This window comes from Pseudomonas sp. NPDC089547, assembly GCF_050280665.1.
GTDB lineage: Bacteria > Pseudomonadota > Gammaproteobacteria > Pseudomonadales > Pseudomonadaceae > Aquipseudomonas.
The window spans coordinates 1-45,634 of the sequence record NZ_JBNNVS010000044.1; the positions used below are offsets into that span (position 1 = coordinate 1).

At 60.2% G+C, this 45,634-nt stretch carries 33 protein-coding genes; 9 read left to right on the forward strand and 24 right to left on the reverse strand.

Going from position 1 to position 45,634, the window contains the following annotated elements; translation table 11 throughout:
* Window positions 1-205: 205 nt before the first annotated feature.
* Window positions 206-3,217, reverse strand: coding sequence for an autotransporter domain-containing protein (locus tag ACQKPZ_RS22860; protein WP_427542577.1), 3,012 nt, complete (start codon window positions 3,215-3,217; stop codon window positions 206-208).
* A gap of 362 nt (window positions 3,218-3,579) precedes the next feature.
* Between ACQKPZ_RS22860 and glsB the strand changes: the two genes are divergently transcribed.
* The 3 genes from glsB to ACQKPZ_RS22875 all read left to right on the forward strand — a co-directional run bounded on the left by glsB (window position 3,580) and on the right by ACQKPZ_RS22875 (window position 5,806).
* On the forward strand, window positions 3,580-4,488 hold the full coding sequence (gene glsB, locus ACQKPZ_RS22865) for a glutaminase B (protein WP_427542493.1): 909 nt from the start codon (window positions 3,580-3,582) through the stop codon (window positions 4,486-4,488).
* Between the two features lie 211 nt (window positions 4,489-4,699).
* Window positions 4,700-5,158 carry a hypothetical protein gene (locus ACQKPZ_RS22870; protein ID WP_427542496.1) on the forward strand — a complete coding sequence of 153 codons (459 nt, stop codon included), beginning with the start codon at window positions 4,700-4,702 and terminating at the stop codon, window positions 5,156-5,158.
* A gap of 141 nt (window positions 5,159-5,299) precedes the next feature.
* The gene (locus ACQKPZ_RS22875) at window positions 5,300-5,806 is read left to right on the forward strand and encodes a GNAT family N-acetyltransferase (RefSeq protein ID WP_427542499.1); all 507 of its coding nucleotides are present in this window, start codon (window positions 5,300-5,302) and stop codon (window positions 5,804-5,806) included.
* 167 nt (window positions 5,807-5,973) lie between these two features.
* Here ACQKPZ_RS22875 and ACQKPZ_RS22880 read toward each other — a convergent pair whose 3' ends face one another.
* The 7 genes from ACQKPZ_RS22880 to ACQKPZ_RS22910 all read right to left on the reverse strand — a co-directional run bounded on the left by ACQKPZ_RS22880 (window position 5,974) and on the right by ACQKPZ_RS22910 (window position 16,202).
* On the reverse strand, window positions 5,974-6,792 hold the full coding sequence (locus tag ACQKPZ_RS22880; RefSeq protein ID WP_427542502.1) for a DUF6708 domain-containing protein: 819 nt from the start codon (window positions 6,790-6,792) through the stop codon (window positions 5,974-5,976).
* Window positions 6,789-10,040, reverse strand: a complete 3,252-nt coding sequence (locus ACQKPZ_RS22885) for a T6SS effector BTH_I2691 family protein (protein ID WP_427542505.1) — start codon at window positions 10,038-10,040, stop codon at window positions 6,789-6,791. The genes ACQKPZ_RS22880 and ACQKPZ_RS22885 overlap by 4 nt, the downstream gene beginning before the upstream one ends.
* A gap of 182 nt (window positions 10,041-10,222) precedes the next feature.
* Window positions 10,223-11,569 carry an MFS transporter gene (locus tag ACQKPZ_RS22890; RefSeq protein WP_427542508.1) on the reverse strand — a complete coding sequence of 449 codons (1,347 nt, stop codon included), beginning with the start codon at window positions 11,567-11,569 and terminating at the stop codon, window positions 10,223-10,225.
* Between the two features lie 63 nt (window positions 11,570-11,632).
* The gene (locus ACQKPZ_RS22895) at window positions 11,633-11,815 is read right to left on the reverse strand and encodes a DUF2783 domain-containing protein (RefSeq protein ID WP_427542511.1); all 183 of its coding nucleotides are present in this window, start codon (window positions 11,813-11,815) and stop codon (window positions 11,633-11,635) included.
* Window positions 11,816-11,826: 11 nt separating this feature from the next.
* Entirely contained in the window at window positions 11,827-13,527 is a 1,701-nt protein-coding gene (locus ACQKPZ_RS22900) for an FAD-dependent monooxygenase (protein ID WP_427542514.1), read from the reverse strand.
* 571 nt (window positions 13,528-14,098) lie between these two features.
* Entirely contained in the window at window positions 14,099-14,860 is a 762-nt protein-coding gene (locus tag ACQKPZ_RS22905; RefSeq protein ID WP_427542517.1) for a hypothetical protein, read from the reverse strand.
* 64 nt (window positions 14,861-14,924) lie between these two features.
* Complete coding sequence (locus tag ACQKPZ_RS22910) at window positions 14,925-16,202, reverse strand: bifunctional O-acetylhomoserine aminocarboxypropyltransferase/cysteine synthase (RefSeq protein WP_427542520.1); 1,278 nt, start codon at window positions 16,200-16,202, stop codon at window positions 14,925-14,927.
* A 242-nt stretch (window positions 16,203-16,444) separates the two neighbouring features.
* Between ACQKPZ_RS22910 and ACQKPZ_RS22915 the strand changes: the two genes are divergently transcribed.
* The gene (locus ACQKPZ_RS22915; RefSeq protein WP_427542523.1) at window positions 16,445-16,894 is read left to right on the forward strand and encodes a hypothetical protein; all 450 of its coding nucleotides are present in this window, start codon (window positions 16,445-16,447) and stop codon (window positions 16,892-16,894) included.
* Between the two features lie 25 nt (window positions 16,895-16,919).
* On the opposite strand, the gene ACQKPZ_RS22920 is transcribed toward ACQKPZ_RS22915, so the two are convergent.
* Window positions 16,920-17,555: a hypothetical protein gene (locus ACQKPZ_RS22920; protein ID WP_427542526.1), complete on the reverse strand. Its 636-nt coding sequence runs from the start codon at window positions 17,553-17,555 to the stop codon at window positions 16,920-16,922.
* Window positions 17,556-17,728: 173 nt separating this feature from the next.
* Window positions 17,729-18,529: a hypothetical protein gene (locus tag ACQKPZ_RS22925; RefSeq protein WP_427542529.1), complete on the reverse strand. Its 801-nt coding sequence runs from the start codon at window positions 18,527-18,529 to the stop codon at window positions 17,729-17,731.
* Window positions 18,530-18,755: 226 nt separating this feature from the next.
* On the opposite strand from ACQKPZ_RS22925, the gene ACQKPZ_RS22930 reads away from it, so the two are divergent.
* The 3 genes from ACQKPZ_RS22930 (at window position 18,756) to ACQKPZ_RS22940 (ending at window position 23,081) form a co-directional block, all read left to right on the forward strand.
* Window positions 18,756-19,574 carry a hypothetical protein gene (locus ACQKPZ_RS22930; RefSeq protein WP_427542532.1) on the forward strand — a complete coding sequence of 273 codons (819 nt, stop codon included), beginning with the start codon at window positions 18,756-18,758 and terminating at the stop codon, window positions 19,572-19,574.
* A gap of 70 nt (window positions 19,575-19,644) precedes the next feature.
* On the forward strand, window positions 19,645-21,117 hold the full coding sequence (locus ACQKPZ_RS22935) for a DUF262 domain-containing protein (RefSeq protein WP_427542535.1): 1,473 nt from the start codon (window positions 19,645-19,647) through the stop codon (window positions 21,115-21,117).
* Window positions 21,117-23,081, forward strand: coding sequence for a DUF262 domain-containing protein (locus ACQKPZ_RS22940; RefSeq protein ID WP_427542537.1), 1,965 nt, complete (start codon window positions 21,117-21,119; stop codon window positions 23,079-23,081). The genes ACQKPZ_RS22935 and ACQKPZ_RS22940 overlap by 1 nt, the downstream gene beginning before the upstream one ends.
* 277 nt (window positions 23,082-23,358) lie before the next feature.
* Here ACQKPZ_RS22940 and ACQKPZ_RS22945 read toward each other — a convergent pair whose 3' ends face one another.
* The 7 genes from ACQKPZ_RS22945 to ACQKPZ_RS22975 form a co-directional block, all read right to left on the reverse strand.
* Window positions 23,359-24,432, reverse strand: a complete 1,074-nt coding sequence (locus ACQKPZ_RS22945) for a helix-turn-helix transcriptional regulator (RefSeq protein WP_427542540.1) — start codon at window positions 24,430-24,432, stop codon at window positions 23,359-23,361.
* Window positions 24,433-24,571: 139 nt separating this feature from the next.
* Window positions 24,572-24,979 carry an SMI1/KNR4 family protein gene (locus tag ACQKPZ_RS22950; RefSeq protein WP_427542542.1) on the reverse strand — a complete coding sequence of 136 codons (408 nt, stop codon included), beginning with the start codon at window positions 24,977-24,979 and terminating at the stop codon, window positions 24,572-24,574.
* 12 nt (window positions 24,980-24,991) lie between these two features.
* Entirely contained in the window at window positions 24,992-25,579 is a 588-nt protein-coding gene (locus ACQKPZ_RS22955) for an HNH/ENDO VII family nuclease (protein ID WP_427542545.1), read from the reverse strand.
* Window positions 25,576-28,839: a helicase HerA domain-containing protein gene (locus ACQKPZ_RS22960; RefSeq protein WP_427542548.1), complete on the reverse strand. Its 3,264-nt coding sequence runs from the start codon at window positions 28,837-28,839 to the stop codon at window positions 25,576-25,578. The genes ACQKPZ_RS22955 and ACQKPZ_RS22960 overlap by 4 nt, the downstream gene beginning before the upstream one ends.
* 4 nt (window positions 28,840-28,843) lie before the next feature.
* The gene (locus ACQKPZ_RS22965; protein ID WP_427542550.1) at window positions 28,844-29,776 is read right to left on the reverse strand and encodes a hypothetical protein; all 933 of its coding nucleotides are present in this window, start codon (window positions 29,774-29,776) and stop codon (window positions 28,844-28,846) included.
* 11 nt (window positions 29,777-29,787) lie between these two features.
* Window positions 29,788-32,046 (reverse strand): dynamin family protein, encoded by a 2,259-nt coding sequence (locus ACQKPZ_RS22970; protein ID WP_427542553.1) that lies wholly within the window; start codon window positions 32,044-32,046, stop codon window positions 29,788-29,790.
* The gene (locus ACQKPZ_RS22975) at window positions 32,043-32,972 is read right to left on the reverse strand and encodes a dynamin family protein (protein ID WP_427542580.1); all 930 of its coding nucleotides are present in this window, start codon (window positions 32,970-32,972) and stop codon (window positions 32,043-32,045) included. Before ACQKPZ_RS22975 ends, ACQKPZ_RS22970 begins: the two co-directional genes overlap by 4 nt.
* Window positions 32,973-33,608: 636 nt before the next feature.
* Here ACQKPZ_RS22975 and ACQKPZ_RS22980 point away from each other — a divergent pair.
* The gene (locus ACQKPZ_RS22980) at window positions 33,609-33,773 is read left to right on the forward strand and encodes a hypothetical protein (RefSeq protein ID WP_391131453.1); all 165 of its coding nucleotides are present in this window, start codon (window positions 33,609-33,611) and stop codon (window positions 33,771-33,773) included.
* Window positions 33,774-33,852: 79 nt separating this feature from the next.
* On the opposite strand, the gene ACQKPZ_RS22985 is transcribed toward ACQKPZ_RS22980, so the two are convergent.
* On the reverse strand, window positions 33,853-34,824 hold the full coding sequence (locus ACQKPZ_RS22985) for a GlxA family transcriptional regulator (RefSeq protein ID WP_427542556.1): 972 nt from the start codon (window positions 34,822-34,824) through the stop codon (window positions 33,853-33,855).
* A 130-nt stretch (window positions 34,825-34,954) separates the two neighbouring features.
* Here ACQKPZ_RS22985 and ACQKPZ_RS22990 point away from each other — a divergent pair, with 130 nt between their 5' ends.
* Complete coding sequence (locus ACQKPZ_RS22990) at window positions 34,955-35,596, forward strand: HD domain-containing protein (protein WP_427542559.1); 642 nt, start codon at window positions 34,955-34,957, stop codon at window positions 35,594-35,596.
* Window positions 35,597-35,817: 221 nt separating this feature from the next.
* On the opposite strand, the gene ACQKPZ_RS22995 is transcribed toward ACQKPZ_RS22990, so the two are convergent.
* The 6 genes from ACQKPZ_RS22995 to ACQKPZ_RS23020 form a co-directional block, all read right to left on the reverse strand.
* The gene (locus ACQKPZ_RS22995) at window positions 35,818-36,588 is read right to left on the reverse strand and encodes an SDR family NAD(P)-dependent oxidoreductase (RefSeq protein ID WP_427542562.1); all 771 of its coding nucleotides are present in this window, start codon (window positions 36,586-36,588) and stop codon (window positions 35,818-35,820) included.
* Between the two features lie 90 nt (window positions 36,589-36,678).
* Window positions 36,679-39,069, reverse strand: a complete 2,391-nt coding sequence (locus ACQKPZ_RS23000; protein WP_427542583.1) for a TonB-dependent receptor plug domain-containing protein — start codon at window positions 39,067-39,069, stop codon at window positions 36,679-36,681.
* A 153-nt stretch (window positions 39,070-39,222) separates the two neighbouring features.
* Entirely contained in the window at window positions 39,223-39,720 is a 498-nt protein-coding gene (locus ACQKPZ_RS23005; RefSeq protein WP_427542565.1) for a RidA family protein, read from the reverse strand.
* Between the two features lie 16 nt (window positions 39,721-39,736).
* Complete coding sequence (locus ACQKPZ_RS23010) at window positions 39,737-41,317, reverse strand: flavin monoamine oxidase family protein (RefSeq protein WP_427542568.1); 1,581 nt, start codon at window positions 41,315-41,317, stop codon at window positions 39,737-39,739.
* 46 nt (window positions 41,318-41,363) lie between these two features.
* Window positions 41,364-43,523: a TonB-dependent receptor gene (locus tag ACQKPZ_RS23015; protein WP_427542571.1), complete on the reverse strand. Its 2,160-nt coding sequence runs from the start codon at window positions 43,521-43,523 to the stop codon at window positions 41,364-41,366.
* A 320-nt stretch (window positions 43,524-43,843) separates the two neighbouring features.
* Entirely contained in the window at window positions 43,844-45,256 is a 1,413-nt protein-coding gene (locus tag ACQKPZ_RS23020) for a purine-cytosine permease family protein (protein ID WP_427542574.1), read from the reverse strand.
* Window positions 45,257-45,634: the final 378 nt, after the last annotated feature.

Sequence of the window (45,634 nt, forward strand, 5' to 3'; positions counted from 1 at the left end):
TAAATATTACCAAGCTCGCTAAATCTCTGGGGGAGCGGGCGAGCCCGCGAACACCGGCAAAGCCGGTGCCATCCACTGCGTTGCCTGTTTCGCGGGCTCGCCCGCTCCCACAGTGACTGTGCTGGCTTTGAGTTAACACGATGCCTGTGGGAGCGGCGGTCCGGTTTACCCGCGAACAACGGCGTAGCTGGTGCCATACCGCAGCTTAGAACCGAACCGTTACCCCCGCATTCACCGAGTGGAACCGGGCATCCGAACCAAACTGCCCCTGATACGACAGCCCCACCTCGGTCTGGCGGTTCAGTTGCACTTTCGCGCCCACTTCGGTCATGGCCACGTTGCGCGTTTGGGCAATGCCCTGCACCGCAAAGTCCGGGCCACCGGCAAAGGCCTGGGTGCTGCGCGGGTCCAGGTCACCGTAGGCGCGGCGCCAGCCCAGGGAGCCGTATAGCTCGGTGGCATGGTCGGCTACGCGGGTTTGGGTGGAGGCGCGCATGCCCACGGTCGAGAACCAGGTGTCCTGCTTTTCACTGGACACGCTCAGGGCCGCGGCACCGCCTTTTTCCCGGAAGCTGTCAGCGTCGTACTTCACGTACGACACGCCCACGAACGGCTCCAGCGCCACCGCGCCCAGGCCGATGCGGTAAGCCGCTTCACCACTGGCCTGCAACGTGTTGGCGTCGCGCTTGCCCTTCAGGTGGTCGTTGAACCCGGCAAAGGCCACGTTGCGTTTGCTGTCCAGCTTGTGCCAGGTGTAGCCAACATCTGCGCTCAGGCGCAGGGCATCCAGCTGGGCGCCGGTGTACAGGCCCAGGTGGTAGTTGTCGCTGTGGCCTTTGGCATCGCGGTCGTCGGCATCGAACTTGGTGCGGCTGTAGCCGCCGTACACCCCGGCGCGCCAGTCCGGGTTGATGCTGCCATCGGCACCTATCAGCACACCACCGGTTCTTTGGCGCAGGCCGCTGGCGCCGTTGTTGCCGTCCAGTTTCGACCAGTTGCCGAACACTTGCGCCCAGGCGCCGCCTTGCGCTTCCGGGGTGGTGGGCATGAGGTTCGACGCACCCAGCGGCATGCGCACGGTGGTGCTGTCGAACAGGCTGCGCAGGCGGGTGCCCAGCACGCCGGAGACCACTTGGCTGTTGGCGATCAGCGCGGTGCCGGTGCTGGCGTGGTAGTCGCCGGCGAGCTGGTCGATGGCATCGCGTGCGCTATCGGCATCCAGTACCAGCAGGTTGTTGTACAGGCGCAGCGGGTCGCCGCTCTGTTCCAGTTCGCTCAGTGCGCCTGCGGTATTCCACTGGTTTTCGGTAACCGCCACGGTCTGGAAGATGCCGGGGGTGCCAGGCCCGCCTGTTTCTGGCGGCTGGACCGGTGGTTGTACCGGTGGTTGTACCGGGGGCTGCACAGGCGGCTCGACCGGGGGCTGTACCGGTGGCTCAACAGGTGGCTCGACCGGGGGTTGCACCGGGGGCTCAACAGGCGGCTCGACCGGGGGCTGCACCGGGGGCTCAACAGGCGGCTCAACCGGTGGCTCAACCGGCGGTTCAACAGGTGGTTCAACCGGTGGCTCGGGCGTAGTGGTTTTCTGCGCGATGGTCAGGTTCAGTTCATTGGCCGTGCGCTGCAAGCTCACGTTGAGGAACGCCGAGTTGGTGAATGCCTCTGCATAGGCAGTACCAGCGGCAGCACCGTCCACCACGCCGCCCTGGGCGGCCAGCAGGGTGTAGGTTTGCCCGGTCTGGTAGCTTTGCGCGTCGTTGAGCGTGGTGACATCGACCCGGGTGCCGCGCAGGGTCGCGGTGCCGCTCACGTTGACCCGGTCCGACCCGCCATCACCGGCGATATCGGCGGCGTAACGCGAGCCGGCCGCCATCTCCAGGTCACCATTGATCGACAGGGTGCCCAGCGCGCCTTCACCGGGCGACAGGGTACCGCCCGAGGCAACCTGGGTGCTGCCGACCTGGCCGACACCGGCCAGCACACCGCCATCCAGCACCTGGGCACGGTTGCTGTAATTGCCGGCAGTGTCGGTATGGCCCACGGTGCCGTTGACCACCAGGGTGCCGTTGCCGATGCTCAGCAGCGAGGTGCCGCGCGGGTTGGTCTGGTCGACATCGCCTGCCAGCACCAGGCGCCCGCCGCGCACCACCGTGCTGCCAGACATCCCGGTCAGGTCGCCGCTCAGGGTGGTATTGCCGCTGAAGGCATACACCCGGCCAGCACCGCTGATGCTGTTGCTCAGTTGCAGGTCGCTGTCGGTGTGGTTGAACGCCAGCGCACCGCTGCCAGCGCCAAAGCGGATCGCCGTTTGTGGGTCCAGGCGGCCGGCGGCTTGTGCAGCGCTGGCGGTAATGGCATCGATATCGGTGCGGCTATCGTCCCTCACCACTGCGCCACCGATGCTGAGGGTGCCGCGTGCGGCCGAGTTGATACTGGTCAGTTCGCTGATGTCGATGCCATCGGTGCTGCTCAGCTCGGCGCCGTTGGCCAGCACCAGGACGGTGCTGGAGGTGGTGGTGCCCAGGGTCAGTGCGCGCGTGGCCAGGCGTGTGCCTTCACCGGTCACGCTCACCACGGTGTTGCGGCTGAGGTTGGCCGAGCCCAGCGTCATCGAGTCGCTGGTCAGCACCGCGCCATCGCTCAGGCTAAGGTCGTTACGGTTGCGGAAGGTGCCGGTGTTGTCCCAGCGCGTGTTGGCGCCGGACAGCTCGCTGATCGAGTTGATGGCCACACGTTCGCTGGCAAGCTGCCCGCCGTCCTTCAGGGTGATGCGCGAGTCATACAGGAATACGCCACCGGACGTCACCTCAACGGCATCCACCTTCGAGCCTGCACCGCTGACCACCAGGTTGGCCCGGGACAGGGCATTGCCGGCATTGCCGTTGTCGCTCAGTTGCAGGTCGCGCACTAACACTTGCCCGCCATCGAGCACGTTCAGCGTGCCCTGGCCGGCGCCGCCGATGACGATGGTGTTACCGAGCACGGCCGTGGTGCGCGGCACCACCCAGCGGGCGCCGGGGCCCTGGACCGTGACAGTTGCCATTGCCGCGCTGGCTTCATCGTTGGTGGATGAGCCACCAATGCGCCCACCTTTGCTGGTGAGTTCGGCGCCATTGTTGATGGTAAGGCTGGCGGGCACGCCGTTGCCGGGGCGCAGTGACACCGTGCCATCGTAGGCGCGGTCGCTGCTGAAGGTGTCCTCGCCGCTGTCTAGGATGTAATCCGCAGCGTGGGCGGTCGGCAGCATGGCAAGGGTGATGGCGAACGTGAGCGGGGATAGGCTGAACAGGGGCTTCATGGCGACTCCGGATAGTCCATTAAAGGCCACGCAAGTGGCGGCCAGCGCATGGGGCGTTGGCGGTCCTCAGGTGCAACGGATGAAGGCAGGGAGTATCGGCAGTGCTCACCGGATCGCAAATAGTACGAATGTGCTAACCATTGCCGGAACGTGATGTTGCGCACACTGTGGGCTGCCAGGCGCAAGCGCATTTGTTGCTGAATGTGTGATCTCTGCCGCTCGGTTTTCGTCAAGAATGCGACCCCTTGCCGTCGCCTGGGGTTATTGAGCCAGGGCCTTTCATGCAAACGCTGTTGAACGAGATTCTTGAAGAAGTACGTCCCTTGATCGGCAAGGGCAAAGTGGCGGACTACATCCCGGCGCTGGCCGATGTGCCGGCGCAGCAGTTGGGTATTGCGGTGTACAGCAACGATGGCAGCCATTACTGCGCAGGCGACGCGTTAGTGCCGTTTTCGGTGCAGAGTATTTCCAAGGTGTTCAGCCTGGTGCAGGCGATCGGCCACTCGGGTGAAGCCATTTGGCAGCGGCTTGGCCATGAGCCCTCAGGCCAGCCGTTCAATTCGCTGGTACAGCTGGAGTTCGAGCGCGGGCGCCCGCGCAATCCGTTTATCAATGCGGGGGCGTTGGTAATCTGCGATATCAACCAGTCGCGCTTCGCTGCACCCACGTTGTCGATGCGCGATTTCGTACGGCGGCTGTCGGGCAACCCGCACATCTCGATGGATGCCCGCGTCGCGGATTCGGAGTACCAGTTTCGCGCGCGCAACGCGGCCATGGCTTACCTGATGCAGTCCTTTGGCAACTTCCATAACGAGGTCGAGCAGGTGTTGCGCAGTTACTTCAGTTACTGCGCGCTGCAAATGAACTGCCTGGACCTGGCCCGGGCGTTCTGCTTTTTGGCCAACGATGGGTTCTGCAAGCACAGCGAGGAGCAGATTCTTACCCGTCGCCAGGCCCAGCAGGTGAACTCGATCATGGCCACCAGCGGGCTGTATGACGAAGCCGGTAATTTCGCCTACCGGGTGGGGTTGCCTGGCAAGAGTGGTGTGGGTGGGGGGATTGTGGCGATCGTGCCGGGGCAGTTTACTGTTTGTGTGTGGTCGCCGGAGCTGAATGCGGCGGGCAACTCCCTGGCCGGGATGGCGGCGCTGGAGTTGCTGAGCTCGCGGATTGGCTGGTCGGTGTTTTGAATCGCGGGAGGGGCCTGCCGGTAGGCGCTGAATCGCCGTCACAAGGCGACTGTGCATAGAATAAGAGAATGTTTGACAGAGGTCTTCAGCGTTACAAATATAACGATTTAGGATGTGTTAACTTTGGCCGTAGGGCATTTCTGAAGTTGGATCGAGCTGCACTTTAGCTAGCATTGATCGCTTAGTATGGAATCTTTTCGGGGAGATGACCATGCAAAGGAGGACGGAAGAGTGCCTGATAGGGCAGGTGGATTTGAAGCTGGCTGAGCAGAGCTACAATGTCCCCGGTTTTTCCGAGGCTTACGCGTATCATCTTGAGGGGCGAGCTGGGGATCAAGTGTTTTATGGTAGGTTGCTCATATTTATTGGTTCTGTAGTTGCGGCGCTGGGTATGGGTATCGCCTTATTCGGTCCTGAGGTTATTTATTATGACCGGTTCTCAGGCCTTACCCTGATCCAGCACATACAATTGAACCCTGGGCTAGTTTCAATTAGCGGCGGGCTGATGATCGCTTGGGGCGGAAAACAGCGTAATGAAGGCATTGTTCATCGTGAAGACTTCCTATTGTCCCATTACAAATTTGTAACGGATGATGGTCGAGATGTCAGCAATCAGGTCAACGTTCGGCACTTGGGAGGTGATAATTTTAGCGTCTCCGTAGGCTTGTAGTCTGGTCGCGTAGGTTTGAGCATTAACATTACGATTTTTGCGCGCCCGGCAAGGGCTCTCGAGAGATTGCTCCATTTTCTTCGCAGGTTTGGTAGGCTAATGTTTTTAGTCTCTCGCTGAGACAACGCAAATGGAAGTGCCATGGCGATTGTTCATTCTGTAATAGAAAGTGATTGGCGAGCTTACAGGGAGATACGGCTCAGGGCCCTGCGTGAGTCGGAGGATGCCTTCGCAAGTACCTATGAGCATGAGTCAACCAGGGAAGAGGGCGAGTGGCAGGCCCGCGTCTCAGCCATGGTTTCGTCCAGCAGTGCCCAAGCATTCTTTGCGTCGCAGCACAATGAGGTTTGCGGCCTGGTGTGGTGCAAGTCGTCGGGCATTGAAGTGGACGTGGTCGAGCTTTTCCAGATGTGGGTAGCGCCTGATGCACGCGGCTGCGGAGTAGGGCGGGCCTTGCTCGAGCATGCAATCACTTGGGCTTCAGGCCGGGGGGCGCAGCGTGTTCGTTTGGGCGTGACGATTGCAGAAAGCCCAGCGATGCACTTGTACAGGGCGAGTGGTTTCCACGACGTCGGCTTACCCGAGCCTTTGCGCGAGGGTTCGGCGTTGATGTCGCAACCGATGGAGTTGAATCTGGGCGCACATTGAGACAGATCCCTGCTGCCGGTACCGGCCTCTTCGCGGGTAAACCCGCTCCCACAGGGATAGCGTAATGCCGAGGGCGAACACACTATCTGTGGGAGCGGGCGAGCCCGCGAACACCGGCGTAGCCGGTGCCATCCAGCGCAGCATGGTTGCAGCCAACGTCCAGCACTTCAGAAGACCTCGTCAATTGCCGGCGCACTGCGAGACTCAATGTCGATCTCAGTTGGCCACTGGACCTTGGGTGCAAGGTAGTTCATGGGGTTCAGGCCATTACCAGCCTTCTGACCCTGAACAGGGCGCATCGCATCAGGGATCGCGTCATAGCCACTTTGCATGTACAACCGCGCCAGTGCCCAATACTGCTTGCCTTGTTCTATGTTGTCACACAGAAACAGGCGATCGATGACTTCGTCGGTGCCTGGTTTACGAACCGAGATCATCACATTTTCAATAAGCCCGCCGTAGCCCATGGGGGCGTATACCTTGTAGACCTCGGCGGTGAGGTCGGCCCAGTCATAGGCCACCGGCTTCACCCCCCAGCCTTTGCTGCCGAAGGGGTACAGGCGATCAAAACGGTATTGATAGAAGTAAACTTTTTGGCGTGCTCTATTGAAGCGTATGGGTTCGTCACGGGGGAGTCGTAGGTCCAAACGAAATAGCGGATAAAAGGCCCAGATCGAAGAAATTAAAATCACGAAACCTACTATCGTGATATCAAGCCCCGATCGCCAATCATGAGCAATAGACCCGAAAAGGTCGGGTACGAGGACGTTCACTATATAAGCTAAAAGTATTAGGCCGCCGAAAAATGAAATCCCCCGCACGCTGACCGAAGATCGAGGTATTTCAATGAAAATACGCTCGGCGCGATTGATCTTAAAGCCATAGGCAGAGGTGACCTCTCGCGGCATAGGCCTTGCGTCGTACGGAGGTAGATCATACTTCCAGCCAGTTTCTCGACTAGGTAATATCTTTCTTTTTTCTGTCATTCATTAAACTCAGTAGAAATGATCTCTGCGTGCACTTCCGGCGTGTTTCGGTCGGGCCAAAATTTCAAAGACAGCGTTGCGGCAATAATAGTAGGGTTGTCGATATATGGAACTAATTCGAGGCCGCCAAAATGCTGTTTGATGCTTATTTTGCCTTCAGTTGTAGTGATTGTGCGATCAATTTCATTCTGCTCGATACTGCTAGTTTCGTAATCTGGGTTTTTAGGTGGTTTGTATCGCTGGGGCGGAGGGCTCGTCATTTCTTCTTTAATGGCTGCGGGTAGTGTCAAGGCGCTGCCAATAATCACTTCGCCCTCGACTTGATCCTTGAGGAGACTGTCGCCATGACGGTGGACCTTCAGTTCCCAATACAGCCCGGATTTTTCATTGTCGAAATGCGGAATGCTAATCAGATATTTCAAGCGTTGCTTGACAGTTGATCCAAAAAGGCTCCTTGTCTTGGCGTTAGATACAGTTCCAAGCAGATCAGTTTCGAACTTAACGCTTGCAGTGATTCCCAGTACAGCTGTATTAAGCTCAGCTGAGGCCATGTCTGCAAATTCCGGTGCGTTCCAGTGGATAATTGGAGTTTCGTTAGCCTTGCCGAAGTAGCACCGCCTTACCCATCGATCCAGCGGTGACGACTCTTTCTCTTCCGCCCACTTGGTTAACGTATATGCCCCTAAACCTGACACCAGGGCGATGCCTAAAACACCCAGCACTAATGGTTTGAACACTGCAGCCACGGCAGCAATTACCCCGAAACCAAATAGATATGAGGCGAATTTATAGAGTCGTGCTGCTCTGTGATCGCCACCTGCGGTTGTGCGCCTTTCAGCGCTTATCGCCTGCAATGCATCGAAAATGCCAGCTCCTGCATTGATAACAGCGCCAACTCTAGCTATCACCTGCCCAGTCATAATCAGATTGGTCATTTTATGTTCAGCAGCAAAAGATAGCCTCCGTATGCGCTGGAGTTCGGAAGCCCCTGATCTTAAAATCAATCCAAGTGCTTCAACGCTACCGCCCAAGATGCCCATTCTTGCACCTGCCAAGGCCATCACGGCTTCCTTGGCTTTGGGCCCGAATTCCGCTTCAGCTTTCGCCTGGTTTTTGCTCAAACTGTCGCTTTGTAAGTAAAGCCCTCCCATCGCGAGCAGTACTTCCCAGCTCCCAGCTACACCTCGCAATCCGCTAAAACCGGTCCGCACCAACTGCGCCGCCTGCTGCGAAGTAATGCGCATGCCCTGCAACACCTTGCGCGCATTCGCCTCCAGCGTCCCCGCCGCCACCGAGATATCCACCAAGGCAATCTGTGCCGCGCTGCTCGCCTGGGTCACCTTCATGTTGGCTTCCTCAAGCAACCGACCACGCACCTCTTCAGCCGTACCCTCCACCCACACCGTCACACTGATCATGGTGTGGGCAAACCCCGGGTCGAGCACGGCCAGGCTCATCAGCCCGTGCTGCATGATCGGCCGTACCTTGTTCCACACCTTGGTTGAATGGATGTCGATGTCATCAATGTTGCGATGCATCCGGTCCCGCGCCTCGGCAATCGAGGCATTGGCCTTGTGTTGCAACTCGCGCAAGTGCGCACTTTGCAGGGCGTAGTACTCGCCCAGCTTCATCTTCACTTCCAGCTCGATCAGGTGTACGCCGTTGTAGAGAAACTGCGTCGCGCTGTTCAGGTGCCGCACAGCGTTCTGAATGCCTGACGGCAAGCGGGGTGCCAAGCGCTGGCTGGCGGCATTGAGGGCGCCCTGGGTTTCAGCGATGGCCTGCTTGAGCGTGTTGCGCATGCGCAAACCGGTGTCGTCGCTGGCGATGATCTTGCTCAGCATGCCGTAGAGTTTGTCGCTGTCGTTCCAGTTGATCGCGTCGGCAGCGGAGAAGCTGGGGAGTAGCCCAGCCAGCAACGCACGGTCGCGCATCAGCAACGCGCGATAAGGGGGGCTATCGGGGTCTTGCAGCCATTTCAGCCAGAGCGTTTCGCTGGTGCCGGCTGGGGGAGCCGCATCCGGTGCCACGGCTTCGGTGATACCGCCGCCCAGGCACAGCGCCATGGTCTTGGCATACGCCACGCCAGACTCTCGATGATCGCCGTCATAGTCGTACTGCTCGGCCACCTTGAACATGGGCGTATCGAACATCGCAGCATACGCGCGGGCGTTCCTGTCGATGTAACCCTGAAACTCGGCTTCCTGTTGGTCGTATTCGGCCTGGAACGCTGCCCGTTTCGGTTCGTCGTAACGTTCCTCCAGCCGCTCATCACTCTCCAATTGCGCCCGCTCTACCAACCACTGGCGCTCCACCGCCGGATCGGTGAACACCGGAGGCCCGTCACCGGTCATGGGCTCCAGCGACGGCACCCTCTGCGCCGCCCACTCCCGGTGCGTGGCGCGAATGACCTGGAGGATCTGTGAGGTCTGTAACTGATAGGCCCGCATAGGGTCTTCCCGCCAGACCTGGCGCTTCACCACCCAGTTCAAACGCTGGTGGTTGAACTCCTGAATCAAACCAACGGTGTCATCGAGCACCACCGCCAGCACGCCATTCTCCAGCTTGTGCCGGTTGATCGCGTTGACCAGGTACCCCTTCAGGGCAAACCGGCGCAGCCAGCGCGTGTGAAAGCCATGCACGCTGTCGAACGGCGAACACCCGCGCTGCGCGTACTCGAACACTTCCTTGTCGACCTGCAGATTGTCAGGCGTCATGGCGATGCCTGCCAACTCAGGATTGTTGCGTGCCTGGGTCAAGTCCACCCCTTCAAAGCGGTGCGCAGGCGCCTGGCCCTTCTTGTAGGCATTCAGCACACTCACCGGCCAAGGGTCGCTGGAGAAGGCCAGCCAGGCGCTGCCATAGCGGTCGGTGTCGATGTTCAGGAAGGACGAGGGAATGTCGTGGTTTTCATTCGTACACTTTTCGGGCAGTGATGCAGGCAGGCCATCTGACGGCTCGTAGGGATTGAAGCGGCGCAGGTGGCCCTGCTCGCTGACTTCGTAGGCATGCCAGACCTGCTGGTCAAGCAGCACATACAGATACCCCATGCGCAAGGTGCGCACGCCCAGCTTGGCCGAGATATGCAGGCTGCCGGCCACGGTGCTGAGGCACTGCGGTCGGGTGTCTGGCACCAGGGCGCGGCGCAGGGGCAGGATGGGCAACTCTTGGCGTTCGCAGGCCATGCACTGGTCGTGCGGCAGCGCAGCTTCGGCAAGCGCAATGGCGATACGTTGACTGATTGTCAAAAGCGACCTCGCTTGGAAAGGGAACGTGATGGTCCCTGAACACTAACGAGGAATCGCTTGCCGGAGGTTCATGGGGCGTCCTAAAACTTTGTAGGAAACGTCTGTGAATGAGCCTTTGTGTGATGGCAATACAGCGTTGTGGATGGCACCGGCTTTGCCGGTGATCGCGGGCAAGTCCGCTCCTACAGGGTGTGTGCAGGCTTTGAAGTCGATGTGGGCAGGGGCAGCAGAAAGGTCAGCAGCGCGCCAACCACCAGCAGCACCGTGGCATACACAATCCCGGCGGTGAAGCTGTGGGTCAGGTCCTTCAGCCAGCCAACCACCAGCGGGTTCAGCGCCGAGCCGATGTTGCCGAACGCGTTGATCACCGCAATGCCAATGGCCCGCGCCTTGAACGTCAATGCCTGGTCCGGCGTGGTCCAGAAAATCGACATGGCCGTGTAAGACCCGGTGGCTGCCATGCAGATACCGCACAGTTGCACCAGCGGGTTACCCGCGTAAGCGGTAAACATCCAGCCCGCAGCAGCCATCAGCATGGGCAGTACCAGGTGCCATTTGCGCTCCTGGCTGCGGTCGGAATGCAACCCCCACAGCAGCATGCCGATGATGGTGCACACCTGCGGAATCATCGCCAGAAAGCCGATGGTGCTGTTGCTGCTGTCGGCGGCGCTGATGCTCTTTATGATCAGCGGCGTCCATACGGCAATCATCGCCAGTGTGTTCACCAGGCAGAAGTACACCAGGCTGAACATCAGTACGGTGGGCGAAAGCATTTCGCGCAGCAGGCTGGCGGGTTCATCAGTTGCAGGGCGGGTTGAAGGTGGGTGATCGGCGGCCAGGGCCTGCTGCAAGTGGTGTTTGTCTTCGGCACTCAGCCAGTGGGCCTGGTGCGGTGTGTCGTTCAGGTAACCGAACACCACAAAGCCCATGATCACTGAAGGCATGCCTTCAAGCAGGAACAGCCACTGCCAGCCGTGCAAGCCCCACAGCCCGTCCAGGCTCAGTATCAGCCCCGAGAGCGCCGAGCCGAAGCCCGCGGTAAAGGGCATCGCGATCATGAACAGGGCATTGGCGCGTGCCCGGTAGGCCGCCGGGAACCAGAATGTGAGGTACAGCAACACCCCGGGCAAGAAGCCGGCTTCGGTGATGCCGACCAGTATCCGCAGCAGGTAAAGGCTGGCGGCATCGGTCGCGAACAATGTCGCTGTCGAGGCCAGCCCCCAGGCGATCATCAGGCTGCCAATCCATCTGCGTGCGCCAACCCTGGCCAGGGCCATGTTGCTGGGGATGCCGCAGGCGATATAGGCGATGTAGAACAGTGTGGTGGCCAGGCCGAACTGGGTGCTGCTCAGGCCCAGGTCGCCCATCATGGTCAGGCCGGCAAAGCCGATGTTGATGCGGTCGAGAAACGACAGCACAAAGCACAGGAACAGGAAGCCGAGCAGGCGCCTGGAGACTTTGCGCATCACGGCGTGTCGGGGGCTGCTGGTAGTGGTTATCGTGGCAAGCGGGGCAGTGTGCTGATGCATGGGGGCGCCTGATTATTATTGGTTTGAGCGGCACCGGCTGCGGTGCTTTGGCGATGGCAGGCGCTACAGGTCTTGCAGCGCCGACTGGGTAAGCTGGGTGAAGGCCTGGGCATCGCCCAGGGCCTGGGCGCTGAGCAGTGCCAGTTTGGTCAGGAACAGTTCGGCCTTGGCCGGTGTGGCCTGGTCCAGGGCATCTGCCAATACGTCGTAAACCAGTTCCAGGTCTGTTGCGGTAAGGGTGTGCATGGCGGTTCCTCTCAGTGCTTGCCCAGGGTGGTGTCGACGGCGGTGCGCAGTTGTGTGGCACACAGCTGTAGCCAGCGGGCGCAGATGTGTTGGTCTGGGCGCACCAAATAAGCACCCGCGCCGGTGATGCCATAGCGGCTGGCGATACGGCCGGTGGCGTCGTCGATCAGTTGGTCGGCACCGGTGATGGCAGGCTGGGCGTGTTGCGCTATCGCAATGATCTGCAACGGCACACCGCTGCTGCGGATTGCATTTGCCTGCTCGAGCACGTCGCTCGGGATGCAGTCACTGTCGGTGAAGTAGAGCAGGTAGAAGCTGGCACCCAGGTGGTCGAACAGGTAGTCGTTTTCGGCCAGTCGAATGTTCAGCAGCGGGGCGCCATTGCGCGGCCCGGCAGTGAAACGCGCGTTGTCGTCAGCCGCGCAGTTGAGTACCGAATCGGCGTAGTCGTGTGGCCGCGAAGTGCGCCAGTGGTACAGCGGGCGGACGAACGCTTGGGTCAGTGACAACGACAACACGGCATCGCGCACCAGGCGGTAGCCCGCAGTCGGGGGCGCCATGAACCGGGTGCTCTTGCCGGCTTCGCTGATGATTTCGCGTGCGGCACCGACGCGTTCGCTGGAGTACGACGGTAGCAACTTGGGGCCCGCCAGGCCTTTGACAGTGAGGGCCAGTTTCCAGACCAGGTCGTGGCAATCCTGGAACCCTGTGTTGGCGCCGCGCACGCCGAAAATCGGCAACAGGTGTGCCGCGTCCCCTACAAACACCACGCGCTTGTGCAGGTAATCAGGCAGGGTCAGGGCGCGGGCGGAGTAGACCGAACTCCAGTCCATTTCCCACTCAGGGTTTTCCACCCCCAGCATGTGCAACTGGGCGTTGATGCGTTCGCGCAGTGATTCCGGTTGCAGCGCCTGTTCCGGGGTTTCGTTTTCGGGCAGTTGATAGTCGATGCGCCAGATGTCGCCAGGCTCGCGGTGCATCAGTACGGTGTTGCCCGGGTTCCAGGCCGGGTCGAAGTAGGCCAGGCGCTCGGTAGGCAGGCCCAGGTCTATCTTGATGTCGGCGATCACGAAGCGGCCTTCGTAGGCGGTACCCTCAAGCTTGAGGTCCAGCAGCGTGCGCAGTGTCGAGCGGGCGCCGTCAGCGGCGATCACCCAGTCGGCGTCAAGCTCATAACTGCCGGCGGGGGTATCAATACTCAGCCGGGCAAAGTCGTCATGTTGCAGCACACCGGTCACGCGGTTGCCCCAGCGCACTTCCACCAACGGGTTGGCCTCGGCGGCCTCGACCAGAAACTGCTCCAGGCAGGGCTGTTGCAGGTTGGTCATGGGGGCGTAGCGGTCGTCCGGGTCGTGCGGGTTTTCCATGCGGAACACCAGCTGGTTGCGGTAGTACGAATTGCCACAGCGCCACGGCAGGCCCAGCTCACAGACCCGGTCGGCGACACCCACCTGCTGCAAAATCTCCATTGAGCGGCGGGTGAACACAATGGCCCGGCTGCCTTCGCTCACTTGCCGCTCCGCAGCCAGCACCACGCAGGCGATGCCATGCCGGGCGAGGTCCAGGGCGGTGGTCAGGCCGATCGGGCCGGCGCCTACCACCACGACGGGTTTGCGGGCCGGGTGGGTAGCGCCGACACTGGCGGTGTGGGCAGGGTAGACCTGGTAGTTGAAATAGAGGGAGCGGCGCGGCTCGCTGTGGGGCTGATGCATGGCGGTGCACATCCATATTCTTGTAGGTATTCAGGTGTGCGAAAGACTGTACTTGAGGCGGCGGCGGGCGATGTCCCCTGGAGGGGACAAGTGCGTTACCGTCAAGGCAGTTTGTACGGCCGCGCGAAGCATCCTGCACGGCGCATGGCACCGGCTGCGCCGGTGTTCGCGGCGGTTCGACGCCTCGACACGCGCGCACAGAGATCGCATCAGGGCTGACAGGTGTTGGTCACAAGATATGCAGCGCCTGTGAGATCGAGCGCCGCCCGCGCGGCGCATCGCGAGCAAGCTCGCTCCTACATTTGTTTCGGGCCAGTAACGCCTGTGCCATGCGCGCGCGACCGTTTGTTCGCTCGACGCTATATCGAGCCATCCGCCAAAGCGTTCGCGCGCATATCCCACAGGCATGATTGGCCCGAAACAAATGTAGGAGCGAGCTTGCTCGCGATGCGCCGCACGGGCGGCGCTCGATCTCACAGGCGCTGAAGATGCCGAGGCGAGCACCTGGCAACCCTGATGCCATTGGCAAAAACCATCAGGCTCTGGGCAGCGCAGCAGCCCATGTGTTGCATCAACGCTGGCGCAACACAGTGGCCAGCCCGACAGTCAATACCACAGCGCAGACCATGGCCACACTGATGGTAACGCCAACGCCCAGCGCTTCGAGCATCCCCGCCAGCACCAGATAAAACGCAATCACCCCCACCGCACCAATCGCATTGCCGCGCACCATCGCCGCCATCCCGGCCCGCCCGCCTTGCACATGGGCGAACACCACCAGCGGCCAGGCAATCACCGGGATCGGTGCCAGCATCCCGCTGGTTGCCGGGCCCAGCCAGCTTGCCAGGCTGGTGGTGATCATCAGCAGGGAAGTGGCCGAGACCATGCGCAGGGGGATCTCCCAGAAGTGCCGGGGGCGGGCCAGGGTATCGGGTTTCGGCTCGCGGCCGCTGGCGCGTATCAACACGCCAATCAGTACCAGCGCCACGGCAATCGACAGGTACAGGCTGCCCCAGTGGGTGAATGCGTAGGCGGCCAGGCCATAGAACAGCAACGCCAGCAGCACGGCCGCGGCGACGCCGAGCCTGCGCGTGGCGAACAGGTAGAAGGTGTAGGTGGCCTGCACCGCCGCCAAGCCGCCCAACGCACCGGGTACCGCGCCCATGGCGAAGGCCGTGCCCTGTTCCAGGCACAGGAAGGTCATGACCAGCGCCGAAGTGATCGGCAGGCCCGACAGCAGCCCACCGAGCAGGCCGCCCCAGCGTCGCGAGGCGAGGGAGATTGCCCACATCAGCAGGGGCGTGACGATCAGTTTCAGGTAGAGCAGGGTCATTGCGGGGCTATCCAGGTTTGCAGAAGGTGCGCCCGCCGCCGGTATTGGGTGGGGCGCGGGTGAATCAACCGCGGCTGGCCTCCAAGGCCTGGGCCAGGTCGGCGATGATGTCGTCGCTGTGCTCGATGCCGATAGACAGGCGCACCATGTCCCGTGGCACGCCGGCCTTCTCCAGCTCCTCGTCGTTGAGCTGGCGGTGGGTGGTGGAGGCGGGGTGGCAGGCCAGCGACTTGGCGTCGCCAATGTTCACCAGGCGCACCACCAGCTGTAACGCATCAATGAAGCGTGCGCCGGCCGCTTGGCCGCCCTTGATGCCGAATGACAGGATCGACGCCGGCTTGCCGCCGGTGTAGCGCTGGGCCAGTTCATGCTCGGGGTGGTCGGGTAACCCAGCGTATTTCACCCAGGCAACCTGTTCGTGGGTTTGCAGGTAGTGGGCGACCTTCAGCGCATTCTCGGTGTGACGCTCCATGCGCAGGGCCAACGTTTCCAAGCCTTGCAGGATCAGGAAGGCATTGAACGGCGACAGCGCGGCGCCGGTGTTGCGCAACGGCACCACGCGGCAGCGGCCGATGAATGCGGCAGGTCCGAAGGCTTCGGTATAGGTGACACCGTGGTAAGACGGGTCGGGGGTGTTGAGGAGGGCGAAGCGTTCTTTGTTGTCGGCCCAGGGGAACCTGCCGGAGTCGATGACGATGCCGCCGATGCTGGTGCCATGGCCGCCGATGTACTTGGTCAGCGAATGCACGACGATATCGGCGCCGTGCTCGAACGGCCGGCACAGTACCGGGGTGGCCACGGTGTTGTCGACGATCAGCGGCACACCGTGGCGGTGGGCGGCCTTGGCCAGTGCGGCGATATCGACGATGTTGCCGGCGGGGTTGCCGATGGACTCGCAGAACACTGCCTTGGTGCGTTCATCAATCAGCGCTTCTAGAGCAGCGATGTCGTCATGGGCGGCGAAACAGGTACGGATGCCCATGCGCGGCAGGGTGTGGGCCAGCAGGTTGTAGGTGCCGCCGTACAACTTGGCCACCGAGACAATGTTGTCGCCGGCCTCGGCGACGGTCTGGATGGCGTAGGTGATGGCCGCCATGCCCGAGGCCACCGCCAGCGCGCCTACCCCGCCTTCGAGGGCGGCCATGCGTTTTTCGAGCACATCGTTGGTGGGGTTCATGATGCGCGAGTAGATATTGCCCGCCACTTTCAGGTCGAACAGGTCGGCGCCGTGCTGGGTGTCGTCGAAGGCGAAGGAGGTGGTCTGGTAGATAGGTACGGCCACCGCCCGGGTGGTCGGGTCGGGGCTGAAGCCCGCGTGGATGGCGAGAGTTTCCAGCTTCATGCAGTCGTTCCTTGAGCGTGGGGTGGAAGCGTTCGAGCATGCGGTGGCGGGAGAGCGTGGGTCAAGGATGTCATGGTGGTATGCCCTTGAGTGGCGTCGCACACTGGCTGGTTGAAACCGATTGGATACTCGAAATCACTGGCCCAATGAGCAGAGGAGAGGGTAAAAAGACCGAAGTCAGGCAACCCCATCAGCATCAACTTTGAATGCCATTTGAGAAGACGGGACGGGTACTGCAATTCATGGAAATCACTCAGCTGCTCAAGACTATGCTGCGCTACAGGGAAGCTCTCGAGGTCCATGGCATCCGAGATACTGGCGGTTACGCTGAATTGCTAGCGGCCAGGGCGCTTCGTGCAAGTCGCAACAAAAGTAGTGTTGAGAAGGGTTTTGACATCCTGTGTCCGCAACTGGGTAAAATTGAAGTGAGATCCAGATGCTTGCCGCGGAGCGGTAGACATGAGACTCGCATTGAGCTCTCTGACAAGAAGGAGGGGGGCTTCGACTACCTGCTGGGTATCCTGTTCGACCCGGATATTGAGGTTGTTGGCGGCTTCCTGCTTCCTCATCATGCTGCCATCAGCCTATCTCGGCTGCAGCAATTCAAACGTATTCCATTTGCGACTGGGCTGGCTCATCCGCAGGCGATAGATATTACCGAAAAGCTCAGGCTAGCCCAGAAACAGCTTTGAGTTGCGCATGCCTCGTTGCTGGCCGCTATTGCCAGGAAGCCCCGCTGTAAATATGGGCCATTTTCTGTTTTTGGGCTTCCGTGACTGGGAAATAGGTATCGCACATTGGATCAGTCAAGACCAACTCCCCCGTTGATGGCCTGACCATCATGTTGTCGAGTCTTACGTCAAGTGCTGCTTCGTGTTGATGAGCAAAATGTGCGGCCGTTTCCCACGCTTTTAACATGCCTGAGTACTCGTCATGGTGATCAGCGAGCTGGGAACAGCGCTCTCCAAACTCAACCAAAGCTTCGCCATGCAGTTGGCTCTCTTCGTCTTCAATCAGTTGCGCCAGGATCAAGCTGATGTCTGCTGCGAGCTTGCTGGCAAGAGGGATAGGTTGCAGGACCTCAACCTCAGCCAGCCAATAGAAGCAATCGTCGTCTTCGTCCGATGGTGCGACTGGGCCGTAGTCATGCAGAATGTTCGTAACGTGCGGGTTAAGTTTTGCTGATTGCTCTGCTATGAAATTGTGCCCGCATCCTTCGCGGGTCAAACGATACAGCCGGTTCTCAGCCTGATAGAGCATGGTACTCGATCCGTGCGTGAAGTAACTGGCTGACTTCAACGGCTCATTGACCAGAACGTAGTCGAAGAGCGGACCTTTGAATAGAGTGCTCATGGTGTGTTGCATCCTTGATCGTGGTTGCGACGCAAATTTGAAGTGAGCTACTTGGGTGCCATGTCGATAACCGTGGTCGCGAACCACTTCGGCTTCGGGGGCGGCTCAACCAGACGCCAAGAGGAACTTGTCCCAACGGTCTGACCAAGTGATCTTGCCGGTGGAGCCCATGCTCACCGAGCCAGTATGTCGACATACTGACGATAAAGCGCCTCCTTCTGCGCTGGCGACATGTTCTCCGCTGGAATGTACGCGCTGAATACAACCCCGGAATAGTCAGGGAAGCTGGCTTCCGTCAATCGCTTCATGGGCAAGTTGAGTAGCGCCTCATCGACGGCCTCGATGAACTGCTCAAGGGCGACGGGCTCGCCTTCACTGCTCAGTTGAGTCCACAAAGCGCCCTGTTGAAAGACAGTGCTATCCCACGCTCCCCTGAACAGATACTGCGCCAGCAGTTTCAGCGTGTGGTCATCCCACAGGCGGTAGGTTTTGTACTTTTGTTCATACTCATCACAAACACGACCGACGATATCTTGGAACGTCAGCCCCAGCTTGCCTGTATCGCATCGCAGGCGGAAGCCATCTTCTTCTTGTGTGAACCCGACTTCATGCTTCACGGGGTGAGAAGTGCATAGCTTGAGCGCCACTGCATAGGAGCTACCGATCAAGCGATCATCATTTCTCCCCATGGTGGCAACAGTTCGCACGATAAGCTTGGCAAGGTAGTCGAGCAGTTCTTTGAAGATATAGTCCCGTTTTTTTCTGACCCAAGCCTCATCATAAACAGGCTGGCGACCGTCATACACGACGTTGCTTGGAATGCCCGGCTCAAGTGGCCGCTCGAAGCGAGCCAGCGGCAAGTCAAGACCATAGGCTTCCTCGAAATTGCGCAGCCCTTGTTTGATGTCCTCGATCAGTTGGTCGCGTTCAGCGATCTGATACTCGTCCAAGCCATAATCGGCGCCATATTTCATTCCATTGCCTCAGTTGTCGAAGGGGCTAGCGTTGGTCGGCGGCAAAATACTATCACTGAGCCCACCGAGACAGGAAAGGCCTTCAGCGTTGGCAATGCTGCTATCGCAGCGCTCGCGCACGCTTGCCGAAGCCGGCATAAATTGGCAATCTGCGCCGCAATATCAAAAAGATATCATGCAGTGCTCCAGGCAATGTGCATGGACGCTTCGATAAAAGGGATTTCCCATGCCGCACGCTGTGAAAACGATCACCCTGGCGCTGGATGAAGCACGCGCCTTGATGGCCGATTGGATCGAACCAGACGGGGCCAGTGACGCTGATACATTGGGTGAGCTCGTCGGAGTGCTGGATAACCGCACCCTGAATGACGCAATGCGCAAGCTGTCCGCGCCGTTCCACCAGGGGATTAACCGCAAGCTGTTGGCCCCGCGCTACAAAGTCACCCTCGACCTGTTGCACAAGTACGGGGTAATGGTTGACCCAAGCTCGCTCAGCGATGGAGTTATTGAACGCCTCTATCCGCGGGTCAACTACCCGCGCTTCAGCTACGGGCAGACGTTGCGTGAATGGAGCGATGCGGTGTTGGGGGAGGGCGAGCAGGTGCAGTTCTTCCTGCCGCAGGCACCGCGCCGCAATACGCACTTGGCTACCGTGCAATTCCTCAGTGATGACATTCGCGAGCTGACCGATTCGTTGGTCAAAGCGGCATGCCCGGCTGATGAGGCAGAGGTGGATGCCGCTGCCGAAGACAGTGCCTATGAGCCAGATGCGCGGTCGGCACCACCCAGGGCTCTTGCGACGGAGGCCCAGGACATTACTTCTGGCGCACGGCGTGGCATCAACACCCTTATTGCCTTGGCTGAAGAAGCGCAGGAGCGCTGGTCGCCCGCCATGCGTGAATGCATTGCTGCAGTCCGGAAGGATCATGAGCGAGACGATGAGGCCGACACGCTGGATGTGATGGTCGAGTTGGTCGACCGTCTCGACAGGCTGGCCCGCGAAGCACGCAGGCTTCTGCAGGAGCGCGACACGGCTGCAAGCTGACGGCTTGTCGTCCCGCAAATCCCATTTTTCCAGGTATTGGCAGTAAGTCGCCCCGTACAAGGACCGCCCCATGAATCAAGCCGTGAGCCCACGGCAACTTGCATCATCGCTACCGCTCGAGGTGGATGGTATTGCGGTTGCCTCTACAACCTTGGCCAATGTGTTCAAGGCCGCAAAAATTCCGTGCAAGGACGGCCGCTTGATTTTTGGCCATCTGCAACTGCCCGAATATCAGCGGCCCTACCGCTGGGGCGAAGAGCAACTGGCACGGTTGCTGGGGGACCTGAGGGCGTTCTTCAGCAACGATACGCCCCCCCATGATTTCTACCTGGGCAGCATCATCCTTCATCAGGAAGGTGGCAACGCGCGCGAGCGCGGCCGGCTGAACATCATTGACGGCCAACAGCGCATCACCAGCCTGGCGCTACTTCATTACCTGCAGCATGGTGAAAAGGGAGCCCCTGAGTTGACGTATGGCTCACCGGAAAGCCACGTGTGCATCCAGCGCAATCTCCGCTGGCTCGAGCAGCAACAACTGCCAAAGGTGGACTTTTCGCGTATCAATGTGACGTTGGTGGTCACGCGACACGAAGATGATGCCTACCGCTTCTTCGAAACCCAGAACACTTCGGGTGTTCGTCTGTCGGGTGCGGACATTATCAAGGCTTACCACCTGCGCAGTGTGCCCAACACGGCACAAGATGATTGCGCTCGTGCCTGGGAGCGCATGGGGGACATCAAACCCCTCGTGGCTAACTTCATGAAGGCCCGGCACTGGCAAACGCTGCGCTGGCGAAATGTAGCCAGTGACCGCGACCCTGTGCTCGAACGAAAGCAGATCGTATCCGAACTGGCGGAGCATACGCTGTCAGGTGGTGAGGATATCGCCTATAGGCGGCTGCAGGTGCATCGTGACCCTTGGGGTAAGGAAGCGCATATTGCCCAGGTGGGCTACGCCATGCGCCAGCCGCTTGGGGCGGGCGTGAATACCATGCGCTATGTCGAATATTTTCATGGCCTGCGGCAATCATTGCTCACCGTCAGTGAGCATCCGACCGTTGGCTCATTCGGTTACTACTACAAGCGCTTGGCCATTGATGCGCGCGGTAGTGTGTTCCTGACCAGGGCCTACGATTGGGCCTTGCTCATGTACGCCAGCCAGTTTGGCAGTGCGCGCCTGCTCGAAGCCAGCCTCTGGATTTTCCGCATGGTCTTTGCACTGCGCCTGATCAACGATGTCAGCGTGCGTGAGGACGGTGTACAAACCCACTTTCGAAACAAGCCCTTGCTGGACTGGATTTCCACAAGTCATACCCACGATGAACTTCTTGTTTATCTGCGCGCATACAAGTACCCGGCCAGTGCCGAGAACCTTGATGTGAACAGCATCAAACAACGCTTCGTTCGATCAGTCTCCGGTACGCTTGGCTTCGAGTTGCCATGGCAAGATGCCGACCAGATCGCAGCTTCTTACGATGTTGAGCTTTGCGCCGCCATTGACCGAATCTGTCTCGCTGGCGCTGCCCGCCAAGGAAGCAAATGATGAACGCCCAGGTGCAAACCCATGTACAGAGCGCGGCATTGCTGTGTGAGCAAGGCATCGCGCTGACCATTCCGTCCTACCAACGGCCTTATGTCTGGCCCAGTGAGGATGTGAAAGATCTGCTGGAACAAATCATTCAGGCAAGCGCCGTCGACGACTACGGCCAGCCTGCACAATCGCACTACTTCATTGGTACCGTGCTGACCAGCCAGGTGCCGACTGGCGTGTCTTCGGCTGCGACCGTGACCTATGAGTTGATCGATGGCCAGCAGCGCATGACCACCCTGATGGTACTGGCGTTGGCATTCTGCGCGCTGGTGCCTGATTCGCCCTTGCGCTCGCTGGTAGTGCTGGGTGACTCGCCACGCCTCACGTTTAACATCCGTGAGGAAGTGCAGGCACGCTTGAGTGCCTGGGCGGGGCTGGTCGATGACGCACAGCTGGATGAGAAGGACTCGGCGAACCTTTATCTCACTCATTTGTACGCAGCTCGAAAAACTGCTTCCGACAGGTTGAAGACACTTCAGGCTGCGGGTGGGCACGAGGCCGTCGAGCGTGTCGGCCATTACCTGTTCAACCAAGTGACATGGGTCAACAACGTTATGCCTGCCGGCATGGACTTGAACAAATTGTTCGCCACCCTTAACACCAGCGGTGTACAGCTGGAGCAGACCGACATCCTCAAGGCGCGCCTGATGGAGCGCATTGTGCATCATCGCGCCAGCTACGAAGGCATCTGGCAGGCCTGCGAGAACATGGGGAACTACTTTGAGAAGAACCTGCGCGATGTTTTCAAGGGCACCAGGTGGGGCGGCCTGAAGTTCATCGACCTGGCCAGGTACTCGCGTGATGATTTTTTTATCGATCGTTCAGTTGCAGGTAGTCAACCTGGCCGGACGATCAGCCAGATTTTTGCGATGAAAAACCTGGCTGAATCTCCCTCTCATGCTAAAGAGGATGAGGGGGCTCGCTACCAGTCCATTATCAGCTTTGGCTTGCTGCTGATGCATGCGTACCGCATCTACCGGCACTGGGCCGGCTTGGAGGATATCGAATCACGGCTCAACGACAGCAACCTGAATGCCAGCTTTGCCGTGTTCGTCAATCAAGCCAGTGCAGCGGAAGCTAAGGCATTCATGGAGTGCCTATGGCAAGTGCGTTTCCAGTTCGATCGCTGGGTGGTCAAGTGGGTGCGCCTGGGCGAAGAAGACGAGCGCACGCTGCGTTTGTGCTCGTTCAATAACCGCAGCAAGGGCAATGGCCCGGACTGGCGTGTGGTCAACCACGAAGTTTCTGACCTTGGTCAGTTGCAAAGCGTGCGCTACTTCACCGGCGAGCGCAGTGCGCAGTACTGGCTCACGCCGTTCCTGGGCCGGTTGGTTGAAGAGCCAGGGTTGACCGAGCCGCAGGTGCTTGCTTTGCTCGAGCAGATCGACAACCAGCTGTCGCTTACTGAGCTGACCCAGAAGGAGGCCAGCTACCAATTGTTGTCTAGCCACACCGTAGCATCGGCCCCGTTGACGAGCTTGCTGAGTTATCTCCAGCAGGCGCATGGAACGGGGTTCGAGCACTATTGGTTCCAGAAACTGGAGTATATCCTCTGGCGTGAACGGCACGACTGCAAGTGGCTCGACGCTGGCAAATTGAATGACTATCGCGTCACTTCAAAGAATTCGGTCGAGCATGTTCATCCGCAGAACGAAGAGTTCAACCGTGCGCTGCCGGATGATTTACTGCATGGCTTCGGCAATCTGGTGTTGCTCAGCCCAGGGGAAAATTCCTCGTACAGCAATCAGGCCGTGCTCAAAAAACAGGCGGCTTTCCGCGCCAAGCTCAAGTACGACTCCTTGAAACTTGCGCACATGTTCCATGTGTTGGGTAAGGGAGACGAGTGGGGGAGGGAACAGATCGAAATCCACTCGCAAGCGATGCTGGCTGTTGTCGAGGCTCACTACGGCGCGTGAATCGAGGTGAAGGGGACTGGGGCTGTGATGGTCGAGAACACAATCCATACCGAGGATGGTGACAACGCGTACTGAGTTGTGCACGCAAGAGGAGCGATAGGCTTCTCTTGCGTAGGCTCTGTGTGAAAAGCCTTGATACTCGGTGATGCTGCGTTGAAAACAGCCTCGGAATGCTCATTTACAACCCGTAAAGTCGGGCGCGACTCCGACCGTTCCTCGGCTGTTTTCGCCTTGCCTGACCTTCGTCTCAAGACTTTTCACACAGACCCTGGCTCTCTCAGTTCATCGAGCTCACGATGGCAGGTACCGCTGCAGAACCATCCGCCCGCACTGGCTCCCCTTCATAGCGCTGCAATGCCCCACGCAGTGTTTCGAGCAGCTTCTGGCGCAACTCCACAGGCTGTTCGACCACCACGCCGTCGCCTTGCGACAGAAGCCACCAGTTCAGTTGCCAGCTGTCGCTGACAGTCGCGGTCAGGCGGTATCCACCGTCAACGGCCTCCAGCAACATGTCATCTGCCAGTGGCGTTTCCCGCAGCAGGCGGGCCAGGTTTTCGCTGACCCACGCTTGCAACTTGATCTTTTGCGGGCCACCAAATTGCAAGGCGTCGCTTGCCAGGTACTGGGCAAGGTCGAACTGAGAAGCACCTTCGCATGTGCTCGCCAGTATCTCGACGCTCAGGAATCGATGTACGGCATATTGGCGCAGGTCTGCGTAATGGCCGGCGGTTGCTATCAGGTATGTGGCAACGCCACGTTGCACCAGGGCCAGGGGGTTGAGGGTCAGTTCACTGGTCTTGTTGCCATGCGCCGAGTAGTAACGGCAGGCGAGCTGTCGCTCTTCCAGCAGTGCCAGTTGAATCGTCTCCAGGGTTTCGGCGCAAACGCTTGGTGCCTGCAAGTTGAGCTCTGGGCGCACGCTGGCAACCTTGCTCATCCAGCGGGCCGCCAGGTTTTCATCGGCCATGTTTGCAAGCTTCTTGCGGGCATGCTGGAAGCGGCCCTGCAATGCCCGGAGCATTCCGTTGGGCAGCAGCGGGCGAATGGTGTCTTCGATAAGCGTCAGGCTCAGCGCTTCGCTGATGTTCATGCCTGGCAGGTCGATGCTTGCCCCCGGAGCCCAGTGCCAACCGAAGGGTTTGCCACGGTCGTTGCAAGTCAACGGGAACACGCGCGAGAGCTCGACCAGATCGCGTTCGACCGTGCGTTTGGTGATGCGGTAGCCCGTATCCAGCATTTTTTCCAGCAGTTCATTGCTGGTGATTCCGGGGCCTCGGGTGGGCAGCTTGTGCAGCAGTTCCCATTGGCGGCTGATGGTGTCGCGGGAGCTGATCTGGGGCAATTGGGGCATCCTTGGCGAGGCATGGGCGGCAAGCGTACCGAGGTGAGGGCTGAAGACCGTCGTTGGGTACGTGGGCATTTGAGGGATGGGCAGTGCGGTGGGCGGGGCAGCTACAAGCTGCCCCGCCAGTTGGGGGGCTTGACAGGCATCAGCCTTGGAAGACGTGCTTGACCAGGAACGCTTCCAGGTTGCCGTCCAGGGTGCGAACCACACCACCGTTGGGGGTGGCCCACAGCACGACTCGCTGGTGCTGGGTGTCGTACAGGTAGTATTGCCCGTCGCCCAGCTCCAGCAATGGTACTGCAGCTGCCGGATAGCTGGCGTCGGAGGCCAGGTCCTTGTAGGCATTGAGCACGTGCAGGTAGTAATCGTCCGGTACCCCGAGGCCGTAAGTTTCATAGGCATCATGGGCAATCACGCCGAAGCGCTGCAGGTACTCTCGGTATTCGTTGCCCAGTGCAAAGCCCAGGTTCGACTCGAGCGTATCGATGCTTGCCTGGGTCGCAGGGCGGGTAGCAGCCTGTTGCTTTTCGACCAGTTTTTCCAGTGTATTCATGTGGGCACTCGTTTACCGTTGGCTCTCGATCTGTTCGGCTCGCGCCTTCCAGTATTCCTTGCGTTCCTTGTCGAAATCGTCGCGTGCGATTTCTGATTCTTTCAATTTGTTGTGCAGTACGTTGTCATTGCCATTGCCCCTGTGTTCATCACGCGTGAGTTCGGCCAGGGGGGAGTCCTGCTTCTGGCCAATGTGATGCAGTTCGATCGGCCTGCCGTCGGCATCGAGGGGGGCGAGGCCGAGCTTCATGCGATCCAGGTTGGTGCGGCCGAATGCATCTTCCTGATCGTAATCGATGTCGGTGCGGATCAGTGCATCCTTGCCGTTGACCTGGGCGGGCTCAAGGTTGGCTTCTTCGTAGATGCGCGCTTCGGCTTCGCTGTTGATGACGTCCAGTACTTCCTTGGGCAAGCCAAGCTTCTCAAGACGCTCGCGGGTCTCTTGGCTCATGACAGGCAACTCCAGGCGGTTTTCCTGGGTCAGCACGATCGGACGGTCCAGCTCGGCGATGATCAGGCATTTGTCGGGCGTTTCCCTGGCGAGCAGCGCGAGGCGAGAAGGGCTGTCGGCCTTATCGATGGCAAAGTTCTCGAAGTTCACCGGACGCTTCCTTTTTCATGGTGTGCATGCCACATCGCGTAGATCTCGAGGTGGCTGTCGTGCTGCTGGCTGTAGTCTTTCATCAGGCATTGTTGAGCAGCGAGCGCCAGTTCGGCCGAAAGCCCGCTGGCAGACTGTTCAAGTAAACCATCGAGCAGTTGGTCAAGGTGCGCATAATCATTGGCCTCCTGGATGATCTGGTTGACCTGGCGGCGGCAACTCAGCGCATCCACCACCAACCGTGCCAGGCGCTCGAAGGCTTCCGCGCGCCAGATGGCAGGTACCTGCTGGTCGCGGTATTGCTTAACGACTTGCAACAGGCTGATGCGAGTGCGAGCAGGTAACGGTAGTGCACACAGGCCGCGCTGCAGCAGGTCGCAGTCAACCTGCACTGGTGTGGCAATGCGCTGGCTGAGTAGCAGTTTCAGCAATTGGCCGTTGAAGTCGCAGCGGGCTACACCTGCAGTGGCTTGTGGCTGGTACCGGTATGGCGTTTCTTCACCCTTGAATTTGCGAACCTGGCACATCACGGGCTCAAGCCAGTCGTTCTGGTAGACGATGGCTACACCCTTGGGCAGGCGTGCAATCTCATCCAGTTTCTCGTCATTCAGCGCCACTGATTTACCGATCAGGCGGCGATCGGTTTCATCGGGCAGGCGCATGATGATCTTGGTATTGGTATTGCGGATCGCGGCAATGTCGACTGCATGGGGCGACTGGTCGGCGATGATGAAACCTTCGCCATAGGTGCGCATCTCTGCAATGGCGTTGGTCAGCATTTCTACCGACTTGGCCACTAGGCCCGCCCCTTCGGCGCCGCCTTCAGGGCTGCGCTTGAGGATGTTGTGGGCTTCTTCAAGCACAGTGACGTGGCGCAGGGGCTGGTTCATGCCACCGTGGGCCATGCGGTGCTCGCTCAGGCGCATCACCAGGATACCCATGATCAGTGCCTTGGTTTCTGAAGAGCCGATGCGGCTGAGATCGACGATCACATTGCTGTCGAACAGCACGGTGTTGTCGATTTCGTCCGCCACGAACAGTTGACCGTTGAGGCCATTGGTCAGTGATCGGATCCGGGTCGACAGCGAGCCAATGTAGTTGCCTTTGAGCTCCTGGGAATAGGCCGACGCCTCGATCACTTCCTGCAGCGTCTCCAGCAAGTCGACGAAGGTGGGGAAGATGTCTTCGTTGTAGCGGTTGCTCGAGCTTTCCAGGTCCCAGCCACAGCGCTGGTAGGCTTGCAGGATAGCGTCCTTGAGCACTGCGGGCATTGCGGCGTACATGGGCCAGCAAACGTTGAAAATCTCCACCAGGCGGTCGACATGCTCGAGCACATGGATCGCTGCCGGGAAGCGGAACGGGTTGATGCGCAGCAGGGCGCTGTGGGCCGGGTGGGTACCGAGTACGGTCACGTCGGTGCGTTGACCGAACACATGCTTGTATTCGCCTTTGGCTGGCTCGATCACAAGGAACGGCACGCCGGCGGCACTGACCTGGTCGAGCATCTCGTAGAGCGTGTTGCTCTTGCCCGCACCGGTGGACCCGCTGATGAATACATGGCTGGCCAACTGGTCCATGTCCAGTTCGATGGTCTGCGGCAAGTTCTCCCAAAGATGGCGGATGTTGCCCAGGGCGAGGTGCCTGGCGCCAGTACGCTTGGGGGGCTGGCCGTCCAGGCGCTGCACCTTGCGGCCGAACGCCTGGGTTTCGACTACCGACACTGTCGAGGTGGAGCGACGTGGCAGGCTCAGTTGAATTGCCATCTCCTTGCCGGAAATCAAGGTCGCCGGGGTCACGAACGGGACCGGCAAGCGGCCAGCGAACGCCGGCTTGAGTTCGGGGTGGCTGAGGCGGGTGAGCCAGTCCAGCACTGCAGACTTGCTGCGGGATTTCCAGGTGGTGAGGGCAAAGTCTTCGTGGCTGGATTTGCTACCGCGTACCAGGCCCAGGAAGATGCTTGCCAGCGATTCGGACGAAGCGCTGCTGTCACCGATGAAGTAGGCGGCAGAGTTCCAGCCGCCGTAGGTCTTGGCCTCGTCGATGCGTTGCAGGTGGTGGTCGATTCTGCCCAGCAGTTGCTCGATGGTCTTGTCCACGGATTCGATGGACAACTGGCAGTTGTTGCCGCTGGTACGGTTGACCGACTGGCTATCGGTGGTGCTTGTGGTGTGGGTAGTCGATTGTGTACGGGCGCTGGAGCTGCTCCGCGACGTGCCATGGCTCTCGCTGGTGCCTTGGGTTATCGAGTGGCTGCTGCCGGTGCTGCGTGTTTCATTGAACGCGGAGGCGATCGCGGAGCCCACCTGTGCACCTACCATGGCGCCAATCGGGCTCAGGAAAGACCCCGTAAGCGCGCCGATGGCACTGCCTGCGATTGCGGCCGCTTTCGACGCACCCGTTTGCGAGCTGAAGCTTTCAGAGGTGCCGTTGGTTTCGCTTGTGGACGTGCCGGTCGTGTGGCTGGTGCCGCGTGTCTCGGTCAGGCCCAGGCTGTGGCCAAGCGACGTGCTCAGGCCCTGGCTGATGCTCAGGCCAATACTGTCACTTTCTTGCTCACCATAGGAGAGTTGTTGCTTTGCCAGGGGCGAAAGCTGGGTTGCAACCTGTTCGTAACCGATGCGGATCATGTCCAGCTTCTGCGAAGACACCGGCTCGGCCAGGATCAGTGCCTGGTACTCGCGGCGTTCTGCAGCATCGATGAAACGCTCCAGGCCCTGCATGAAATGGTCGCGGTTTTCGGTCGACAGCGCAGGTACGCCGGTCACCGCAGTGATGCTGGCCGAGGGGTTTTCCTTCTCGCTGTCCAGCTTGTCGAGCAGGGCATTGGCGTCCTGCACACTCAGCGGTTGTAGTGCGCTACCAGGGAAGTGGCCTTTGAATGTTTCACGCAGCAGTTCGCCGGAGTTCTGGCCAAGCATCTTGCCGGGTTCGCCGCGGGTGCCAATGAACAGGTCGGTCTCCATGCCATTGGAACGCAGGAACAGGAACACCGTGTAGCCAGCGGCGCCCAGGGCCGTGTAGGCAGCAGTGGTGCTCTCCAGCACCGACTGCTTGTTGTTCTGGACAATGCGCTCGACACGGAATACCCGCATGTCGCTGGCACGGTTGAGGCTGATGCGCTGCTGCGAAGTGATGACTGGGTACTGCTCCAGTTCGCTCAGGTAGCTGCGGTTGATCAGCGCCCGGCCGGCTGCCAGGGTGAGGGTGGCGTTTTCCTGGATCTCGCGGATTGCCAGAGGGGTCAGGGTCGTGGCGGCCATGGGGTTACTTCACTAACGCTGTCAGGAAGACCACCAGGGCAGCCAACGCACCGCCGATGAGCAGGGCGGCTTTGAAGACCGGGTTGCGGCCGTTGTCCGAAGAACGGGTTTGCGACTGGTGTGGCTGATGCGCGCGCTGTGACTGTTGTGACTGCTGTGACCGGGAGTTCTGCGGTTGAGCACGGTACGCGGTTGACGTGGTTTCGCTGGCGTTGGCACTGGCACGTGGTTTGGGTTGTACGGGGGCAAAACCTTCTACGCCTTGCTGGCGCAATACCTCACGGACTTCGATGAGGTGCAGGAAGCGCTCTTTGGCGTAATTGGTCTTGAGGTAGACGACCTGGAGCTCATAGTACTCGCTCGTCCAGAGCTTCTGGTCAGCTTCCATTTCGCGGGCGAAAGATTTTTCAGAGTAGGCTTCCAGAAGCCCAGGCACCTGGCTGGACGCCCAGGCCAGAGCAGCCCGAAGCTCCGCTGCGGTCAGGCGGTTATCATCCAACTCCATTCGCAACGCGGTCCGGATAGTGAGCAGTTCGCCTTCGCCCACGAATTTCTTGAGGTTGGCGGATGGCTCATAGTTCGACGTCACGTGGGCGGCACTCTGGTGTTGGGGAGTTGAAGAATTTTCGGTAGGCACGAACCCTTTCACACCTGAATTGCGCAGGTGCTCTCGAACAGCGAGTAGATGCTCGATTCGCTCTCGAGCGAAGTTTTCTTGGGCAAGCAAGATGTGGCGACTGAAGTAATCTGCACTCCAACTCAGCTTGTCTGGATCAAGCGCATTCTTGCCAGTGCCCGGCTCGAAGGCGACCAGCAGCGCAGCAGACTGTTTCTCGGCACTATCAAGCAGGTCATTGAGCAGAGCCGTACTGGCTTGGGGATCCTTGAGCGACAGCAGATAACTCTTCCTGGTTTTGGCAAGCATATCGGTAGTCATGTGGGGCCTCCTTAGATAGCCAATGTGCTGTCGAGCTTGTTTTTGAAATTGTCGATCCACGTACGCAAGGCCCTGGCTTCGGCAACAGCCACCTCACGTGCGTTTCGGTCTGTGGTTTTCGTGCTCAAAGACGTGAGCAGTTCGGCAAATTTCAGATCAAACTCTCGGGTCATGAATGCGACGTATTGCTCGATCAGGCGATCTTTCCATGTCTCTATCTCTTGGCGAGCGCTACCGACCAATCGAGTGAACTCAGCTTCAATTCGAGTGACGCGCTCCTTCCAGAGCTTCTCTAGGTCGACATAGTTTTCGGTGCCGTAATCACGTACCGTTTTGGTCGAGCCCCAGGAGAAGGGGTTCCACCAAGTGCTGTCACTGACTTCCCGGGTACCAATGACAACACGCTTCTGCTGGATATCGCCCTGCTGCACGGACAAATTGAACGAGATATTAGATGCCGCCTTTTTGAGCCCATCGAGAATTGGCAGGTTCAAGCTCTCCGTGCCTTGGAATATTTCAGTGATATAGCGCTGGTACTCGGCATGCAAATCTTGTCGAATGAGCTCCTGGCTGGAATCAAAAACTGCTTCGTACTGGTTTACCAGTTTCCGATGATGGAACTGCAAGAGTTCCTCAGCTTCCTGAACGCGCGCTTCAGCGATGCTCACCCGAACATCATTTTGCATGAAGTTTGCGCCCAGGTTCTTGATAACTGGCCCAATAAAGGACTCTAGGCTGGCCAACTCAAGCTCTGTTTCACGGGGCAGCGCCTTACCCTCACGTTCCAACCTGTCCTTGTAGGCCGCCGTATCGAAGCCTTTCTCCTGGCGCTGCTGCAGCCCCATAATTTCTTCGTTCAGGTGCGCCAGCGTCCTTTCATCCTGTTGCAACTGCTCGATCAGCGCTGTTTCGTTCAAGCCCACCCGGATGGCATGGCTCAGCGCTTCGTATGCACGCTTGAGGCGATGCGGCAGGTTGTACTTGTCGATGTACTCATCGATCATCGCCTCGACTGCCGGCAAGCCGCTGCTGAGCAACAGTGGGGAGTAATGCTTGTCCTGCAGCGAACGACGCACGCGGGACGTGATTGGCATGTACTGCAGCATGTTCATGCTCGGCTCTTCGCTGAACATGTCTGCCATGGACTTGTGCTCGTTGCGCTCCTTGCGGGTATGCAGGTCGTTCGGTTTGCGAATCAGGCGAGTCAGGTTGGCAGATACCGGATAAATCAGCGGGTTCTGGATGCCATTGCTGGTCAGGTACTGGTTCACACGCTCCAGAACGGACGGAATGTTCTCGCCGTTCTCGGGGTCGAACACGTCCATCTTGTTGATCACGAAAATGAAGCGGTCCTTGCTCTGCTTACCACCCTTGCGCATGGTTTCTGCGACCAGGCCAAGCAGGTTGCGGTCATCGTTGGTGCCCAACTGGCTGGCATTCAGCACATACAGGATAAGCGGGTTGCGCTTGGAGTCCTGGATGAAACTCATGGTCTTGAGTTGGTGCTCTTCGTCCTGGCTGTTGTTGGGGCCGGGGGTGTCGGTCAGCACCAGGCGCACGTCTTCACGCTCGCGGATCGCTACGATGTTGCCCTCGATATCGATCAGCTGGGTGTCCTCGAGCTGGTTCCACTCCTTGAGGCATTCCAGGTCGACATCGTCTGACACACCCACTTCATCGCCGTTGCGGTTGTAACGCTTGGCTGCAAAGCGGTCGCTCATCTGATCATTGTCAGTGATCCGTGCAATGGTGGCGGTAGTCGCTTCGTTCGCGGCCGGGAGAAGGTCACGGCCCAACATGGCGTTGATCAGTGTCGACTTGCCCGAGGACATGGTCGCTACTACATACACGTCGAAATCGCGGTTGAATGCCTCATCGATGGATTTGCGAATCTGTTCATTGTCCTCGATGAACTGATCGAACTGAGGGTGTTCGCGAGCCTCGCTCATGAGGGCGCGAATCTGTTCCAGGCGCTGTTCGGTAGGCACCGTCTGGTGCCACTGTAATTCCACTTCCATGCCATTGGCGATGGCCACGTTGGCGGCTTCCTGGATATCCAGGAAGTCAGATTCCACACCGGTGAATGCAACATGGAAGCGATTGTCGCCATTGAACAGGTCGCTCAATTCGTCAAACAGCTTCTCTACCCACAGTTGCAGGCGCGACTCCTTGTAGCTCGACAGCTTGCAGCCTTCTGCCGGAGCCTGGTCGTTGATCGAGAAAGCCGTTTCGACGGTGAAGGGGTTGTGCGTGATATGAATGCGGTTCATGGGTTCTTGATCGACTGACGTTGATGTTTGATCAGGGCTTCAACGGTTTTCAAACCGCTGATTGCCACCAGTTGCTGCAAATCGTTTTTCTCGCAGGCCTGCTCGTCCAGCGCATTGAGCTGGCGTTGCCGTTCCAGGCTGTTCAGTGCCTTGAACACGCCTTTCTTGATGGTGTCTGGCACCACCGTGGCATGCAGTAGCGAGCGCTTGTTGTGTTGCAGGTCGGCAAGCGCCTGGTGAAGCCTCAGGCGCTGTGAGCGGGTCAAGGCCTGGGCCTTGAGGGCTTTGCGGGCATACAGTGCGAGGTTGGCCATGGTCGGGATGATGATTGGTTGCTCAAAGCCGACGGCCGTGAGGTAGCGGTGGGCTTTAGCGACATACTCATCAATGGTTTCACCCATATCAGGGTCGAGCAGGTCGACCTTGTTCAGAATGAAATAAATCGGGTGGCCAGGCCTGGACGCGAGTTCATCCCGTATCTGCTCAAGTAGCGCGCGATCGTCCTGCGTGCCCAATTGGCTGGCGTTCAGCACATAGCAAAGCGCCTTGAAGGAAATGGTACGGATCGCTTCCAGCATCAGCTCAGCATGCTTGGGGTCCTGGCTGTTGTTCGGGCCGGGCGTGTCATGCAACACCAACCCAGGTGCGGGGCTGGGCACGATCTTGAAGCTGCCTTTCAAGCTGATCCGCTTTACGTCACTGTTGGCATTCCAGTCACGAAGGGTTTCAGCTGAGGTGTCCTTGAGGCGTGCCAGCTCCTGATCTGCGTGCGAGTAACAGGTGCCATCGAAGGCACGTGCGCCCTGGCGATGCTCGACACGAGTCATGCAGGCAGTGGTAGCTTCGTTGGCGGTGTGCAGCAGCTCCTGCCCAATCAGGGCATTGATGAAGGATGTCTTGCCTGCACTCATGGTCGCCAGTACCAATACATCGAAAGGGGAGCTGCTTGCCAGGCGAGGCCTTGATTTTCCAGAACGGCCAGCTGACCTTCTTGAATGCTTCATGTGTCTTGCGGTCCTGTTGAACTAGTGGCTTCCACTGCGGTAAGCAGAGTGCTGCAGAAGGCGGGAGCGCTCGCTCTTGTTCGCTGAAAACAGGTTTGCATGAAGACGCGACAGGATGAGTCGCAAGCCCCATGCGACTGCTCAGGTCATTGAGGGGGCGTACCGGGCAGGTTCTGCACAGTGGGGGCTTGTGGCTGTATCAAGCGGCTGCCGAATACGGGCAGGCTGAATGAGGAAATAGCTTTGTGCAGGGGCAAAGTAACGTCCTTGTGTCAACTAGTAGCATTCTGCTATTGATGGCAGTATCGCATCATACGAGCTATCGACGTCAAGCCTAGAAACTTGAGAGAAACCTGAGCCCTACCAAGGTCTGAGAGTGCCGTCTAACACTGGGTTGAGGCCCCTGCTTGCGTCCTGATTGGCTCCTGCTCCATTGCACCTGGGCCAACTGTAAAGATATGCAAAGTTTCCCTATGCCATCACCCCGCAGTTCTAGAATCCGCCCGCTGCCGAACCGGCTACTGGCAGGCAGCTGATCTAACCCTTTGGAGCGTTCCAATGAAGTCGAAACACCTTTTGCGCGCAGCTCTGGTTGCGGCGCTGGTATCCGCCTTGTCCGGTTGCTGGATGTTCATGCCCCCGGGCGGTGGCGGTGGTCATGGTGGTGGTGGCCACGGTGGTGGCGGTGGCTTTGGTGGCCATCAGGGCGGCGGCCCTCGCTAAGCCGACCCGCGATGGAACGCACTGCCTCGGCCGGGCTGCAACAGTGCACCCGGCGCGGGAGCACGCCAATTGCTTGAGCTCACCCCGATCGCCCAAAGCGCTTGCGATACTCTGCTGGCGTCACCCCCACATGCTTCACAAACGCCCGCCGCAACGTATCGGCATTGGCGAACCCGCACAGCGCCGCCACTTGTTTTGGCGCCTCTTGCCCAGCCTCCAGCCGTGCGCGCGCCGCGTTCACCCGTGCCAGTTCTACCCAGGCCGCCGGGGTCATGCCCACATCGTGCTGGAACACCCGCGCAAAATGCCTGGGGCTAAGCCCCACCCGTGCCGCCAGGCTGGCCACGCCGTGCTCAAGCGCAGGGTTGGCAGCCACATAGCGTTGCAACCCCTGTAATGCCGAGCGCCCGACCGGTGATGTGCCGCCCTGGCGGCTGAATTGCAATTGCCCCCCCGGCCGCTTGAAGTACATCACCAAATGGCCCGCCACCTGCCTGGCAATGTCCCGCCCCAGGTCCTCTTCCACCAAACCCAGTGCTAGGTCCAGCCCCGCTGTCACCCCGGCAGCAGTTCGCAACTTGCCGTCGTGCACCTGGATGGCGTCGGCATCCACGTGCACCTGTGGGTAGCGCTCGGCCAGCGCTTCGGCCACAGCCCAATGCGTGGTGACACGCCGGTTATCCAGCAGACCGGCGGCTGCCAGGGCAAAGGCCCCGGTGCACACGGAGCCATAACGGCGGCAAGCGCTTGCGCGCTGCTGCAGCCAGTCGAGAATGCCGGGGCGCAGGTACTGGTCGGCGGCTTGCGGCGTACCCGCGATCAGCAGGGTATCGATGGCTGGCAGGTCCTCCCCGATCCAGCCATCGGCATACAGCCGCGTGCCGGAAGAACTCACCAACGGCCCCGGTTCGCAAGCCAGCAGCACCAGGCGATAGGCGTCGCGGCCAAGTTGGCGGTTGGCCTCGGCAAACACATCCAGCGGGCCGCAGGCATCCAGCATCTGCACGCCGGGCATGGCCAGGATGGCGATCGTGAGGGGGGGAGGGGGCATGGTGGCTCCGGGCATTTTGCGGCAGGTCTGTTATCCAATGACAATGGCAGTATTTGGCGTTACAAGTCAATTGAGGACGTTGGGGTGTGGCTGCAGACTGAACGCGTCACCAACCCACCAAGGAGCGACCATGTCCTCATCCATTGCCGGTATCCAGCTGCCAGACAGCGCCATGGCTCGGGAAATCACCGAGCTTGTCCGCGACACGGCTTCCCCTTTGCTGTTCCACCATTCCAGCCGGGTGTTCTACTTCGCGGCGCTTGCCGGGCAGCGGCTGGGGCTGCGCTACGACAGTGAACTGTTGTACGCGGGCTGCATGTTCCACGACATGGGGCTGACCCATGAGCACAGCAGCGAGTGCTGCCGCTTTGAAGTGGATGGCGCCAACGTGGCGCGTGATTTTCTCCAGCGTCATGGCGTGGATGAACGTGATGTCGAGCGTGTATGGACGGCGATTGCGCTGCACACCACGCCGGGCATTCCAGAGCATATGCACCCGTTGATTGCCTTGGTCACCGCGGGTGTGGAGACCGATGTGCTGGGCTTGCACCACGAGGGGTTGGGCATTGCTGCGCGGGATTCCGTGGTCCAGGCGCACCCGCGCGGGGACCACTTCAAGGAGGCGATTATCCAGGCGTTCTATAACGGCATACGGCACAAGCCGCAAACCACCTTTGGCAATGTGAAGGCGGATGTGATTGCCGACAAGGAGCCGGCATTCCGGCCCGGGAACTTCTGCAGCGTCATTCGCCAGTCTTGCTGGGCCAGTTGAGTGGTGATGTGCATCGCCGCGTCGTGAGCTGATTTCATGGGCAGTTCGCGCATCCTGGGGCCAACACTTGTCAGCCATGATGCGATCCCTGTGGGAGCGGGCGTGCCCGCGAACACCGGCGCAGCCGGTGCCATGCACCGCGTTGAAGCTTTCGCGGGCGCGCCCGCTCCCACAGGGATCGCGCCAACGTTTAAATTTTGCACAGGGCGCGCGGTGTTCATTTACCAGCCTATCCGCTCGCCATCCCAACCCCAGAAGCTGCCACTCTCAGCAGGTCCAAGTCGTCCCAGCAAGTCGATAACACACTGCGCAGCAAACGCCGGCTCAAACAGTTGCCCCTCCGGCACATTCCCCTGGAACGGCCGCGACAGTGCGGTATCGGTAGTCCCCGGGTGCAATGCCAACACCGTAGCGGCCGGGTTCAGCCGTTTCAGCTCGATGCTTGCCGTGTGCAGCAACTGGTTCAACGCTGCCTTGCTCGCACGATAGCTGTACCAGCCACCCAGTCGATTGTCGCTGATCGAGCCAACCCTGGCTGACAGCGCTGCAAAGGTGGCGGGCTGTTTGCGCAGCAGCGGCAGCAGGTGCTTGAGCAACAGGATTGGGGCAAATGCATTTGTGGCGAAGCTGGCCTGCAGACCGGTGAGGTCCAGCTGGGCCAGCGACTTCTCCGCGCTGGCGCCCTCCTGATGGAGAATACCGAGTGTGCTGATGACCAGGTGCAGGTGCGTGCAGACGGTGCCTACTTCACGTGCAAGCCTGGCAAGCGCCATCTCGTCGCGCGCGTCACAGTCCCGCAGTTGCACGCGTTCGCCATGTACCAGGGCAAGTTCGAGCAGCCCCTCAGCGTGGCTGGCATGTCGCGACACAGCCCAAACCCGGTTCACATCATCGCGGCCCAGCAATGCCGCGCACACCGCCAGGCCAATGCCTTGGCTAGCACCGCAGATCAGCACATCGGCCTTGCCAGTCAGTTCAGGGATCAGGCTCACGGCGTCCTCTACAGACCAAATCACAGGATTCAAGCCTTATTGAAGCACCAAGGGCGGCAATGCCAAGCCTCAGGCGGCTGACGGCGTGCATCAGAAGTTATAGGTCAACCGAGTAAAGTAATACCCCCCCGTAAACCCATAAGGTGAATAGGCCCCATACCCCTTGGTCATGGTCTTGCTGGAAGGGTTCTGCCGTTCCGGGTACACATCAAACAGGTTCTGCGCCCCTACGGCCAGGTTCAGGTCCTTGGTCAGCTGATACCCCACGTCGATGTCGGTAATCCAGCGCGCCTTGTACTCACGGTCCAGGCTGCGGTCGGTGGCCGAGTTCACTTCGCGCCAGGACCCATAACGGGTCAGCGTCAGGTTGCTGGTCCAGCGGTCACGCTGCCAGTTGGCGCCCAGAATCAGCTTGGTGTGCGGCTGCACTTCGGTCAGGAAGTTACGCGCCTGGCGGTCCATCAGGTTGTAGTCCGTACCCTGGATGTTGACGTTCTGCTTGTAGCTGAGGATTTGCGTCTGGTTCCAGTTGAAGGCAGCGGTCCACTTCATTTGCCCCCAGTTGCCCAGGTCCTGGTCGAAGTTGCCGACCAGGTCCAGGCCCTTGGTGCGGGTGTTGGCGCCGTTGGTGAAATAGCGCCCGCCAGCGGTGGAGTCGATACCGTTGGCCAGCAGCGCCTGGGTCACCTCGTCACCCAGCAGGGTGCCGGTGAGGGTGATGCGGTCACGCACGTTGATCACGTAGGCATCTGCGGTAAACGACAGCTGCGGGGCCGGCTGGTAGGTCAGGCCCAGGCTGTAGTTGCTCGAGCGCTCCGGCTTGAGTGCCTCCGCGCCCAAGGCCTTGGCTGCCGCCGAGTCCACCGGCAGTACGCCGTAGTTGATCGACTGGTACACGCCATTGACCACACCGTAGGTGGTGGAGCGGGCGCTGAACAGGCTGTTGGCCAGCGAGGGTGCGCGAAAGCCGTTGCTGACCGTGGCCCGCACGGCCAGCTCGGGGGTGAACTCATAGCGGGTGGTCAGCTTGCCGCTGCGGGTGGCGCCCACGCCACGGTTGTAGTGCTCATAGCGCAGTGCGGTGCCCAGGTACCACTGCGGCAGCGGGTTGAAGCCGACGTCAATGTAGCTGGCCACGCTGTTGCGGCTGGTGCTGGTGGCTTCGTCGGGCGAGATACCGTTGGTGACTTGCGCACCAGAGGCGGCGCAGTCGCCCGGGGCGCGGCAGTAACCGCCGTTGGCCCACGAAGCCCAGTCGCCTTCGCGCACCTGGTAGGTTTCGCGGCGATGCTCCAGGCCCCAGGACACATCAAGCGGCTTGTCCAGGCCGATGTCGAAGCTGCGCTGCAAGTCCAGGTTGCTGGTCAGTTGCGTGGCCACCCAGGTGCCGGATTCGAAGTGGTTGGGCGTGGCCTCGCCCAGCGAAGGGTTCTGGTTGTGCGTGGTGCCTTGCAGCGCCTCGTTGCGCCCGTAAGTGCTGGACAAGTCCCAGGCCCATTCCCCGGCATTGCCCTTGGCGCCGAACGCCCCTTGCACATCGTCTTCCTCGATGTACCAGGTGGGCGTGTAGCCGCCCGGGTAGCCGTTGGGGCCGGTGGTGATGGTGTTGGTGATGGTCGGCAGGCGGAAGTTCTGGCCCTGCTCGGCCTTGCGGTGCGAGTAGGTGGTGAACGAGTAGAGGGTCAGGTCGTCGCTTAGCGGCAACTCGGCGTTGTAGCCCAGGGTCAGTAGGTTGATCTTCGGCGTGCCGTAGCCGCCGTACGTTGACTTGCCGGCCTTGTCGAAGGCTTCGGCATAGCTGTAGCCGTTGGCGCTGGCCTTGTTGTCGTCGTTCTGGCTGCGCGCATCCAGGGCCAGCTGGACGATGCCGCCGTTACCGACCTCGAAGCCCTTGTTCAGCCCCTGTTGCACGGTCTGCTTCTTGCCGTCGTAACCCTGGCCGGCATTGGTTACCGAGGTGCCCGAGTCATCGGCCTTGAGGATGATGTTGATCACCCCGGCGATGGCGTCGGAGCCGTATTGGGCGGCCGCGCCATCGCGCAGCACCTCCACGTGATCGATCAGGCTGATGGGGATCAGGTCGAGGTCGGTAGGCGCAGCGCCGGCATGGATACCGCTGATGTTCAGGGTGGCGCTGGTGTGGCGGCGCTTGCCGTTCACCAGCACCAGTACTTGCGCTGCGTTCAGCCCACGCAGGCTGGGTGCACGGGCCATGCCGCTGGCATCCCAGCCGGTTTTTTCCGGCAGGGTGAAGGACGGCACGGTGGCGCTGAGGGCCTCCATCAGGCCGGGTTTGCCGGTTTGCTGCAGTTGCTTGGCGCTGATCACATCGATCGGCACCGGGCTGGTGGTGACGGTGCGTTTTTCCGAGCCGCGGTTGCCGGTGACGATCACCGTGCCCAGTTGGGCCGAGTCAGCGGCTTGGGCGTTGTTTTCGGCATAGGCGGCAGGTGTGAGCAGGCCGGCAGTGCCGAGGGCCATGGTCAGCAGTGCAGGTTGCAGGCGCGGGCTGGGCAGTTTCAAGGTGTGAAGCATGTTCGCTCTCCATGAGCGCTGTCGAACAGCGGGTGCACAGGGGCCGCCCGCCAGGTGGCCCTGGCAGGCAAGCAAGAGGGGACGGGGGTTAGCGGCGTATCACGGTGCTTTGGCAGCGACCGCTTCTATTTCGACCAAGGCGCCCGGCAGCGGCAGGGCTACCACCTGCAAAGCAGTGCGGGTTGGTTTGCGGGGTTGTTCGGCGGTGGCGAAGAATTCGGTATAGGCCGCTTGCAGCCCGGCAAAGTCCAGCTTGCCATCGTTGGCCGGGTCGCCTACCAGAAACACCCTCAACTGCACGATGTCGCCCAAGCCCAGGCCCTGGCTTTGCAGCGCGGCCTGGATTTTGTTCAGCACCGAGCGGGTCTGGGTTTCGGTGTTGCCATAGGCGGCAATGGTTTGCGCTGGCGCCTTGGGGTCGGCGACGTCGGGCAGGGTGCCGCTGACGAACGTCAGCGCGGCCCCGGCCGGTACCGTGACCAGTTGCGAAATGGGGAACTTAGAGCCGGGCGGGTCGACACGCTTGATGGTGTCGGCCTGGGCGGTGAGTGCGGACAGTGACATGAAGGCTCCAAGCAGCAGGGCAGTTGTGTTCATCAAAGGGCTTCCTTGTTCAGGCGGCGACGCCGCGTTGCTGTTGCAGGGCATGCCGGGCGATCTGCCCGACCACATGGCGGGCCGAGTCCGCGGCACTGTTCTGCCAGATACCCACGCCACCATGGGCCAGTGCATCGCTGGCCAGCCAGGTGCGGCCTTGCGGCTGGTTGAGGTGCGAATAGCCAGGCTCGGCCAGTACGTCATGGACGATCCACGGGCTTTCGCTGAACGGCACCTTGGACCAGTTCACCGCCACCCCGCGTTGCAGCTTCCCGGCATGGCCCGGGTGCAACGACTCCACCGCCTGGCGCGACGATGCCAGTTGCTGCTCTACCGAGCGCGTGGCGAATGTGCGCGCAACATCTCCGGTGTTGTAGGTGCCCACCAGGATGCCCTGGGCACTGTTCAGGTGGTCGCTGGGGTACCACAGCAACCGCGCTTCGTGGTTGATGTACGAGAGCCCGCCGTAAATCTGGAATTCGCTTTCCCAGAAGCGCGGCGCCTGCCACGCCACCTTGTTGGCCAGGTCCGGTCTGGCCTGGGCAATGGCCGCCTGGGTGGTGTTGCCAAAGTTGTGATCGACCCGCGCCAGCAGCGGCAGGGGAATGGTGACGATGGCGTAGTCGGCGGTTTCCACCTGGGTGTTGCCAGTGCGCCGGTCGCGCCAGGTCACCTGGCTACCGCTGTCCCCGGTGCGTATGGCCTGCACTTCGGCGTGCAATTGCACCTTGCCCTGCACCTTGGCGTACAGCGCCTTGGCAATCTGGTCCATGCCGCCCACCGGCTGGAACATGGTGGCGGAAAACTCCGGGATTTCGTCGAACACCAGCGGCAGCATCAGGTTAGGGTTGAGCAGTTGCTTGAGTGCTACCGGCTGGCGCTGGATCGGGGTTTGGTCGCCGGCCCCGGCGAAGCGCGTGTAGCCGGCGCGTACCGAGCCCTTGTAATGGCGTTTCTCGTCGAGGTCGCCGTACACCTTCAGAAAATCCAGCAGGGCTTTCTGGTCGCCGCTATCCAGTTCCTTGTCCAGTGCTTTGCCGCTGATGCTGCGCGACAGCAGTTCGCTAAGGTGCCCGCGGGTGTCGTTCACTGCCTGGCGCAACAGCAGCGGCGGCTGTGCAAGGTCTGGTTGGGCGAGGGCGTTGCGGCTGCTGTTGACCAGCACTTCCAGCGGCACGCCCAGCTCGCGGCAGTAGCCGAGGATGGTCAGGTGGTGGCTGGGCAGGCGGGCGGGGCCTGCGTTGAAGTAGTAGCCGTTGTCGAAGCGCACCTGCTGGTGGCTGCCGTCGTTGTGCAGCACCTCGTCGCCGTTGCGCAGCGTCCAGGCCCGCCCGCCGATTCGCTCGCGAGCCTCCAGCACGCGTACATCAAAGCCGGCTTTGCCAAGTTCATAAGCCGCCACCAGGCCGCTGATGCCAGCGCCCACCACCAGCACGCGCTTGCCATTGCCGGACGTGGCTGGCAGCCCCAGCGGCTGGAAGGTGCTGGCCGTGGCTGCGCTGGGCAAAAGGCCAAGGGCAGACAGGCTGCCAAGCGCGGCGCCGTAGCTGCCAGCGGCCATCAAGTGGGCAATAAGGTCTCTGCGGGTCAAACCCATGGTCTGTACTCCTTGCAAGTGGAAAAGTGAGTCCGTTCAGGGGGCGCTACAGCTCGTAGCGCACGCTCAGCAGTACGGTGCGTGGGTCGTTGACCGAGTAGTAGGCGGTGCGGCTGGCAGCCGAGTAGGCGGTGCTTTGCGGGTAGGCGCGATCGAGCAGGTTCTTCACCGACAAGGTGGTGGTCCAGTGGCCATCCGCGCTGGCATAGCTGGTGCTGGCATTCCAGAAGCCCTGGGCGGGTATTTCGTAGATGTCGGCGTTGAGCGGGTTGGCGTAGGAACGGGTCTGGTACTGGTAGTCGGTGTTGGCCACCAGCTCACCCGGCAGGTTCACCGGCACTGTCCAGTTCAGGCCAAGGCTGGCGTTCCATTCCGGCGCAAAGATCATCTTCTTGCCATCGGCGCTCACGCCCGGGCCGCTGGCGTTCTGGAAGTCGTCATACTGGCTTTTCAGGTAGCCCAGGTTGGCGGTCAGGCGCAGGTCACGGGTGAGCAGCGCGGTGTTTTCCAGCTCCACGCCGTAGGTATGGGCACTGCCTACGTTGGTACGCAGGTTGGCGCTGATGGCCGGGTCCCAGGCATTGGTCTGCAAGTCTTCGTAGTCGTTGTAGAAGAAGGCGATGTTGCTGCGCAGGCGGCCATCGGCAAAGTCACCCTTGAAACCGATTTCGTAGGTTGTGACGTTTTCCGGGTCGAAGCCCTGCTCGGCGGCGGCGCGGGTTGGCGCACGGTTGTCGAAGCCGCCGGCCTTGAAACCCCGGGCCACATAGCCGTACTGGATCAGGTCGTCGGTCCAGGCGTATTCCAGGCCTACCTTGGGGCTCAGAGAGGCCCAGGAATCGCTGGTCTGGGCAGCGAAGTTGGTGCCGGTAATGGCGCGATCGGTGGTAATCGCATAGTTGGTGTAATCGAAGTTCTTGTGCTCGTGCGTGAAGCGCAGGCCCGTGGTCAGCGACAGGCGAGGCGTGAGCTTGTAATTGCTCTGGCCATACAGCGCGTAGCTCTCGGTATCGGTGGTGCTGTACTGGCCGCTGGCATTGACCCGATTTTGCGCGACAGAAAAGGTCAGGCTGTCGCGCTCTGCACGAAAGCGTTCCTTGTACAGATACGCCCCGAGGGTGTAGCTGAACCGGTCGTATTCACCGTTCAGCTGGAACTCCTGGGTGGCGTAGCGCTGCTTGTAGGTGATCAGGTTGTTCTGGATTGGCGATGCGGTACCGCTGTTGGCCTGGCCAGAGTTGTCGTAGTCCACCGGCTGGTCAAACTCGGACCAGGCAGTGACCGACTTGAAATTCAGGTGGTCATCGATGGTGTAGAGGGCGCGCAGCACCGCGCTGCCTTGGTCCAGCTTGTTCTTGGGGTCAAGGCTGCTGTAGGTCTTGAACTTGTCGAAATGGCCGTTGGCCGGGTTGAAGGGGGTGTAACTGGTGGTATCGCCACGGTCGAAGGTACCGGCGAGGGTGAGTTGCACGTCCCATGGCGAGTCTTGCGGCGCCAGGCGCAACTTGCCACGGTAGGACTGGATGTCGATGTTGTTGACGTCCTTGTGGCGGGTGCGGTTGTACACGGTGCCATCGCGGGTCAGGCGGATCGCCGAAAAGCTGCCGAACAGGGTGTTGTCCACCAGCGGCCCGCTGACCAGCAACCGGCCGTTCTGGGCGTTGTAGTTGCCAGCGCCCAACTCGACGAAGCCACGGGTCTGCTGCGTGGGGTCGCGTGTAATGACACGCACCGCGCCTGCTGCACTGTTACGCCCGTACAGGGTGCCTTGTGGGCCACGCAATACCTCGACCCGCTCCACATCGTTGAAGTCCAGCATCGAGGAAATCGCCCGCGGGATATACAGGTCGTCGGCATACACCGCGACCGCCGCTTCCTGGATCGGGTCGGTCTCGCCAATGCCGCGTATGCCGTAGGTTTGCGCGCTGTAGGAAATGGACTGGCGGTTCAGGGTGAGGTTGGGTACCCGCCCGGACAGGTCGCGCACGTTGTTGATTTGCGCATCCTGCAGCGTGCGCTCGTCGAAGGCACTGATCGCCAGCGGGGTTTTCTGCAGGTTTTCTTCGCGGTGTTCGGCCGTGACGGTGACGGTGGGCAGCTTGCCGCTCTGGTCCTCGGCAGGCTCGGCGAAGGTAACAGGGGTGAAGAGGGCGAGGGCGACGGCAGCCGACAGGTGATTGAGCGCAGGGGTGGGCAAATGTCTCATGCAGAAGCTTCCAGGTAACCATGATCGAGTGGGTTTTCGGATACCTGGATACCGGAGCCGGGTGACGGGGCCCGAGGCTGAAGGAGGTATTAGGTTCCTTTGCCTCCGCCAGTCAGGGGTCGGTCTGGTGAGAACATATCTCTATGAAAAATGCTTTTGAAATACTTTTTGCATCTAAGCTAATATTGCTAGCTCGAATTTATTTGATTTTATTAAATGCAAGAAATGCATTTTGAGGGTGGGGTGAAGTTGGCCTGTATTGTGCTGCTTGTATCGGCCTCTTCGCGGGCGTGCCCACGAAGAGGTCGATACCGGCTGGATCAGTGCCCCATGGCCAGCTTGGCGCTCATCTGCCGACGGCGGTAGGCACTGTCACGCGAAGCCAGCCACCAGTACAGCGGCGAAGTCACCGCCAACCCCACCAGCCACGACAAGTCAGCACCGTTGATGTGCTCGGAAATCGGCCCGACATACAGCGGCGTGTTCATGAACGGGATCTGCACCACGATACCCACTGCATAAGCGATCAGCGCCTGCGGGTTGTAGCGCCCGTAGATACCGCCATCGACCTGGAAGATCGACTGGATGTCATAGTCGCCTTTGTGAATGGCGTAGAAGTCGATCAGGTTGATCGCCGTCCATGGCACCAGCACCACCAGCAGTACCAGCACCATGTCGACGAAGTGGCCGATGAAGTCTGCCGAAGCGAACACCGCCACCACGCAGCAGGCCGACAGCACGATCAGGGACAGCACCGCACGGCTTTTGGCGGTAGGGATCCAGCGGTAGGCGAAAGTTTGTACCAGGGTGATGATCGACAGTACCGCGCCATACAGGTTGAGGGCGTTGTGGCTGATCACGCTGAGCAGGAACAGCACCAGCATGACCGGGCCGAGGGTGCCGGTGGCCAGTTTGACGGCGTCCATGGTGTCCATGCCGGCCGGAATTGCCAGCACCGCCACCGCGCCGAAAATGAACGACAGGCTCGAACCCAGGGCCGAGCCCAGGTAGGTGGTCCAGAAGGTCGAGCTGACTTTGACATCTGCCGGCAGGTAGCGCGAGTAGTCCGACACATAGGGCGCAAAGGCGATCTGCCACAGCGCAGCCAGCGATACGGTGGCCAGCCAGCCGGCCAGGTTGAAGCCGCCGCGGGTCAGGAAGTCGTCGCTTTGCACATGGGTGAAGATGTAGCCGAAACCGACCACGATGCCGATGCCCAGCACCCAGGTGCCGATGCGGTTGAGCACGTGGATGAAGCGGTAGCCGATGATGCCGATGATGCCCGAGCCCAGTGCACCGATGACGATGCCCACCGGTACCGGCACAGCGTCGACCACGCCGTGCAGCGACTTGCCGGCGAGCACGATGTTGGAGGCGAAGAAGCCGATGTACATGACGCCGGCGATCACCACCACCAGCAACGCGCCAAGGGTGCCGAACTGGGCGCGGCTCTGGATCATCTGCGGGATGCCCATCTGCGGGCCCTGGGCCGAGTGCAGCGCCATCAGTACACCACCGACCAGGTGGCCAACCAGGATGGCGACGATGCCCCACACCAGGTTCAGGTGGAACAGCTGCACGCCCAGCGCGCCGGTAACGATGGGCAGCGGCGCGATGTTGCCGCCGAACCACAGTGTGAACAGATCCCTTACCTTTCCATGGCGGTCTTGCGGGGGCACGTAGCCGATCGTGTGTTTTTCTATGAGGGGTGCCGAATTGGCTGCACTGGTCATGACTGACTCCAAGGCAAGGTAGGGCATCGGGAACTGCCCGGGGGCGTGCCGGCGAAGGGCGACGCGTTCTTGTTGGAGCGATGATGCGGGGCGCGGGGATAACGAGAAATTAGTAAATATGTACCCATAAACCTTAAAAAACCTAAGGCTGACAAAAGCTTAAGCGGGTGACGGTAGCAAGGAGGGTGCCAGCTGGCGGGAGGGCTTGAAGTAGAGGGGTTTGGCTTCGGCTTGGCGTGAAGGGGTGTGCATGCGTGGTGCGTCGTGCGCGTTTGCAGGGCAGATTGAAGGTTGCCTGTTCTGGCCCTTTCGCGGGCTTGCCCGCTCCCACAGGTTCACCACAGCTTCAGAAACTGTGGTGAACCTGTGGGAGCGGGC

Bases quoted from the DNA above. Each gene is read 5' to 3' on its own strand.
- glsB (WP_427542493.1), top strand. From the start codon at position 3,580: ATGCAAACGCTGTTGAACGAGATTCTTGAAGAAGTACGTCCCTTGATC.
- ACQKPZ_RS22870 (WP_427542496.1), top strand. From the start codon at position 4,700: ATGCAAAGGAGGACGGAAGAGTGCCTGATAGGGCAGGTGGATTTGAAG.
- ACQKPZ_RS22875 (WP_427542499.1), top strand. From the start codon at position 5,300: ATGGCGATTGTTCATTCTGTAATAGAAAGTGATTGGCGAGCTTACAGG.
- ACQKPZ_RS22880 (WP_427542502.1), bottom strand. From the start codon at position 6,792: ATGACAGAAAAAAGAAAGATATTACCTAGTCGAGAAACTGGCTGGAAG.
- ACQKPZ_RS22890 (WP_427542508.1), bottom strand. From the start codon at position 11,569: ATGCATCAGCACACTGCCCCGCTTGCCACGATAACCACTACCAGCAGC.
- ACQKPZ_RS22895 (WP_427542511.1), bottom strand. From the start codon at position 11,815: ATGCACACCCTTACCGCAACAGACCTGGAACTGGTTTACGACGTATTG.
- ACQKPZ_RS22900 (WP_427542514.1), bottom strand. From the start codon at position 13,527: ATGCATCAGCCCCACAGCGAGCCGCGCCGCTCCCTCTATTTCAACTAC.
- ACQKPZ_RS22905 (WP_427542517.1), bottom strand. From the start codon at position 14,860: ATGACCCTGCTCTACCTGAAACTGATCGTCACGCCCCTGCTGATGTGG.
- ACQKPZ_RS22910 (WP_427542520.1), bottom strand. From the start codon at position 16,202: ATGAAGCTGGAAACTCTCGCCATCCACGCGGGCTTCAGCCCCGACCCG.
- ACQKPZ_RS22915 (WP_427542523.1), top strand. From the start codon at position 16,445: ATGGAAATCACTCAGCTGCTCAAGACTATGCTGCGCTACAGGGAAGCT.
- ACQKPZ_RS22920 (WP_427542526.1), bottom strand. From the start codon at position 17,555: ATGAGCACTCTATTCAAAGGTCCGCTCTTCGACTACGTTCTGGTCAAT.
- ACQKPZ_RS22925 (WP_427542529.1), bottom strand. From the start codon at position 18,529: ATGAAATATGGCGCCGATTATGGCTTGGACGAGTATCAGATCGCTGAA.
- ACQKPZ_RS22930 (WP_427542532.1), top strand. From the start codon at position 18,756: ATGCCGCACGCTGTGAAAACGATCACCCTGGCGCTGGATGAAGCACGC.
- ACQKPZ_RS22935 (WP_427542535.1), top strand. From the start codon at position 19,645: ATGAATCAAGCCGTGAGCCCACGGCAACTTGCATCATCGCTACCGCTC.
- ACQKPZ_RS22940 (WP_427542537.1), top strand. From the start codon at position 21,117: ATGAACGCCCAGGTGCAAACCCATGTACAGAGCGCGGCATTGCTGTGT.
- ACQKPZ_RS22945 (WP_427542540.1), bottom strand. From the start codon at position 24,432: ATGCCCCAATTGCCCCAGATCAGCTCCCGCGACACCATCAGCCGCCAA.
- ACQKPZ_RS22950 (WP_427542542.1), bottom strand. From the start codon at position 24,979: ATGAATACACTGGAAAAACTGGTCGAAAAGCAACAGGCTGCTACCCGC.
- ACQKPZ_RS22960 (WP_427542548.1), bottom strand. From the start codon at position 28,839: ATGGCCGCCACGACCCTGACCCCTCTGGCAATCCGCGAGATCCAGGAA.
- ACQKPZ_RS22965 (WP_427542550.1), bottom strand. From the start codon at position 29,776: ATGACTACCGATATGCTTGCCAAAACCAGGAAGAGTTATCTGCTGTCG.
- ACQKPZ_RS22970 (WP_427542553.1), bottom strand. From the start codon at position 32,046: ATGAACCGCATTCATATCACGCACAACCCCTTCACCGTCGAAACGGCT.
- ACQKPZ_RS22980 (WP_391131453.1), top strand. From the start codon at position 33,609: ATGAAGTCGAAACACCTTTTGCGCGCAGCTCTGGTTGCGGCGCTGGTA.
- ACQKPZ_RS22985 (WP_427542556.1), bottom strand. From the start codon at position 34,824: ATGCCCCCTCCCCCCCTCACGATCGCCATCCTGGCCATGCCCGGCGTG.
- ACQKPZ_RS22990 (WP_427542559.1), top strand. From the start codon at position 34,955: ATGTCCTCATCCATTGCCGGTATCCAGCTGCCAGACAGCGCCATGGCT.
- ACQKPZ_RS23000 (WP_427542583.1), bottom strand. From the start codon at position 39,069: ATGGCCCTCGGCACTGCCGGCCTGCTCACACCTGCCGCCTATGCCGAA.
- ACQKPZ_RS23005 (WP_427542565.1), bottom strand. From the start codon at position 39,720: ATGAACACAACTGCCCTGCTGCTTGGAGCCTTCATGTCACTGTCCGCA.
- ACQKPZ_RS23010 (WP_427542568.1), bottom strand. From the start codon at position 41,317: ATGGGTTTGACCCGCAGAGACCTTATTGCCCACTTGATGGCCGCTGGC.
- ACQKPZ_RS23015 (WP_427542571.1), bottom strand. From the start codon at position 43,523: ATGAGACATTTGCCCACCCCTGCGCTCAATCACCTGTCGGCTGCCGTC.
- ACQKPZ_RS23020 (WP_427542574.1), bottom strand. From the start codon at position 45,256: ATGACCAGTGCAGCCAATTCGGCACCCCTCATAGAAAAACACACGATC.